Source organism: Stutzerimonas chloritidismutans, from assembly GCF_020783375.1.
GTDB lineage: Bacteria > Pseudomonadota > Gammaproteobacteria > Pseudomonadales > Pseudomonadaceae > Stutzerimonas > Stutzerimonas kunmingensis.
This window is the reverse complement of the sequence record NZ_CP086067.1, coordinates 735,180-791,225: the sequence shown is the minus strand read 5'-3', so window position 1 is coordinate 791,225 and position 56,046 is coordinate 735,180. Positions and strand designations below refer to the sequence as shown.

General features: G+C 64.3%; 54 protein-coding genes (2 of these 54 running past the window's edge). 23 read left to right on the top strand and 31 right to left on the bottom strand.

Going from position 1 to position 56,046, the window contains the following annotated elements; all coding sequences use genetic code 11:
- The 15 genes from LLJ08_RS03625 to LLJ08_RS03555 all read right to left on the bottom strand — a co-directional run.
- A protein-coding gene (locus tag LLJ08_RS03625) for an HPP family protein (protein ID WP_179485726.1) crosses the window boundary here: on the bottom strand, positions 1-538 show its start. Its footprint begins 602 nt before the window's first position; only the first 538 of its 1,140 coding nucleotides appear in the window; its start codon is at positions 536-538; its stop codon lies off the left edge, out of view.
- A 95-nt stretch (positions 539-633) separates the two neighbouring features.
- Positions 634-2,076, bottom strand: a complete 1,443-nt coding sequence (gene ccoN, locus LLJ08_RS03620; protein ID WP_228208235.1) for a cytochrome-c oxidase, cbb3-type subunit I — start codon at positions 2,074-2,076, stop codon at positions 634-636.
- A gap of 269 nt (positions 2,077-2,345) precedes the next feature.
- The gene (locus LLJ08_RS03615; protein ID WP_228208234.1) at positions 2,346-3,455 is read right to left on the bottom strand and encodes a methyl-accepting chemotaxis protein; all 1,110 of its coding nucleotides are present in this window, start codon (positions 3,453-3,455) and stop codon (positions 2,346-2,348) included.
- Between the two features lie 10 nt (positions 3,456-3,465).
- Positions 3,466-4,209: an SDR family NAD(P)-dependent oxidoreductase gene (locus LLJ08_RS03610; RefSeq protein WP_228208233.1), complete on the bottom strand. Its 744-nt coding sequence runs from the start codon at positions 4,207-4,209 to the stop codon at positions 3,466-3,468.
- 117 nt (positions 4,210-4,326) lie between these two features.
- The gene (locus LLJ08_RS03605) at positions 4,327-5,517 is read right to left on the bottom strand and encodes an NnrS family protein (protein ID WP_042927105.1); all 1,191 of its coding nucleotides are present in this window, start codon (positions 5,515-5,517) and stop codon (positions 4,327-4,329) included.
- A 329-nt stretch (positions 5,518-5,846) separates the two neighbouring features.
- The gene (gene tatA / locus LLJ08_RS03600) at positions 5,847-6,029 is read right to left on the bottom strand and encodes a twin-arginine translocase TatA/TatE family subunit (RefSeq protein ID WP_014819159.1); all 183 of its coding nucleotides are present in this window, start codon (positions 6,027-6,029) and stop codon (positions 5,847-5,849) included.
- Between the two features lie 51 nt (positions 6,030-6,080).
- A complete protein-coding gene (locus tag LLJ08_RS03595; protein WP_228208232.1) occupies positions 6,081-6,653 on the bottom strand; it encodes a nitrous oxide reductase accessory protein NosL in 573 nt (190 codons plus the stop codon).
- Between the two features lie 29 nt (positions 6,654-6,682).
- Positions 6,683-7,513: an ABC transporter permease gene (locus LLJ08_RS03590; protein WP_228208231.1), complete on the bottom strand. Its 831-nt coding sequence runs from the start codon at positions 7,511-7,513 to the stop codon at positions 6,683-6,685.
- The gene (locus LLJ08_RS03585) at positions 7,510-8,436 is read right to left on the bottom strand and encodes an ABC transporter ATP-binding protein (RefSeq protein WP_179485722.1); all 927 of its coding nucleotides are present in this window, start codon (positions 8,434-8,436) and stop codon (positions 7,510-7,512) included. The genes LLJ08_RS03590 and LLJ08_RS03585 overlap by 4 nt, the downstream gene beginning before the upstream one ends.
- Entirely contained in the window at positions 8,433-9,743 is a 1,311-nt protein-coding gene (locus tag LLJ08_RS03580) for a nitrous oxide reductase family maturation protein NosD (RefSeq protein ID WP_104099086.1), read from the bottom strand. The genes LLJ08_RS03585 and LLJ08_RS03580 overlap by 4 nt, the downstream gene beginning before the upstream one ends.
- 127 nt (positions 9,744-9,870) lie before the next feature.
- A complete protein-coding gene (gene nosZ / locus LLJ08_RS03575) occupies positions 9,871-11,784 on the bottom strand; it encodes a TAT-dependent nitrous-oxide reductase (protein WP_042927108.1) in 1,914 nt (637 codons plus the stop codon).
- A 67-nt stretch (positions 11,785-11,851) separates the two neighbouring features.
- Positions 11,852-14,029, bottom strand: coding sequence for a transcriptional regulator NosR (nosR, locus tag LLJ08_RS03570; protein WP_228208230.1), 2,178 nt, complete (start codon positions 14,027-14,029; stop codon positions 11,852-11,854).
- A 260-nt stretch (positions 14,030-14,289) separates the two neighbouring features.
- Positions 14,290-15,540 carry an acyl-CoA dehydrogenase family protein gene (locus LLJ08_RS03565; protein ID WP_014819152.1) on the bottom strand — a complete coding sequence of 417 codons (1,251 nt, stop codon included), beginning with the start codon at positions 15,538-15,540 and terminating at the stop codon, positions 14,290-14,292.
- A 167-nt stretch (positions 15,541-15,707) separates the two neighbouring features.
- On the bottom strand, positions 15,708-16,148 hold the full coding sequence (locus tag LLJ08_RS03560; RefSeq protein ID WP_090522363.1) for a CopD family copper resistance protein: 441 nt from the start codon (positions 16,146-16,148) through the stop codon (positions 15,708-15,710).
- Between the two features lie 69 nt (positions 16,149-16,217).
- The gene (locus LLJ08_RS03555) at positions 16,218-16,571 is read right to left on the bottom strand and encodes a hypothetical protein (RefSeq protein WP_042927114.1); all 354 of its coding nucleotides are present in this window, start codon (positions 16,569-16,571) and stop codon (positions 16,218-16,220) included.
- Positions 16,572-16,779: 208 nt separating this feature from the next.
- Between LLJ08_RS03555 and LLJ08_RS03550 the strand changes: the two genes are divergently transcribed.
- Complete coding sequence (locus LLJ08_RS03550; RefSeq protein WP_228208229.1) at positions 16,780-17,199, top strand: DUF488 domain-containing protein; 420 nt, start codon at positions 16,780-16,782, stop codon at positions 17,197-17,199.
- Here the strand turns inward: LLJ08_RS03550 and LLJ08_RS03545 are convergent.
- Together LLJ08_RS03545 and LLJ08_RS03540 are read right to left on the bottom strand one after the other, a co-directional pair.
- The gene (locus LLJ08_RS03545; RefSeq protein ID WP_272877193.1) at positions 17,183-18,178 is read right to left on the bottom strand and encodes a TRAP transporter substrate-binding protein; all 996 of its coding nucleotides are present in this window, start codon (positions 18,176-18,178) and stop codon (positions 17,183-17,185) included. The two genes, LLJ08_RS03550 and LLJ08_RS03545, sit on opposite strands and share 17 nt — an antisense overlap.
- A gap of 346 nt (positions 18,179-18,524) precedes the next feature.
- Positions 18,525-19,520, bottom strand: coding sequence for a TRAP transporter substrate-binding protein (locus LLJ08_RS03540; protein ID WP_090522369.1), 996 nt, complete (start codon positions 19,518-19,520; stop codon positions 18,525-18,527).
- 357 nt (positions 19,521-19,877) lie between these two features.
- Between LLJ08_RS03540 and LLJ08_RS03535 the strand changes: the two genes are divergently transcribed.
- Entirely contained in the window at positions 19,878-20,825 is a 948-nt protein-coding gene (locus LLJ08_RS03535) for an NAD(P)/FAD-dependent oxidoreductase (RefSeq protein WP_228208228.1), read from the top strand.
- A 272-nt stretch (positions 20,826-21,097) separates the two neighbouring features.
- Positions 21,098-22,474, top strand: a complete 1,377-nt coding sequence (locus LLJ08_RS03530; RefSeq protein ID WP_228208227.1) for an L-serine ammonia-lyase — start codon at positions 21,098-21,100, stop codon at positions 22,472-22,474.
- A gap of 124 nt (positions 22,475-22,598) precedes the next feature.
- Here LLJ08_RS03530 and LLJ08_RS03525 read toward each other — a convergent pair whose 3' ends face one another.
- Positions 22,599-24,158, bottom strand: a complete 1,560-nt coding sequence (locus LLJ08_RS03525) for a sigma-54-dependent phenylalanine hydroxylase transcriptional regulator PhhR (RefSeq protein WP_044314357.1) — start codon at positions 24,156-24,158, stop codon at positions 22,599-22,601.
- Between the two features lie 250 nt (positions 24,159-24,408).
- On the opposite strand from LLJ08_RS03525, the gene phhA reads away from it, so the two are divergent.
- From phhA to codA, 7 genes are all read left to right on the top strand, one after another.
- Complete coding sequence (gene phhA / locus LLJ08_RS03520; RefSeq protein ID WP_104099076.1) at positions 24,409-25,194, top strand: phenylalanine 4-monooxygenase; 786 nt, start codon at positions 24,409-24,411, stop codon at positions 25,192-25,194.
- 225 nt (positions 25,195-25,419) lie between these two features.
- Positions 25,420-25,776 (top strand): 4a-hydroxytetrahydrobiopterin dehydratase, encoded by a 357-nt coding sequence (locus LLJ08_RS03515; RefSeq protein WP_011914586.1) that lies wholly within the window; start codon positions 25,420-25,422, stop codon positions 25,774-25,776.
- Positions 25,776-26,972: an amino acid aminotransferase gene (locus LLJ08_RS03510; protein ID WP_228208226.1), complete on the top strand. Its 1,197-nt coding sequence runs from the start codon at positions 25,776-25,778 to the stop codon at positions 26,970-26,972. Before LLJ08_RS03515 ends, LLJ08_RS03510 begins: the two co-directional genes overlap by 1 nt.
- A 195-nt stretch (positions 26,973-27,167) precedes the next feature.
- On the top strand, positions 27,168-27,929 hold the full coding sequence (locus LLJ08_RS03505; RefSeq protein WP_228208225.1) for a phytanoyl-CoA dioxygenase family protein: 762 nt from the start codon (positions 27,168-27,170) through the stop codon (positions 27,927-27,929).
- 84 nt (positions 27,930-28,013) lie between these two features.
- Positions 28,014-28,463 carry a cyanase gene (cynS, locus tag LLJ08_RS03500; protein ID WP_013984013.1) on the top strand — a complete coding sequence of 150 codons (450 nt, stop codon included), beginning with the start codon at positions 28,014-28,016 and terminating at the stop codon, positions 28,461-28,463.
- A gap of 350 nt (positions 28,464-28,813) precedes the next feature.
- Positions 28,814-30,091: a cytosine permease gene (gene codB, locus LLJ08_RS03495; RefSeq protein WP_228208224.1), complete on the top strand. Its 1,278-nt coding sequence runs from the start codon at positions 28,814-28,816 to the stop codon at positions 30,089-30,091.
- A 13-nt stretch (positions 30,092-30,104) separates the two neighbouring features.
- On the top strand, positions 30,105-31,340 hold the full coding sequence (gene codA / locus LLJ08_RS03490; protein WP_228208223.1) for a cytosine deaminase: 1,236 nt from the start codon (positions 30,105-30,107) through the stop codon (positions 31,338-31,340).
- Here codA and LLJ08_RS03485 read toward each other — a convergent pair.
- Positions 31,334-32,020 carry a c-type cytochrome gene (locus LLJ08_RS03485; protein ID WP_023445041.1) on the bottom strand — a complete coding sequence of 229 codons (687 nt, stop codon included), beginning with the start codon at positions 32,018-32,020 and terminating at the stop codon, positions 31,334-31,336. The two genes, codA and LLJ08_RS03485, sit on opposite strands and share 7 nt — an antisense overlap.
- Before the next feature lie 335 nt (positions 32,021-32,355).
- On the opposite strand from LLJ08_RS03485, the gene LLJ08_RS03480 reads away from it, so the two are divergent.
- Both LLJ08_RS03480 and LLJ08_RS03475 read left to right on the top strand, forming a co-directional pair.
- Positions 32,356-32,859: an acyl-CoA thioesterase gene (locus tag LLJ08_RS03480; protein ID WP_042927133.1), complete on the top strand. Its 504-nt coding sequence runs from the start codon at positions 32,356-32,358 to the stop codon at positions 32,857-32,859.
- A gap of 119 nt (positions 32,860-32,978) precedes the next feature.
- Positions 32,979-33,323 carry a zinc ribbon domain-containing protein YjdM gene (locus tag LLJ08_RS03475; RefSeq protein ID WP_023445042.1) on the top strand — a complete coding sequence of 115 codons (345 nt, stop codon included), beginning with the start codon at positions 32,979-32,981 and terminating at the stop codon, positions 33,321-33,323.
- Positions 33,324-33,370: 47 nt separating this feature from the next.
- Here the strand turns inward: LLJ08_RS03475 and LLJ08_RS03470 are convergent, their stop codons facing one another.
- Positions 33,371-34,099, bottom strand: coding sequence for a DUF1294 domain-containing protein (locus tag LLJ08_RS03470; protein ID WP_023445043.1), 729 nt, complete (start codon positions 34,097-34,099; stop codon positions 33,371-33,373).
- Between the two features lie 128 nt (positions 34,100-34,227).
- Between LLJ08_RS03470 and LLJ08_RS03465 the strand changes: the two genes are divergently transcribed.
- Complete coding sequence (locus LLJ08_RS03465; protein ID WP_023445044.1) at positions 34,228-35,058, top strand: NYN domain-containing protein; 831 nt, start codon at positions 34,228-34,230, stop codon at positions 35,056-35,058.
- A gap of 10 nt (positions 35,059-35,068) precedes the next feature.
- Here LLJ08_RS03465 and LLJ08_RS03460 read toward each other — a convergent pair whose 3' ends face one another.
- A complete protein-coding gene (locus tag LLJ08_RS03460) occupies positions 35,069-36,469 on the bottom strand; it encodes a diguanylate cyclase (RefSeq protein WP_031297565.1) in 1,401 nt (466 codons plus the stop codon).
- Between the two features lie 216 nt (positions 36,470-36,685).
- On the opposite strand from LLJ08_RS03460, the gene LLJ08_RS03455 reads away from it, so the two are divergent.
- Entirely contained in the window at positions 36,686-37,066 is a 381-nt protein-coding gene (locus LLJ08_RS03455; RefSeq protein ID WP_023445046.1) for a hypothetical protein, read from the top strand.
- 12 nt (positions 37,067-37,078) lie between these two features.
- On the opposite strand, the gene LLJ08_RS03450 is transcribed toward LLJ08_RS03455, so the two are convergent.
- Genes LLJ08_RS03450 through LLJ08_RS03425 form a run of 6 tightly spaced genes read right to left on the bottom strand, consistent with a single transcriptional unit; the run spans position 37,079 to position 43,233 of the window.
- Positions 37,079-38,005, bottom strand: a complete 927-nt coding sequence (locus LLJ08_RS03450; protein ID WP_228208222.1) for an ABC transporter permease — start codon at positions 38,003-38,005, stop codon at positions 37,079-37,081.
- Positions 38,005-39,141, bottom strand: coding sequence for an ABC transporter permease (locus tag LLJ08_RS03445; RefSeq protein WP_228208221.1), 1,137 nt, complete (start codon positions 39,139-39,141; stop codon positions 38,005-38,007). Before LLJ08_RS03445 ends, LLJ08_RS03450 begins: the two co-directional genes overlap by 1 nt.
- Entirely contained in the window at positions 39,134-40,711 is a 1,578-nt protein-coding gene (locus LLJ08_RS03440; RefSeq protein WP_228208220.1) for an ABC transporter ATP-binding protein, read from the bottom strand. The genes LLJ08_RS03445 and LLJ08_RS03440 overlap by 8 nt, the downstream gene beginning before the upstream one ends.
- Positions 40,708-41,814, bottom strand: a complete 1,107-nt coding sequence (locus LLJ08_RS03435) for a BMP family ABC transporter substrate-binding protein (RefSeq protein ID WP_228208219.1) — start codon at positions 41,812-41,814, stop codon at positions 40,708-40,710. Before LLJ08_RS03435 ends, LLJ08_RS03440 begins: the two co-directional genes overlap by 4 nt.
- 25 nt (positions 41,815-41,839) lie before the next feature.
- Positions 41,840-42,226: a VOC family protein gene (locus tag LLJ08_RS03430; protein ID WP_228208218.1), complete on the bottom strand. Its 387-nt coding sequence runs from the start codon at positions 42,224-42,226 to the stop codon at positions 41,840-41,842.
- On the bottom strand, positions 42,223-43,233 hold the full coding sequence (locus LLJ08_RS03425; RefSeq protein ID WP_228208217.1) for an isopenicillin N synthase family dioxygenase: 1,011 nt from the start codon (positions 43,231-43,233) through the stop codon (positions 42,223-42,225). The genes LLJ08_RS03430 and LLJ08_RS03425 overlap by 4 nt, the downstream gene beginning before the upstream one ends.
- A gap of 380 nt (positions 43,234-43,613) precedes the next feature.
- On the opposite strand from LLJ08_RS03425, the gene LLJ08_RS03420 reads away from it, so the two are divergent.
- The 5 genes from LLJ08_RS03420 to LLJ08_RS03400 all read left to right on the top strand — a co-directional run bounded on the left by LLJ08_RS03420 (position 43,614) and on the right by LLJ08_RS03400 (position 49,255).
- The gene (locus LLJ08_RS03420) at positions 43,614-44,063 is read left to right on the top strand and encodes a DUF2231 domain-containing protein (RefSeq protein ID WP_228208216.1); all 450 of its coding nucleotides are present in this window, start codon (positions 43,614-43,616) and stop codon (positions 44,061-44,063) included.
- Positions 44,060-45,352 (top strand): PQQ-dependent sugar dehydrogenase, encoded by a 1,293-nt coding sequence (locus LLJ08_RS03415; RefSeq protein ID WP_228208215.1) that lies wholly within the window; start codon positions 44,060-44,062, stop codon positions 45,350-45,352. The genes LLJ08_RS03420 and LLJ08_RS03415 overlap by 4 nt, the downstream gene beginning before the upstream one ends.
- 286 nt (positions 45,353-45,638) lie before the next feature.
- A complete protein-coding gene (locus LLJ08_RS03410) occupies positions 45,639-46,385 on the top strand; it encodes a DMT family transporter (protein ID WP_256445904.1) in 747 nt (248 codons plus the stop codon).
- A 69-nt stretch (positions 46,386-46,454) separates the two neighbouring features.
- A complete protein-coding gene (gene gloA2 / locus LLJ08_RS03405; RefSeq protein ID WP_014819120.1) occupies positions 46,455-46,853 on the top strand; it encodes an SMU1112c/YaeR family gloxylase I-like metalloprotein in 399 nt (132 codons plus the stop codon).
- A 173-nt stretch (positions 46,854-47,026) separates the two neighbouring features.
- Entirely contained in the window at positions 47,027-49,255 is a 2,229-nt protein-coding gene (locus tag LLJ08_RS03400; RefSeq protein ID WP_228208214.1) for an esterase-like activity of phytase family protein, read from the top strand.
- A gap of 47 nt (positions 49,256-49,302) precedes the next feature.
- Here LLJ08_RS03400 and LLJ08_RS03395 read toward each other — a convergent pair whose 3' ends face one another.
- Positions 49,303-50,328 carry a CNNM domain-containing protein gene (locus LLJ08_RS03395; RefSeq protein ID WP_014819118.1) on the bottom strand — a complete coding sequence of 342 codons (1,026 nt, stop codon included), beginning with the start codon at positions 50,326-50,328 and terminating at the stop codon, positions 49,303-49,305.
- A 275-nt stretch (positions 50,329-50,603) separates the two neighbouring features.
- Between LLJ08_RS03395 and LLJ08_RS03390 the strand changes: the two genes are divergently transcribed.
- Positions 50,604-51,062: a hypothetical protein gene (locus LLJ08_RS03390; RefSeq protein WP_014819117.1), complete on the top strand. Its 459-nt coding sequence runs from the start codon at positions 50,604-50,606 to the stop codon at positions 51,060-51,062.
- 39 nt (positions 51,063-51,101) lie between these two features.
- Here LLJ08_RS03390 and LLJ08_RS03385 read toward each other — a convergent pair whose 3' ends face one another.
- Positions 51,102-51,560: a carboxymuconolactone decarboxylase family protein gene (locus LLJ08_RS03385; RefSeq protein ID WP_228208213.1), complete on the bottom strand. Its 459-nt coding sequence runs from the start codon at positions 51,558-51,560 to the stop codon at positions 51,102-51,104.
- A 94-nt stretch (positions 51,561-51,654) separates the two neighbouring features.
- On the opposite strand from LLJ08_RS03385, the gene LLJ08_RS03380 reads away from it, so the two are divergent.
- The gene (locus LLJ08_RS03380; RefSeq protein ID WP_228208212.1) at positions 51,655-52,452 is read left to right on the top strand and encodes a helix-turn-helix transcriptional regulator; all 798 of its coding nucleotides are present in this window, start codon (positions 51,655-51,657) and stop codon (positions 52,450-52,452) included.
- A 92-nt stretch (positions 52,453-52,544) separates the two neighbouring features.
- Here the strand turns inward: LLJ08_RS03380 and LLJ08_RS03375 are convergent, their stop codons facing one another.
- Positions 52,545-52,850 carry an ArsR/SmtB family transcription factor gene (locus LLJ08_RS03375; RefSeq protein ID WP_014819114.1) on the bottom strand — a complete coding sequence of 102 codons (306 nt, stop codon included), beginning with the start codon at positions 52,848-52,850 and terminating at the stop codon, positions 52,545-52,547.
- Positions 52,851-52,938: 88 nt separating this feature from the next.
- A complete protein-coding gene (locus tag LLJ08_RS03370; protein ID WP_014819113.1) occupies positions 52,939-54,063 on the bottom strand; it encodes an alkene reductase in 1,125 nt (374 codons plus the stop codon).
- Positions 54,064-54,330: 267 nt separating this feature from the next.
- Between LLJ08_RS03370 and LLJ08_RS03365 the strand changes: the two genes are divergently transcribed.
- Both LLJ08_RS03365 and LLJ08_RS03360 read left to right on the top strand, forming a co-directional pair.
- Positions 54,331-55,320, top strand: coding sequence for a GlxA family transcriptional regulator (locus tag LLJ08_RS03365; protein WP_228208211.1), 990 nt, complete (start codon positions 54,331-54,333; stop codon positions 55,318-55,320).
- A gap of 92 nt (positions 55,321-55,412) precedes the next feature.
- A protein-coding gene (locus LLJ08_RS03360; protein WP_228208210.1) for an MFS transporter crosses the window boundary here: on the top strand, positions 55,413-56,046 show its 5' portion. Its footprint extends 548 nt past the window's final position; only the first 634 of its 1,182 coding nucleotides appear in the window; the start codon lies at positions 55,413-55,415; its stop codon lies beyond the right edge, outside the window.

The window sequence follows — 56,046 nt, the reverse complement described above, 5'->3', positions numbered from 1 at the left end:
CGCGGCTCAGCCGCGGCTTCGGATAGGGATGCCCGGTCAGGTTGTTGTAGACCAGCGCGACCGCCACCAGGAGCGCCGAATAGAACAGCACCGGCCCGACCAGCGCGTAACCCAGCTGATGCAGCTCCGGGCTGCCCACCGCCGCCACCAGCGCCAGCGCGATGCTCGGCGGATGCAGGCAGCGCAGATAGAACAGACAGAGCAGCGACAGGCAAGCCGCCAGCGCCAGCGAGGCGATACTGGGCAAGCCGCTCATGCCCAGACTGATGCCGATCAGCGCCGCCAGCAGATTGCCAACCAGAACCGCCCATGGCTGGGCGAACGGGCTGGACGAGGCGACGAACACCAGCACCGCCGAGGCGCCGGCTGGCCCCATGATCTGCAGGGTCAGCGAACTGCCGACCAGCATATAGCCGCTGCAGAACACCAGCGGCATGACGATGGCAACGCCGAGGGCGGCGCGCAACCACTCCTTCGGCGAAGCATTCAGCGGGGCGGGAAGGAACGAGCGAATCCAGAGGGCGAAAGAGTCGTGCATTGGTCCTGCTTGTGTCGAAATCGGAGAGGCCGCCCGACGGGCGGTGGAGCGGTCCGTCCCTGGACCTGTTTTGAGCGAGATAGCTGCCCGGGCGTTCAGCTGGCCAGCAGCGGCGCTGCCTGCGGCACGCGCTCGTCGCGGCGGGTGCGCACGGTCAGCCAGGTGTTCAGCGCCATCAGCACCATGCCGCTGGCGAAGATGGCGCCGCCGGCCATGCGCACGATGTAGCCGGGATGGCTGGCTTCCAGCGCCTCGACGAAGGAATAGGTCAGCGTGCCGTCTTCGTTGATCGCCCGCCACATCAGGCCCTGGGTGATGCCGTTGACCCACATCGAGGCGATGTAGAGCACCGTGCCGATGGTCGCCAGCCAGAAGTGAGCATTGATCAGACCGATGCTGTGCATCTGCTCGCGCCCCCACAGCCGCGGAATCAGGTGGTACAGCGAGCCGATGGAGATCATCGCCACCCAGCCCAGCGCCCCGGCGTGTACGTGGCCGATGGTCCAGTCGGTGTAGTGCGACAGCGCGTTGACCGTCTTGATCGCCATCATCGGGCCTTCGAAGGTCGACATGCCGTAGAACGCCAGCGAGACCACCAGGAAGCGCAGGATCGGGTCGGTGCGCAACTTATGCCAGGCACCGGAAAGGGTCATCATGCCGTTGATCATGCCGCCCCAGCTCGGCGCCAGCAGGATGATCGACATCACCATGCCCAGGCTCTGCGCCCAGTCCGGCAGCGCGGTGTAGTGCAGATGGTGCGGGCCGGCCCAGATGTAGATCGAGATGATCGCCCAGAAATGCACGATGGACAGACGGTACGAGTAGATCGGCCGCCCCGCCTGTTTGGGCACGAAGTAGTACATCATCCCGAGAAAGCCGACCGAGAGGATGAAGCCCACCACGCTGTGCCCGTACCACCACTGCACCATCGCATCGGTGGCGCCCGAATACAGCGAGTAGGACTTGAGCGGCCCTACCGGCACCAGCGCGTGGTTGATGATGTGCACCATGCCGGTGACGATGATGAAGGCGCCGAAGAACCAGTTGCCGACATAGATGTGCCGGATGCGCCGGCGGGCGATGGTGCCGAAGAACAGATAGGCGTAGAGCACCCAGATCAGCGTCACCCAGAGTGCGATCGGCCACTCCATCTCGGCGTATTCCTTGGACGTGGTGTAGCCCAGCGCGTAGCTGATCGGCATTGCCACGCAGGCTGCCTGCCAGCCCCAGAAAACCAGCGCCGCCAGCCGATCGGAGATCAGCCGGGCATGGCTGGTGCGCTGAACGATGTAGAAGGACGAGGCGAACAGCGCGCCGCCACCGAAGGCGAAGATCACCAGATTGGTGTGAATCGGTCGCAGCCGGCCGAAGCTGGTCCAGGGCAGGTCGAAGTTCAGCTGCGGCCACACCAGCTGAGCGGCGATGAATACGCCGAGGCCCATGCCGAGCACACCCCAGACCAGCGTCATCAGGGTGAACTGGCGCACCACGTGGTAGTTGTAGGCAATCGGTTCGGGACTGTTGTGCAGTTCGCTCATGCTCGCCAGGCGGCCGACGCGGGCGCCAGGGAACGAACATCGAGATCTGCCAGCGCAGCGCTGGCAATGGTCGACGGACCGGCACGCCGCATCCGCTCGCCGCTCCTCCTGGGATCGGTTCATATCGAGCGCGGCGGATTGCCGCGCAGACGGAATGCGTGCGCATTGTCTGCGGCGCTTTAAATGTTATCTAACGAATAGTATTGCTCGATAAGCGCAATATTTTTGCTCCAACGACATCAACGGCAAAAACGCGGGCGTCTGTACCATCAGGCCGCGCGACTCGCCCCTTTCTCGTACTGATCGACCACGGCGGTGACGATACGCATCACCTCCAGGTTGGCGTCCTCCATCTGGCCAAGGTGGCGCAGCGCGGTTTCCAGCGCGTCCTGAGCGAATGCATCCAGCGCCGCCTGCCCTTGGGCATGCACCGCCGTGTGGGGCCGCTCGATCTGCCGGAAGCAGTCCAGCGCCTGGATGTCGCGGTTGCCTTCGCCGTAATACCAGCGGCCGAAACGACAGTCGCGCTCGCTCGGCAGCTGCGGAATCGGCTGTGCCTGGTCGCTCAGCAGGTGGTTGTACACCACGAACTTCAGTGACAGCTCGTCGAGATTGGCCAGCTCGATGCCGGCACGGAAGGAAGACGCGGCGCTGCTGCCACACATCGCCCCGGCCAGCTGGTAGAGCGTACGCATTGCCTCGACCGCCACCTCGGTGGTTCGGCTGAAGCCCTTGGCGTGGCTGCCCTGCAGCTGGATGTAGTCATGCACATTGCGGATTTCGGCCTGCACTTCGCCAATCTTGCGCACGATGTCATCGGTCGCCAGCGCGGTCTTTTCCGCCAGGCTGCGAATCTCCCCGGCGACAACCGCGAAACCACGCCCGGCCTCGCCGGCACGCGCCGCCTCGATCGCGGCATTCAGCGCCAGCAGATTGGTCTGGCTGGCGATGCCGCTGATGAGATCGACGATGCCGTTGATCTCCTGCGAGCGCTCGGCAAGGGTATCGACCTTGCGCGAGGCCAGGCCGAGGCCGTCCTCCATCTCGGCGGCCTTGCCCTGCAGCTCGCCGAAATGCTTCTGGTTGCTCAGCGCCGCGGCGGCGACCTCGCCGGCACGGGCCTTGTTGTCGCCCAACTGCCCGGTGAGAAACTCGAACGACTCGCCGAGGTGGGACACGGAGGTGCTGAAGCGAATCAGCCTTTCCGACACGCCCCGGTAATAGTCGAGCTGTCGCTGGCGTTGCTGGCTGGCAGCCTCTGCCGCCTGCAGCTGTTGCTCCAGCGCGACGACGCGCGCCACCTGTTCGGCGTGACTGGCCTGCAGCGCATTCAGCTCCTGCTCCAGGCGCGTCGCGCTGTTCTTCCACTTGAACCACATGCGCTACACCTCAGCTGACGGTGTAACCGTTGTCCACCACCCAGTCCTGGCCGAACACGCCGCGCGCGCCCTGGGACAGCTGGAACAGGATGACGTTGGCCACCGCCGCCGACTCGAGGAAATGCCCCGGCAACAGACGCTTGGTGACGCCCTCGGCGACCGCTTCGAGCTGATCGTCGTTGAGCCCCAGCGAGCCCCAGATGGCGGTGGCGGTCGGGCCGGGCGAAACCATGTTGATGCGTACATCCAGCGGCGCGAACTCCACCGCCAGCGTGCGCGCCTGCGCCGCCAACGCCGCCTTGCTGGCGATGTAGGCCGCCAGCCCGGGGAAGGTCGAGCGGATCAGGAAGGTGCCGACGAAGACCACCGAGGCCGGCTTGGCCAGCTCGGTGCGCAACGCAGCGAAGGTGTTCAGCGCACCGGCGCCATTGACCGCCCACTGCCGATCGAAGGCGGCCATGTCCAGGCCATCGGCCAGCTCGGCGATACCGGCGTTGGGCACCAGGTAGTGCACCGGTCCCATCTGCGCGGCACGGCGCGCCAGCTGGGCCAGATCGTCAGCCGAGGTGACATCGCCGCTCAGCCACTGCAGCTGGTCGGCGTGGGTTTCCAGCAGCGGTTCGAGACCGCCGATGCTGCGCGACATCGCCAGCACCCGAGCACCGCGCTGCAGCAAAGCCGCGCACAACGCCAGACCGATTCCGGAACTGGCGCCGGTGACGACAGCCAGACGATCCTGAAACTCGCTTTTCATCATCATCTCCGAGCTCGGCGCACGCCGAGTCACAAGCCGCCTCGCGGCAGCGGTTCTAAGGCTTGGTATTGACGGGCAGGCGCAACGGGCACCTGCCCCGGTGAAACGATTCGGTGCTCAGCCCGGATGGCCGTCGACCCGCGGTGCGACCAGCATCGGCGCGTAGCGCCAGACATACAGGGCGAAGGCTGCCGCCCAGCAGGCCGCCGCCAGCCACAGACCGCCGACCGGCCAGATGACGGAGAGGAATACCCGCGCGGCCGTACCCAGATTGAACAGCACGAAGGCGCCGATGATGCCCGCCGGCAACTGCAGTGGCCGGCCGGTGTGGCCGAGGGTGACGCGGGCGATCATCGCCAGGATCAATCCGCCCATGGAGCCGACGCTCAGCGCATGCAGCGAAGGGCTGGACTGCGCCAGCAGACCAAAATGCCAGAGCGCCAGGCCGAATGCCGCGACCACCAGCCAGAGCATCGCCAGGTGCAGCGACCAGAGCAGGCCGACCTTCCATATACCGTGGTCGTACCAGCGTGCCAGGCGCAGCAGATGGCCGACGCCGATGGCGACGAACAGCAGGCCCAGCAGCGGATGCGGCTGCAGGGCGACGCCGAAGGCGTGCAGCAGCGCGACGATCCCGGTGCCCACCAGCAGGGCGACATCCAGCCAGACCCAGGGCTTGACCGCCTCGACCTTGCCCAAGCCGCGCTGAGTGAAGAACGGAATCACCCGGCCGCCGATCAGCGCCATCAGCGCCGCGACCAGCCACAGCCCGGCGAGCACGCCCTGGCGCTGCAGCGCATCGTTGTCCTGCAGCAGGCCGACCAGGATCAGCACATCCGCGCCGAACATCAGCGTCAGCACCACCACGATCGGGTAGTTGCGCTTCTGCCGTACGGCCCAGAGCATCCGCCCCATCATCCAGACCAGCGCCAGCAGGAACAGCAGATCGAGTGGCGCCAGCCATACCGCCGGCAGGCCGAACAGCCAGCCCAGACGCGCCGCCAGCCAGATCACTGCCAACCCCATCAGGCGATTGCCGGACGGGGCCGTCTGGCCGGTCCAGGTCTGCACCGCGGTGAGCAGAAAGCCGGCGACGATTGCCATGGCAAAACCGAACAGCATTTCGTGACGATGCCAGGCCAGCCAGCCACCGGTGGGCTGAAAGCCCGGCCACAACCCGGTCCACGCGGCGACCCAGAGCGGAATCGCCAACAGCGCGAACAGGCTGCCGGCGAGAAAGAAGGGGCGAAAGGCGAGCCGCCAGATAGGCGGAACACTCAGGGCTTTTCGCCGATCGATAACTTGCACGGAAGGGCCTCCAGACTTTCTATGTCCGGCAGCACAACGAACGCGCGCCGGACGAATGATCGCTCCCGTTTACAGGAGCCAGGATTACTTTCTACAGGGTAGGCGCCATCAACAGACTTGATTGCGATCAGATTTTCGCGGAGGCGGCGGGAAAGTGACGGTCGGCGCCCGAAGACCGCCTGCAGACGCACCGTTGCGGTGCGAAACGGCCACGATTATCGAGCATTGAAGCCGCTTGGGCGGCTCTCAACGGTGACGGGCATGCGCCTCCCCGGCAGCGCGCAAGCGCCGTGTTAGGGGAGGCTGGCCGAGCGAAGTGGTCGCTGTGCTTACTTGATTTCCTGCTTGACCGTCTCGGCCTGGGTGACGCTGTCGCCATCACTGACCGACTTGCGGAAGCCGCTGATCGCGCTGCCCAGGTCGGAGCCCAGGCCGCGCAGGCGCTTGGTGCCGAACAGCATGACGACGATCAGAAGAATGATCAGAAGTTGCCAGACGCTGATACCCATCATTGTGCTTACCTCGAATGTGTCGGAAGACTGGTTACGGCCACTGAGTAGGACTCAGTGCCCCTGGTGTGCGTTGTGTGCATCGCTGGGCATGTGCTCGTGCATGCCGCCGTGCTGCATGCTCGCTGCTTCCTGCAGCAGCGCCTGATCGATCTGTTCGAAACGCAATACCCGGCCACCGTGTTCCTCGGCGAGGCGCATGGCGGCCTGCTCTTCGGCGAAGGTCGCCAGCGACGCCCCCATGGCGCCCTTGAGCGACGTACCGATCACATAGTAGGCGCTGGTTGCGTCGATCAGGTGACTGTCATCCGGCTTGTCCCAAACGCTACGGCCCATATCGTGTACATACAGCCTGGCATCGAGCAGACGGTTCTCCGGCTGCAGCCACCAGCCGAGCATCTCGGCCGTGGAACAGAACTTCTTCACGCCGCCCTTCTCCACCGCCTGGCCCTTGGGCCCGGGGAAGTCGCTGATGATCATGCCGCACACGTGACACTCGTCGGAGTCATGGAAGGCCACTGGCTCGAGCGATTGCTGGACCTCCTCCTTCTCGCCGCAGCCGGCCAGGCCGAAGGCGAGCAACATGGCCAGGAGCGTTCCGGCGCCGATGCGATGCAGTGCGTTCATAGAGGGATTTCCTTTTCGATTCATGGAAGTCAGGTCAGGCGCCGGCGAAAGATGCCGTACGCCAGCAGCAGCGACACGCCGATCCAGGCCAGCAGACATAGCCAGAGCACCGAGGCCGGCACCGGCAGATCGGCGCCCAGCGACAGCACACCCATGGCACTGCCGCTGCCTTCGAAGCCGGACAGGTTGATCAGGCGGTAGATGTCGGTGGGGTTTAGCAGCAGCAGCCAGGGCAGCAGTTCCGGGTTGAACTTGCCTTCGCTGAGCACCAGCAGCGCAAGCAGGACCAGATCGAACACCAGCACGAAGAGAAACCACACCCCGAGCGCCAGCCCGGCGGCGCTGGACTTCTCATTGACCTTGCCGCTGAGCACGTAGGCGAAGGCAAGAAACACCCAGCCGAGCAGCGTCGAGGAGATCATGAAGCGGCCGAACGCCCAGAACAGTATGCCGAGCTCGACGCCTTCGACCAGCACGGCGATGGCCAGCGCCGCGCAGCCGAAGCCGATCAGCACCGCCAGGGCGAGGATCAGCCCGTGGCCGACGAACTTGCCGAGCAGGATCTGCCCGCGCCCCAGCGGATAGGTCAGCAGCAGCATCAGCGTGCCGCCCTCGTCCTCGCCGACGATGGCGTCATAGGCCAGCAACAGCGCGATCAGCGGCATGAGAAAGGTGGCCAGACTGGCCAGGCTGGCGATGGTCGCCGGAATCGAGGTGAAGCCAAGCTGGCCGGAGGCCGCGGCGCCCAGCCAGGCGATACCCACCGCCAGCACCGCGAAGAGCAGGCTGATGGCGAGCAGCCAGCGGTTGCGCAGGCCGTCACTGAGTTCCTTGCGGGCGATGTTCCAGACCTGGTTCATACGCGACCCTCCTGGGCGCGCACATCACCGGCGCGCTCCATGTAATAGCGATAGAGGTCTTCCAGCGACGGCTGGTGGATCTCGATGTCCTCCGGCTCGCTCTCGCCCAGCAGCTGGCGCAGCAGCACCAGCTTGTGGCCGTTGACCGCAATCACTTCCAGACTCGATTCGCTGAGACCGCGGGCGCTGTGCCCGGCATCGGTCCAACGCTGCAACCAGCTGTCGCGCTCGCTGACGCCACTGGCACGGATGCGCACCGGCAGCCCGGCCTCGGCACGCAGTTGCGACAGGCTACCGACGGCCTGCAGGCGGCCCTTGGCGAGGATCGCCGCGCGGTTGATGTGCGCCTCGACGCCCGGCAGCACGTGGGAGCAGAGAATGATGCTGGTGCCGCGCTGACGCAGGCGGTCGATCAGCAGATAGAGGTCCTGGGTGGCGATCGGGTCAAGGCCAACCGTGGGTTCGTCGAGCAACAGCAGACGCGGCTCGCCAAGCAGCGCCTGGGCCAGGCCGAGACGCTGGCGCATGCCCTTGGAATAGGTTTTCACCCGGCGATCGGCGGCATGGGCCAGGCCGACCTGCTCGAGCAGCTCATCCACCTGGCTCAGCGCGGCGCCCTTCAGGCGGGCGAAATGGCGCAGGGTTTCGCGGCCGCTCAACTGCGGATAGAAGGTCACGTTCTCCGGCAGGTAGCCAAGCTGGCGACGCACCTGCGGATCGTTCGGCGCACGGCCCAGGACTTTCACCTGGCCCTCGCTCGGCGCGAGCAGGCCGAGAATCAGCTTCATGCTGGTGGTCTTGCCCGCACCGTTATGGCCGAACAGCCCCAGCACCTCACCTTCACCGAGGTTCAGATTCAGATCGTGCAGCACGGTCATGCTGCCGTAACGCTGGCTTACGCCCTGGATCTCGACGGCGTTCATGACGTTGGTTCCTGCTTGTCAGTAAGGAGTTTTTCAGTGGGCAGCTTCATCAGCGGATGGCTGTCCTGTACGCCCGGCGACTTGACCACCGGGAAGGCCCGCTGCACCCAGCGCAGCACTTCGATGCTCGGGCTGTTCATCAGCAGACGCACCTGTGGATACAGCCAGAGCAGGCGGTCGACGTTGTCGTTGGGTTCGTAGGCGACATCGCCCAGCCCGTCGTCATTGCGGTCCCAGCCCAGGTAATCGCTCCAGTAGTTGCCGCGACCATCCACCGACCACTCCTGGGTGCGGGTGGCGACGTACTTGACCTGCTGCTGGTTGCCGACGAAGGCGTTGCCGGCGATACGGTTGTCTTCCGAGCCGGCGGTCAGGTGGATACCCAGCGAGCTTTTCTCGAAATGGTTGTTCTCGATGGTATTGAACAGCGAGTTGTAGATGAACAACGCCTTGCCCTCACCACCGCTGATCATGCTGTCGCCACCGGTATCGCCACGCTGCACGTCGCTGACGAAGTTGCCGGTGATGGTCGAATAGGTGATGTAGTTCATCAGGATGCCGTAGTTCTGATCCTGCTCGGAGCGGTTCCCCGTAACGATCAGCTTGCGGCTCTGCATCAGCGCGTAACCGGTGCGGGTACGGCGGGTGATGTTGTCGATCACGCTGTTGTCGTTGGCGAACATGTAGTGCACGCCGTAGCGGACGTCCTCGATGACGTTGCCTTCCAGATGATTCCCGTTGGAGGTGTCGATATAGATGCCATCGCGCACGTCGCGCACCTGATTGCCGACCACCCGAGCACCTTTCACGGCAAACAGATGGATGCCGTTGCCACGGTCCTGCGAGCGAACGCCGGCGTCGCCGTCGATCTGGTTGCCGATCACCTGCACATCGCTGGTGCCATCGACGAACACGCCGAACCCGGGGCCACGCATGCGGTTGTTGCTGATCTGCGCACGCTTCGCAGCAGGCAGGATGAATATTGCCGAATCCATCGCGGTGAGGTCGGCGCCCCACTCGCGCAGCGTGCAACCTTCGACGAGCACGTCGGGCGCGCTGATGAGCAGGCTGCTGCCCTGGCCTTGCGACTGGATGACTGCACCCGGCTCGCAACGCAGCTGCATGGGCTGCTCGATGGTGAACTGCCCCTGATATTCCCCGGCAGGCAAGCGCCAGCGGTTCTCACCATCGGGCTGCAGCGGCAGGGTTGTGATCGCTTGCGGTGCCGCCTGGGCCACACCACTGAATAAAAGCAGCAGCGAAACTGCCGCTGAATACCGCGAGAAAGTAGCCTGAGCTTTGAACACTGCGTTTTGACCTTCTTCAGCTTGCAGGCGAACGGCGGTTACCGGAAGGGCCGCGGCTGCATGCCGAAGCCCTTCGCGAAATCACGACACCATCGCCCGACCGCAAACGGGCGATGGTTGGAGCAGCTTACGCGGGCTCGACCAGCATGCGGCCGACCATTTCCATGTGCAGTGCATGGCAGAACCAGCTGCAGTAGTACCAGTGCAGTCCCGGCTTGTCAGCCACGAAGGTAATGGAAGAGGTCTGCTGCGGGCTGATCTCCATGCTCGCACCGTGATTGACCATGACGAAACCGTGGGACACGTCTTCGATCTGGTCGATGTTGGTGATGGTCACGGTGACTTCATCGCCCTGCTTGACGGTGAATTCCTGCACACCGAACGCCGGCGCCATGGAGGTCATGTACACACGCACCTTGTTGCCGTCACGGATGACCTTGTTGTCGGCGTCCAGGTTGATGCCATCCTTCTTCGCCCGCTCCAACGTCGGCGCGAAGAACGGATCGTTGCGGTCCCAGATCTTCTTGGTCTTGATCTGGTCGCGGCGGGCCATGATGCAGTCGTGCGGCTCGGCATAAGTCGGGCCGTCATGCACCAGTTTCATCTCGTCGCCGGAAATGTCGATCAGCTGATCGTTCTCCGGATGCAGCGGGCCGGTCGGCAGGAAGCGGTCCTTGCCGAACTTGCACAGCGCCACCAGCCACTTGCCGTCGGCTTCGCTGGTTTCGCAAAGCGAGGCATGGATGTGGCCAGGCTGGTAGTGCACATCCAGCTTCTGCTTGATGTAGTTGACCTTCTCGCCCTTGTAGGCGCGGACCGCGTCGGCCATGTTCCACTTGACCACCTGGCTGTCGATGAACAGCGTGGTGTAAGCGTTGCCGCGACCGTCGAAGGTGGTGTGCAGCGGGCCCAGGCCCAGTTCCACTTCGGCGGCGATGGTGTCACGCGGATCGGCCAGTTTGCCGGCGAACAGATCGGGCAGCTTGGCGATCTCGATCATCGACACGGTCGGCGAGAGCTTGCCGTTGGCGATGAAGTACTTGCCGTCGGAGGAAGTGTTGCAGCCGTGCGGGTTCTTCGGCACCGGAATGTAGCGGGTGAACTGGCTGTCCTTCTCGGCCTTCTTGCGGCCGTCGAGCACCGGCACCTTGGAGTCGCCGAGAGTGATGAACTTGCCGGCCTTGACTGCCTTTTCAGCAGCCTCGATGTCGAACACCACGACCCAGTCACGCTCGTTGCGCATCATGCCGCCGAGGTCGTAGGCCTTTTCCGAGTTGTAGCAGGTGGCAGCGGCGAAGCGGCCGGTGTAGTCGGCGTCGGTGTTGTCGAGGTTGCCGTCGACGATGATCTGGAAGGCCATCTCCATCTTTTCGGCGTCGATGACGTTGTACATGGTGTAGCTGTTTTCATCCTGCAGATCGAAGACCTTGCCGTCGTTCGGATGCGGGATGACGAATTCGGCGTTGGCGAACACGTACTTGGTGTACGGCACCTTCTGCAGACGCAAACCGTGGATGGCCTGGCAGTTCGGCACGGTGATCATCTTGTCGCACTTCATGATATCCAGGCGGATACGGGCGACGCGGGTGTTGGCCTTGTCGTTGATGAACAGGTACTTGCCGTCGTACTTGCCGTCGGTCATGGAGATGTGCGGGTGGTGGCAGTCGCCATTCAGGAACTTGGCGCTGTCGCCCATGATCGCGCGGCTTTCGTTGGTCAGGCCCCAGCCGGTGGCGGAGTCGACGTTGAACACCGGGATGCGCATCAGCTCGCGCATCGACGGGATGCCCATCACACGGACTTCGCCCTGGTGGCCGCCGCTCCAGAAGCCGTAGTAGTCGTCCAGGTCGCCCGGCGCGACGTGGATGTTCTGCCGCGCGTCCTTGACCGCTGCGGCCCAGGACTCACGGCTCATCACCGCGCCACCGAAGGCAGTGGCCGCAACGGCCGCGCCGGTAACCGCGCTGGCGCCGAGGAAGCCACGACGGCTCATGCCGCCCTTCTCCAGCACCTCGGGATTGTTCTTGCTCTTGTCACTCATGGGGTTTCGCTCCTTTGGGACATCTGCTTCAAACACATCGATCGAGCACTTCGCCTACGGCGATGACTCAGGGTTCCACTACTTGCACTACGGGAATCAGCGACGGGTCGGCCGGTGCCTTCTTGCCGCGCTTGGCGCGCTTGTTCTTCAGGATCAGCGGCGGGCACTTGTTTTCGTTGTGATAAGTCATCTGGCAGTCCAGGCAGTAATGGCACTCGTTGTGGTTGATGTGCCCATCCGGATGGATGGCCTGGATCTCGCACTCCTTGGCGCATAGCTGGCAGGGGCTGCCGCATTCCGGACGGCGCTTGAGCCAGTCGAACAGGCGGACCTTGCTGCTGATCGACAGCGCCGCACCCAGCGGGCAGACGTAGCGGCAGTACACCTTGCGGGTGAAGATGTTGATCACCAGCAGGAACACCGCGTAGGCGACGAACCACCACTGGCGGTCGAACTTGAGGGTGATGGCGGTCTTGAACGGCTCAACCTCGGCGGCCTTCTCGGCCATCATCATCGACTCGAGCGAGAGCCCGAACAGCACCAGCAGGACGATGTACTTGATCGCCCAGAGCCGCTCGTGCACCGCGAAGGGCAGCTCGTACTGCGGAACCTTCAGCTTGCGTGCCGCCTCGTTGATCAGCTCCTGCAGCGCACCGAACGGGCACAGCCAGCCGCAGAACACGCCACGGCCCCAGAGCAGAATGCTGGCGGCGGTGAAGGTCCAGATGATGAAGATCACCGGATCGGAGAGGAACAGCTCCCAGCGGAAGTCCTGGAACAGCGCATGGGTGAAGGTCAGCACGTTGACCACCGACAGCTGACCGAGGGCGTACCAGCCGATGAACACCACGGTGAACACCAGGTAGCCACGGCGCAGCCAGTGCAGGAACTCCGGCCGCTGGGTGAACTTGTCCTGCAGGAACAGGATGACGGTCAGCAGGCCCAGCGCCGCGAGGATCACGCCGATCTGGAACGACTTCTGGTACCAGATGTTGACCCACACCGGGCGGTTGGCTTCCTCGATAGCGGCCAGTTCCTCGGCGGTCGGCAGTGGCCGCTCGATGTACTGCTCGGGCATCTGATACAGCAGCTCGAAGCTGGTGAACATGCCGCTGATCGGGCCGATCTGGCGGCGCACCAGCAGCTCCAGCGTCCAGGGCGAACCTGGATCGAACGCGGCGTGCTCACGGACGATGAACACCGCCATCTCGCTGAAATCCGGAATGCCGTCGGCATACACGTCGTCCAGGCGCTGGAAGTCCATGTCGCGGAAGCTGATGACGTTGCCGAACTGGCGCAGCTGCACCCGATCGAAGATGCCGCCGCGCACATAGCCCGAGCCTTTGAACGAGTATTCACCGCTGCCCATCACCGCGACGGCGTGCTCGCCTGGCTTGAGCTCGTCCATCAGGGTGCGGTAGTGCGCGTCGCCGAGCAGCGCGCGGCCGATGGTCGGCGGATTCAGATGGGTGGCGTAGAGGTCGATGAAGGTGTCCTGCACTTCATCCGCCGCAGCCTCGTCGATGCCTTCGCCCTCGGTGCCCTTGAACGCCTCGTCGATGTCGCCCTTGGTCAGGTGCAGACGGCGGATCGCGCCGTTGCCGGTCAGCTCGCTCCAGGTGGCCTCTTCGTAGTAATCCTGGCGGACGGTTGCCGGCTTCTGCGCGATGCCGGCGTTGTCTTCCACCAGCCCCAGCGACACCGCGACGTCGTGGGCGGCGCGCATGACGATCTCATTGACCACCATCACCGTGACGGTGGCACCGGTGACGGCATCGATGGTGACCGCATTCTCGTCCCGGGAGCGACCGACCACGACGCGCTGATCGACTCGGATGCCCTGGTACTTGGCGTTGAAGGCGTGGAGCTCTTCTTCGGGAATGCCGATCAGCAGGATCGGTTCATGGTGCTCAAGCACATAGGCATCGACGATCACACCCTGCGGATCGAGCAGCACCTGCATGTTGATGGGTTTGCCGGAATAGGCGGGAATGTCCACCACATTGATGGACTGAAAGGCGTAGCCGAGTACCTCGTCACCCTTGGTGATCGTGCGGACCTGATAGTCGCCCTCGGCTGCCGAGAGACTGGCACCGGGGAAGAACTTGTCGAGGCGCTGCTGCTCGGCTTCATATTCCCTGGCCTGCAGCGACGATGCGCAGACGCTCAGGATCAGCAGAATGACAAAGCCCTTGACCCAGGTACTGAATGTACCGGCCAGCGACCAGATTTCACGGGAAGCCATCGAGTTACCTGCTTGTACGGTTGGCGTAAGCGGATGGTAGGTGAGCGCCTACATGCCTCCCCTTGATTGCAATCAAGGACTCCCCCGGCGGCTGGTTTCGTTGTCCCATGTCAAAGAACACCATGACCGTGAACAAAGACGTTGTTATGACCAGCCTAGGTCAGTGCACCAAAATAGCGAGCGAGGCGGCACGGATAGCGCCAAGGAGACAGCGGGGAGGACTGCGCCCACGCAGGCGCAGCCGGAGGGAGGTGACGCGTTCAGTGGCGACCCGGCGGGGTGAGATAGGCCGCCGTCGCACCGCGGCTGGCTTCGCTGGCCTTGATTTCCATCTTCGCAATGCTGCGCAGATGTACCTGATCCGGGCCGTCGGCAAAGCGCAGCGCGCGGCCGCCGGTCCACATGTCGGCCAGCGGCGTGTCCGGCGTCAGGCCCATCGCGCCGTAGACCTGGATCGCGCGGTCGACCACGCTGGTGTGCATGCGCGGCACCAGCGCCTTGATCATCGAGATTTCCTTGCGCGCCGCCTTGGCACCGACCTCGTCGATCATCCAGGCGGTCTTGAGCACCAGCAGTCGCGCCTGCTCGATCTCGATGCGCGATTCGGCGATCCAGTCGGCGACATTGGAGTACTGCTGCAGGTACTTGCCGAACGCCTTGCGCTCCTGGCAGCGCTCGACCATCAGTTCCAGCGCCAGCTCGGCCATGCCGATCGAGCGCATGCAGTGGTGAATGCGCCCTGGCCCCAGGCGCGCCTGCGCCATCATGAAGCCGTCGCCCTCCCTGCCCAACAGGTTGCTCGCCGGCACCCGCACATTGCGCAGCAGGAGTTCGCTGTGACCTTCCGGGGCGATGTGGTTCATCACCGGGATGTTACGCACCAGCTCGACACCGGGCGTGTCGAACGGCACCAGGATCATGCTCTGCTGTTGATGGGTCTCGGCGTTCGGGTCGGTCTTGCCCATGACGATCAAGAGCTTGCAGTTCGGATGCGAGGCGTTGGTGATGAACCACTTGCGACCGTTGATCACGTAGTCGTCGCCGTCGCGACGGATCAGCGTCTGGATGTTTGTAGCGTCGGAAGACGGCACGTCCGGTTCGGTCATGGCGAAGGCCGAGCGGATCTCGCCTTCGAGCAACGGCGTGAGCCAGCGCTGACGCTGTTCGGGGGTGGCGAACATGTGCAGCAGCTCCATGTTGCCGGTGTCCGGTGCGTTGCAGTTGAACACTTCCGAAGCCCAGTGCACGCGCCCCATGATTTCCGCCAGCGGCGCGTACTCGAGATTGCTCAGGCCCATGCCCGGCTCGTCTTCGCCGAGCGACGGCAGGAACAGGTTCCACAGCCCTTCCGAACGGGCCAGCGCCTTGAGGTCGTCCATGAACGACACCGGGTACTGCCCCGCCGCCACCTCCGCGTGCCAGGCACCGATGCGCGGCACGATGTGCTGGTCCATGAAGGCGCGCAGCTGCTGGCGCAGCGCCTCGACGCGTGGGCTGTAGGCGAAATCCATGGCTAACCTCTGCTTATCGGGAAACGATGCAGCCACCTTAGCCCCCGCTGCCGCTAAAGCAACGAGGCTACGGCGACTGAATCAGGCCCGATAAGCACGGAGCGAAGCGCCAGCCGAATTGACCCTGATCATGACTGCGACTGGCAAAACTGGTATGCAGCACAGCCTCACCAATGCAGGTAGAACATGCCCTTGGCGAGCAGCACGATACCGATCATCTGCAGCAGGATCGCCCAGTGGATGGCACGGTAGCGGGTGGGCGTCATGCGTCCCTTGCGCAGCAGGACGGCGACCAGGCCGAAGGTGATGAACACGCCGATCGCCAGCAGAATCTTCAGCGCCAGCAAGGTGGCGAAGCTGCTGGCAAACGGATCGGCCAGCGCCTCGCGGTGATACCAGCCCAGGCCGATGCCGGCACCGTAGACGAACAGCACCACCCAGTGCAGTACCACCCGCGAACGCGCCCCGACCGCACGCTCCACCAGCGGCATGACTTGCTCGCCGACCTGCTGGCGGATGCGGCCGAGGATCATCACCTCGAAGAACAGCGTGCCGATGAAGAAGATCGCGGCCAGCAGATGCACCACGTGCAGAACGGAATAACTCATCAGCGCCTCCTCGGTGTCAGTCAGCCGCGATCATCCCCCAACACCCGCCGCGGGACTACCTGCCCGCCGTCATTTCGCCGCCGCGGTGATCCGAGCGCCGTCACGTTCTATGTGCTGCCCCTGCAGGAAGCGGTCATCAGATGTACGAATGCGAGCAACGCTGCCATCTTCGCGCTTGACCACATACAGCGTCTGTTCGAGCCCGGCAGCATGCTGCGCGCCCTGCCCCATCAGGTAGCCGATGCCGCCACCGACCAGCGCCCCGACCGGGCCACCCGCCGCAGCTCCGAGCATGAAGCCACTGAGCCCACCGAAACCGCCGCCGACCGCCCGGTCTTCGTGGACTTCCAGAACCTCGTCTGCGCTGGCCAGACCGCTTGCCAGAATCGCTGCTGCTGCCATCAGAACCATTGCCTTTTTCATGTCACGCTCCTATCGAGTAATGAGTTGCACCCACTCTCTTCTTCACGAAGCGTGCCCAATATTTAACCCAATAAAATCAGATAGATAATAAATTAAGGGTAGATATGACCAGCCAGCTATAAGTCATAAAAACCATTCATAGAGTATTTTTTACCCTGGCGCTTCAGTATCTTTTACCTAGACTCAGAGGCAGGCTCCGGAGGTACTGATGATCCAGTGCAAACGCGCATACGAACCGCCGTCGCTGGAAGACGGCCAGCGCATACTGGTCGACCGGTTGTGGCCAAGAGGTTGCCGCAAGGACACCCTGGCGCTGCACGCATGGCTGCCGGACCTGGCGCCTTCCACGGCACTGCGCAAGGCGTTCAAGGGCGGGGAGATCGGGTTTGCGACGTTTCGCCAGCGCTATCGGGACGAACTGGCCGGCCACCCCGAACACTGGTGGGCGCTACTGGAGATGGCCGGGCGCGACACGCTGACTTTGATCTACGCCGCCCAGGACGAGCAGCAGAACAATGCCCAGGTGCTGGCCGAATGGCTGGAGGAACAAACGGAGCGACTGGAGAGCCCCAGCTCGCCGGCCTGCCTGGCCGGCGAGCTGAGCAGAAGGATCAACGGCGACGGTTGACCGTCATGGCCGCGCGAATCAGGTCGGCGCCGATTTCCGCCTCGTAGGTTTTCCAGACAGGCAGCATCTGCTCGCGCCAGGCCTGGCGCTCTTCCGGCGTCAGGGTGATCAGCTGGCTGCTGCCGCTGGCGAGGATGCGTTCACGATCGCGGCGATTGACCGCCGCCGCCTCGCGATTCACCGCCTGGGTGACTTCGAGGATGATGCCTTCCAGTTCGGAACGCACGGCAAAAGGCATGCTTAGCCAGAACTCGTTGTTGGTGATCAGCATGTAGTCGAGCACACCGTGATTGGTTTCGGTGATGTACGGCTGAACGCTGTGCATATTCTGGCTGAGGATGTTCGACCAGGGGTTCTCTGCGCCCTGGACCACGCCGCCCTTGAGCGATTCATAGACCTTGGCGAATGGCAGTACGATGGATTTGGCACCGACTGCAGCGAACTGCGCTTCGAGTACAGGCGACGGCTGGATGCGGAACGCCAGCCCGCTGGCATCGCTCGGCTTGCGCAGCGGAGCGGTCGCGGAAAGCTGCTTCAGCCCGTTGTTCCAGTAAGCAAGACCGTAAACGCCATGAGTCGCCATCGAGCGCAGCAACTCACGCGCCGCCTCGCGCTTCTGGAAGCGCTGCAGCGCCTCGGCGTCATCGAACAGGAAGGGCAGGTCGAACAGCTGCAGTTTCTTGGTATAAGGCGCGAACTTCGACATCGACGGCGCCAGCAGCTGCACCTTATTGTCGAACAGCGCCTGCATCTCCTCGGCATCGCCGACCAGGGTCGAGTTCGGATAGACCTCGACCTTGATCTTGCCCGCCATGCGCTCCTCGACCAGCTTCTTGAGCAGCAGCGCGCCCTTGCCCTTGGGCGTGTCGTCCGCCACCACGTGGCCGAACTTGATGACGATCGGCGCATCGGCGGCCATCGCCGGAGCACTCAACCAATACAGGGCTGCGATCAGCGCAGCGACACAAGACTTGTACATCTGACCCCCAACGGGAAAAGCCCGAAGGCGCCTCGTGAGCACCGTTCGAGTAGTTGATCGATTTTGATAAGGCCTGGGCTGGCGCAGGCGCGCAGCCGGTCTTTTATCTGAGGCGGCCAGATCAGCGCGTGTGGCAGTCGCCGGCTGGCCTTTATTGGAATGTGGCTGGCGAGGAAATCGGCGCGAGAGCCGTCGCCAGCCAGACGAAAGTCTTAGTGATCAACGCGTGCGGCACAAGGCCGAAAAAGCCCGACCAGCTCTCAAAACGAGACTTTGGTCGTAATTCGGCAGGCTTTGCCACAGGGCCTGCGGGAACGCTCCGGCAGCAGAGGCCGGAGCTGTCGGGTCAGCGACGATTGACGGTCAGCGCCGCGCGCAGGATGTCACTGCCGATCTGCGCCTCGAACGACTTCCACACCGGCTGCATCTTCGCCCGCCAGGCCTGGCGCTGCTCCGGCGTCAGGGTGACCAGCGTGGCGCCGCCACTGGCGAGCAGCTGTTCGCGTTCACGCGCGTTGATCGAGGCGGCCTCGGCGTTCACCGTCTGGGTGACCTCGAGCAGGATGCCGTCCAGCTCCGAGCGCACCGCAAAGGGAATGCTGGTCCAGAACCTGGAGTTGGTCACCAGCATGTAGTTGAGCACGCCATGGTTGGTTTCGGTGACATAGCTCTGCTGGCTGCTGCCGCTCTGTCCGCGGATGTTCGACCAGGGCCCCTCGGTGCCCTGCACGGTGCCACTCTGCATCGCCTTGGACACCTCGGAGAACGGCAGGCGCACGGCTTTGGCATCCACCGCGGCGAACTGCGCCTCGAGCACCGGCGACGGCTGGATACGGAACGCCAGACCCGCCGCATCGGCCGGATTGCGCAGCGGCTGATTGGCCGACAGCTGCTTGAGGCCGTTATTCCAGTAGGCCAGCCCGTAGATGCCCCGATCGGCCATCGAGCGCAGCAGCTCGCGGCTGGTTTCGCGCTTCTGGAAACGCGCGACGGCCGCCTCGTCGTCGAACAGGAACGGCAGGTCGAACACTTCCAGCTTCGGCGAATACTCGATGAACTTGGACAGCGAGGGCGCCAGCATCTGCACCTTGTTGTCCAGCAGTGCCTGCATCTCGTCGGCGTCGCCGACCAGCGTCGAATTCGGGTACACCTCGACCTCGACCTGGCCGGCCAGGCGCTCGCGCACCAGCTTCTGGAACAGCAGCGCGCCCTTGCCCTTCGGCGTGTCGTCGCCGACCACGTGGGCGAACTTGATGACGATGGGTTCCGCGGCTTGCGTGATGACTGGCGACAACAGCAGGAACAGCGCCGCACAGGGCGCAACAACCAGAGACTTGAACAACTTTTTACCCCCACGGGAAATAAGCTCGGCACGGCGCCTCGTGAGCTCCGTTCGAGTGGTTTTGCGATTGGATGTGGTTCAGCCCACGCCTGGTAGGGCGCTGCCGAGATGTGTAGCGCGGGATCAGCGCACGGCGAACGAATTCGCAGGCTGATCTTTATTGGAATGGCGGTGACTGTTCAGTATCGGTTGGATATGCCCGGTCATCGAGTCGCGAAGTGTTGGCCATCAGCGGCTCTGGCACAAGGCTCGAAGCTCCGACCAGCTCTCAAAACCGAACATTGCATCGTTCAACCTCGGCGAACTTTATCGCCGCCGCCGGCTTCTACTGGCAACGCCCCGCCACCGGCCAATGCAATGACGCCCGCACAAACCGACCCGCAACCCATCGTGATCGACTGCCTGATCGTCGGCGGCGGCCCCGCGGGCCTCACCGCGGCACTGTACCTGGCGCGCTTCCGACGCAGCTGCATGGTGGTGGACGCCGGCTCGAGCCGGGCTTCGTGGATTCCGCGCTCGCGCAACTACCCGGGCTTTCCTCCGGGCATCAACGGCAACGACCTGCTGGCAAGGCTGCGCGAACAGGCCAGCGGCTATGGCGCCCGCCTCGAACAGGGCCACGTCGAGCACATCGAGCCCCACGCCGAAGGCTTCAGCGTGCGCTACGGCGATCGCCTGTGCATAACGCGGCGGATCATTCTCGCCACCGGAATCGAGGACACGCTGCCGGACATGCCTGGAGTCGAAAAGGCCATCGACGAAGGCAAGGTGCGGCTGTGCGCGATCTGCGATGGCTACGAGGTCGATGGCGACAACGTCGCGGTCTACGGCGAGGCGGAAAGCGCCATCACCCACGCGGTGTTCCTGCGCACCTTCACCGACCGGGTCACCGTGATCGTGCATGGCGAGCAGGATGCCTGCGATCAGGCCATCGCCCTGGCCGAGCACTACGCCATTCGCCTGATCGGCGACCGCGTCGAGTCCCTGCACCCCTGCGAGACCGGCATCGAACTGCTGACCTGTCGCGGCGAGCAGCACCACTTCGACATCATCTACCCCAGTCTCGGCGCGCGCTTTCGCTCCGAACTCGCCGTGCAGCTCGGCCTCGACTGCGACGAGTGCGGCGGCGTCAATGTGGACGAACATCGGCAGACTTCGCTACGTGGCCTCTATGCGATCGGTGACGTGACCATGGGCCTGAAGCAGATCAGCGTCGCCATCGGCCAGGCCGCGCAGGCCGCGACCGCCGTGCACAACAGCCTGGAAGCCAACCCCTGGGGTGGCTCGGCGGCTACCCGCGCCTAGAGCAGTTCGCGCAGAAGCCTCCTCCCGGCGAATCGCGCCGCGGCCGAAACCCGGCAACATCCATGCGCCACCGAAGGTCCAGTGGCCTGCGCGGTGAGTTGGTTGAGGCAAGTTCGGATGAACATGGCTCCAAGACAAGGCGCTGCGACTAGTCATAGCGGGCTATGGTAAGGAGCAGCAACGCAGTATCGGGGCCATGGGCGCCGAAATTGACCAACTGAACTTACCAAACAGGCCACTAGACTTAGACAAGCCTCGCAGCGGAGCCCCTCATGTCACTCAGCGTCTTCGACCTTTTCAAGATCGGCATCGGCCCGTCCAGCTCGCACACCGTCGGACCGATGCGCGCGGCGCTGCGCTTTGCCGAGGGTCTGCGCAACGAGGAACTACTCGCCGCCACCCACCACCTCAGGGTCGAGCTGTACGGCTCGCTCGGTGCCACCGGCAAGGGCCACGGCAGCGACAAGGCTGTGCTACTGGGGCTCGAGGGCGAGCTACCGGAGCGCGTGGACACCGCAAGCATTCCCCAGCGCATGGCAGCGATGCGTGAATCCCGCGAACTGCGCCTGCTCGGCGAGAAGGTCATCCACTTCGATATCAGCAACGACCTGCAATTCATCCGCAAGCCGCTGGCCTTCCACCCCAACGGCATGATCTTCCGCGCCTTCGACAGCGCCGGCCTGCAGGTGCGCAGCCGCGAATACTATTCGGTGGGCGGTGGTTTCGTGATCGACGAGCAGGCCGCCGGCGACGACCGCATCGTCGAGGACGCCACCACGCTGCCCTACCCCTTCCACAGTGCCGCCGAGCTGCTGCAGCACTGCACCATGCACGGGCTGTCCATCAGTCAGCTGATGCTGGCCAACGAGGCGGCCTGGCGCCCGGAGGCGGAAACCCGCGCCGGTCTGCTGCGCATCTGGCAGGTGATGCAGGACTGTGTCAAAGCGGGTTGCCGCACCGAAGGCGTCATGCCCGGCGGCCTCAAGGTCCAGCGCCGTGCCGCCGGGCTGTACCGTCAGCTCAGCGAACACCCGGAAGCCAATCTGCGCGATGCGCTGAGCGTACTCGACTGGGTCGACCTCTACGCCCTCGCGGTCAACGAGGAGAACGCCAGCGGCGGCCGCGTAGTCACCGCGCCGACCAATGGCGCCGCCGGGATCGTACCGGCGCTGCTGCACTACTACATGCGCTTCATTCGTGGTGCCAATGAGGATGGGGTAGTGCGGTTTCTGCTGACGGCTGCGGCCATCGGCATCCTCTACAAGGAAAATGCGTCGATCTCAGGGGCCGAGGTCGGTTGCCAGGGCGAGGTCGGCGTGGCCTGCTCCATGGCTGCCGGAGCGCTGTGCGAAGTGCTCGGCGGCACGCCGCAACAGGTCGAAAACGCCGCCGAGATCGGCATGGAGCACAACCTGGGACTGACCTGCGACCCGGTCGGCGGGCTGGTTCAGGTGCCCTGCATCGAGCGCAACGCCATGGGCGCGGTGAAGGCGATCAACGCCGCGCGCATGGCCCTGCGTGGCGACGGCAGCCACTTCATCTCGCTGGACAAGGTGATCCGCACCATGCGCCAGACGGGCGCCGACATGAAGAGCAAGTACAAGGAAACCGCCCGTGGCGGGCTAGCGGTGAACATCATCGAGTGCTGAGCTTGATGCTGGGCATGTGCAAGTGCGCCCCCAAGACCTGATGCCCCCCCGGCATAGCGCGCGGGCTGCCCACGAATCAACTCGGCGCGGCCAAACGGGCCCAGCCGAGACGGCGCGGCGTACCTCACCCCTCCGCCTTGCCCACCCCATGCTCGCGCAGTTTGTTGGCGATGGTGGTGTGCGACACGCCGAGTCGCTTGCCCAGCTGGCGGCTGCTCGGGAACTGCTTGTACAGCCCTTCCAGCACGGCCTTCTCGAAGCGCCCGACGATGCTCGCCAGATCGCCCTCCAAGGAGAAATCGCCCAGCGGCTGCGCCGCGCCGTAGCCCGGCAGGCGGATGTGCTCGGGCTTGATGGTGCCGCCCTCACACAGCGAAACCGCCTGGAACAGGGTGTTCTCCAGCTGCCGCACGTTGCCCGGCCAGTGGTAGCCGGCCAGCCGCTCCAGCGCCTGCGGCGAGAGCGTCGGCAGCGGACAGCCGATCTGCCGGCTGGCCTGGTCGATGAAGTGCAGCGCCAGCGGCTGCAGGCCGTCGAGGCAATCGCGCAGCGGCGGGATATGCAGCGACAGCACGTTGAGCCGGTGATACAGATCCTGCCGAAACTGACCGTTGGCGCAGAGTTCGGACAGGTCGAGCTGGGTCGCGCAGATCACCCGCACATCCAGATAGACCTCCTCGTCGCTGCCGACCCGACGAAAGCCGCCGTCCTGCAGAAAGCGCAGCAGCTTGGCCTGCAGCCGCGGGCTCATCTCGCCGACGCCATCGAGAAACAGCGTGCCGCCAGCCGTGAGTTCCAGCAGACCGAGCTTACCTTCCGGGCGCGCGCCTTCGAAGGCGCCGGGGCCGTAGCCGAACAGCTCGGTCTCGGCCATCGACTCCGGCAGGCCTGCGCAGTTGAGCGCCATGAACGGTGATTGCCCACGCGGACTCGACAGGTGACAGGCGCGCGCCAGCAGCTCCTTGCCGGTGCCGGTCTCGCCTTCGATCAGCAGCGGCGCATCCAGCGGTGCCATGCGCCGCGCTTCACGTACCACCGCGGCCATCACTTTCGAGCTCTGGAAGATGCTGTCGAAGCCGCGCAGCTCCTGTTTGCGCACCTGGTAGATCCGCTCGCCGACCCGGTCGGCGCGATGCAGGGTCAGTACCGCGCCGGCCAATGCCTCGCTGTCGTCGTGTTCGGATTGCAGCGGCGCGATGTCGGCGAGGAAGACATCGCCCTTGATCTTCACCCGCAGGCCGTTGATCCGCGCCTTGTTGGCGCGCACCAGCTCGGGCAGGTCAAAGTCCTCGGCGTAGCGCGACAGGCTCATGCCCGGCACTTCGTCGACGCGCACGCCGAGCAGCTGCGCGGCGGCGCGGTTGGCGGCAACGATGGCGCCGCTCATGTCGATGGAGAGGACGGGAAACTCCAGCGCGCCGAGCAGCGCGTTGAGTTCCAGGGAATGCCGCTCGCTGGGCATCAGGCTGACCTTGCGTAGCTCGAAAACGCCGGGCAGCGCCTCGATCTTCGGCCGCAGGGCCTGCAGCTGCAGGTTCATCAGGTTGGGACAGTGCAGGTAGATGGCGTTGCCCTGCTCGCCGCCGACCTCGCCGCGGGCGACGTTGATGCCGTAGTCGACCAGCAGGTTGAGCATGTCGCGCAGGATGCCGACGCGGTTCTGGCAGAGAATCTTGATACGCATGGCGGAGCCCTGTTGTTTTGTTGTGGGGCTGGCGACGCTTCACTGGAACGCCGCAAATTTCCGTCAAGATTATTTGCCAGATAAGCCGCTTGGCAATGCCGCCGATCCGGCCACTGACGAAAACGTCAGACTTTCCTTACAGACAACACTAAGCAAGGTGCGACATCGCGCCACAGCGGGACTCGCCGAGGGTACGTCTTCGCGTTCGAATGAGGGCAACAACAAAATGCCCAAGCGGCCAGGAGTAACAATGAAGACCACCCACTACGTAGCCCGCGAACCGGACGCGCAGGGGCACATTCATTACCCCGACGCCGAACACGCGGTGTGGCAGACGCTGGTCGAGCGGCAGCTGAAGTTGCTCGAAGGACGCGCCTGCCAGGAATACCTCGACGGCCTCGACCAGCTCGCCCTGCCCCGCGAGCGCATCCCGCAGCTCGGCGAGATCAACCGCGTGCTGGCCGCCACCACCGGATGGCAGGTGGAGCGCGTACCGGCACTGATCCCCTTCCAGCGCTTTTTCGAACTGCTGGCGAGCAAGCGCTTCCCGGTCGCCACTTTTATTCGCACCCCGGAAGAGCTGGACTATCTGCAGGAGCCGGACATCTTTCACGAGATTTTCGGCCACTGCCCGCTGCTGACCAACCCCTGGTTCGCCGAATTCACCCACACTTATGGCCAACTCGGCTTGAAGGCCAGCAAGGAAGAACGGGTGTTTCTCGCACGGCTGTACTGGATGACCGTCGAGTTCGGTCTGGTGGAAACCCCGGCCGGGCTGCGCATCTATGGCGGCGGCATCCTCTCATCGCCGAAGGAGACGCTCTACAGCCTGTCCGCCGAGCCGGAGCGGCAGCCGTTCGATGCCAGGGAAGCCATGCGCACGCCCTATCGCATCGATATTCTGCAGCCGCTGTACTTTGTCCTGCCGGACCTCAAGCAGCTGTTCGATCTGGCCCAGCAGGACATCATGGCGATGGTGCGTGAGGCCATGCGCCTGGGGCTGCACCAGCCGAAGTTTCCGCCAAAGGCGGCGTAGGGTGGATAACGCCGCAGGCTTGGCCATGCGTTGTGCGGCACCAACGTTCGGCCGACAGGCCAGGGCGTGCGGATCGAAGCCGACGCTGACCACGGTCCTGTGGAGCAGCCTGGCCCGCGAGTCTCGTAGGGTGGATAACGCCGAAGGCTTATCCACGCGGCCACCGTCACGCCTAGCATCGATTTCACCTACCCTTTTCCATCATCAAACAAAAGGACCACCACCATGACCGCCCTCGCCCAAGCCCAGTGCGAAGCCTGCCGCGCCGATGCACCCAAGGTATCCGATGAAGAACTGGCCGAGCTGATCCGCGAAATCCCCGACTGGAACATCGAAGTGCGCGGCGACCACATGGAGCTGGAGCGTGTCTTCCTCTTCCGCAACTTCCGCCACGCCCTGGCCTTTACCAATGCCGTCGGCGCCATCGCCGAGGAGGTCGGCCACCATCCCGCCCTGCTCACCGAATGGGGCAAGGTCACCGTTACCTGGTGGAGCCACGAGATGCGCGGCCTGCACCGCAACGACTTCATCATGGCCGCGCGTACTGACCAGCTCGCCGCCAGCGCGGAGGGCCGCAAGTAATGCACTTCGGCCAGATTCCCCGCGTGCCCGGCGATCCGATCCTCGGCCTGATGGACCTCTATCGCGCCGATACCAACCCGGCCAAGCTCGACCTGGGTGTCGGCGTCTACAAGGACGCCCAGGGCCTGACGCCGATCCCGCGCGCGGTGAAGCTGGCCGAGCAGCGCCTGGTGGATAGCGAGCAGACCAAGAGCTACATCGGCGGCCACGGCGACGCCCAGTTCGGCGCCCTGCTGCTGCGTCAGGTGCTCGGCAGCCGCGCCATTGCCCTTGGCGAGCAGCGCGCCGGCTGCACCCAGGCGCCGGGCGGCACCGGTGCACTGCGTCTGGCCGGCGAGTTCATCGCCAAGTGCCTGCCTGGGCGCAGCATCTGGCTGAGCGATCCGACCTGGCCGATTCACGAAACCCTGTTCGCCGCCGCTGGCCTGCGCGTGCAGCACTACCCCTACGTCGGTGCCGACAACCGGCTCGATGCCGACGGTATGCTCGCCGCACTGCAGCAGGTGCCGGCCGGCGACGTGGTTCTGCTGCACGCCTGCTGCCACAACCCCACCGGCTTCGATCTGGATCACGACGACTGGCTGCGGGTGCTGGAGGTGGTGCGTGCGCGCGAGCTGCTGCCACTGTTCGACTTCGCCTACCAGGGCTTCGGCGACGGACTGGAAGAGGACGCCTGGGCAGTTCGACTGTTCGCCGAAACGCTGCCGGAAATGCTCATCACCAGCTCCTGCTCGAAGAACTTCGGCCTCTACCGTGAACGCACCGGTGCGCTGATCGCGGTCACCAGCGATGCCGAGCGCCTGCTCGACGTACGCAGCCAGCTCGCTTCACTGGCACGCAACCTCTGGTCGACACCACCCTCTCACGGTGCCGCGGTGGTGGCGACGATCCTCGCCGACGAGCCGCTGCGGCAGATCTGGCAGGACGAGGTCGAGCGCATGCGCCGGCGCATCGCCAGCCTGCGCGGCGGTCTGGTCGAGGCGCTGATGCCCTACGGCTTGGCCGAGCGCTTTGCGCATATCGCCCAGCAGCGCGGGATGTTCTCCTACACCGGCCTGACCGCCGAGCAGGTACGCCGGCTGCGTGCCGAGGATTCGGTGTATCTGGTGGAAAGCGGTCGGGCCAACGTCGCCGGACTGGATGCCGAGCGCCTGGATGCGCTGGCCAAGGCCATCGCACGGGTGGTTTCGAACTAGGTAAGGTGCGCGCCGGTGACGCCGCTTCTGGCGACGCCGCCGGGTACGCCGGAGCGAGGAGACAGTCGCGCGGCTCGTGACCACGCAGCTGGCTGCCGAAGCAGCGCCGGCACAGTAGCGCGGCAAGCTTTCAGCCGGCTTTCAACGCGCGCTCACGCTGCCTATGCTGAGCGAAAGTCATCCGCCAGCGCCGCCATGCCTGAATCCAGCGACCTCCAGCAACAGCTCGCCGCCCTGCATCAACAGGGCTTCGTCCTGCTGCCCGCCGTGATCGATCCGCCAACGATCACGGAGCTGCGCGAAGCCATCGATGGCCTCGAACCCATCCACTGGGATTACCAGGGCCTGGTCGACGATCACTTCAAGTGCGTCTTCAATCGCTCGCCGTTCTGGCTGCGCTTTCTCGATCTGCCCGGCGTGATCGAACTGGCCGAGGCGGCGCTCGGCACGGACTGCCACATCATCGGCCAGACCGCCTGGCGCAGCCGCCCGGGCTTTATCGGCGGCGAGCTGCACGCGGACTACCTGGCCATGGAGCTGCCGGAAAGCCTGCTCGCCGACCCCACCTTCGAGCTGCCGATGCAGGTCTGCACCGCGCACCTGTACCTGGACGACATCGACGCCGACCTCTGCCCGACCCTGGTGATCCCCGGCAGCCACCGCGCCGGACGCAAGCCGCGCCCGGGCGAAACGCAGTGGCACGGCCGCGCGGCCGAGCCGGTGCTGTGCAAGGCCGGCGACGTGCTGCTGTTTCGCAGCGACCTCTGGCACGCCGGCAGCCGCAACCGCAGCGCCGAGCGCAACCGCTACCTGCTGCAGATCCACTACGGCCGGCGCATGGTGGCGCAGAAGTTCTCGCCCTACCTGCACTTCAGCTTCAATCCCGAAGTGCTGGCCCCCGCCACGCCGCGCCAGCGTCGTCTGCTCGGCGAGCACGAGGCGGCCGAATACGACTGAAACCCCTGGCACCGAACCTGCATCGACCGAGGCCCGCCGCGCCCGCGCGGCCATTGACTCGCATTCGCCAGATGAGGATTCGCCATGATCAGCAGTCGTGAACAGGTCACCCAGATGATCGTCTCCGCCAAGGTGCGCAAGGGCCTGAAGTGGGCGCATGTCGCCGAAAGCATCGGCATGTCCAAGGAGTGGACCACCGCCGGCTGCCTCGGTCAGATGGCCTTCGACAAGGCCCAGGCGGAAACCCTGGGGCAGCTCTTCGAACTCTCCGACGAGGCCGTCGCCTGGCTGCAGATCGCCCCCTACAAGGGCTCGCTGCCCACCGCGGTGCCGACCGACCCGCTGATCTACCGCTGGTACGAACTGGTCAACGTCTACGGCACCACCATCAAGGAGCTGATCCACGAGGAATTCGGTGACGGCATCATGAGCGCCATCGACTTCTCCATGGATATCCAGCGCCAGAGCGACCCCAAGGGCGATCGCGTCAACGTCGTGCTGTCCGGCAAGTTCCTGCCCTACAAGAGTTACTAAGGGGCCGGGACAAGCCAGTCAGCGGGTGCGGATCTCCCCGCGGGCCAGGCTTTCCACGCTGTTGCCCAGCGGGTCGGTGGCACTCAGGTCCGCATCACGTCCGCGCAGCGCCTGGAGCAATGCCTTGCGCTGGTCGGGATCGCACTCGCTGGCCAGCAGGGGAGAGAATGTCGCTCCGCTTGCGGTAGCTTCGCGCTAGGGCGCCATTCCGGTGCGCGCAGCCAGCTCGTTGCACCAGCGACGGCCAGCCTTGATGACAGCGTCATCGCGCCGCGCGCCGAGCTGGCCGATCGGTCAGCAATGGCATGGCATCTGCAATCTGGCTGCATCCACCTTGCGGAGCATCCACGATGAAACAGCCCGTCGATACCGACTACCCCCTGAGCGAAGTGCCAGCCGGCGCGCGCAAGGGGCTGTGGTCCACCTCCATCCTGCTGTTCGGCTTCACCTTCTTCACCGCCACCATGTTCGCCGGCGGCAAGATCGGCCTGGCCTTCGACTTCAAGACCATGCTCTGGGCAGCGGTGATCGGCAATCTGCTGCTCGGCGCCTATGCCGCGGTGCTCGGGCTGATCGCCTGCCGCAGCGGGCTGAACTCGGTCCTGATGGGGCGCTTCTGCTTCGGCGAAGTCGGCAGCCGGCTGTCCGACTTCCTGCTCGGCTTCACCCAGATCGGCTGGTACGCCTGGGGAACGGCGACCATCGCCATCGTCCTGGTGCGGCTGTTGGAGTTGCCGGAAAGCTGGACGCTGCCGTTGATGGTGCTGTTCGGTTTCGGTTTCTGCCTGACCGCCTTCGTCGGCTACAAGGGCCTCGACCTGCTCTCGCGCATCGCGGTGCCAGCGATGCTGATCCTGCTGATTGCCTCGCTGTGGACTGCCACCCGTGATGTCGGCGGGCTGGACGGGCTGCTCGCCGTGCAACCGGGCGACAGCCTGACCCTCGGCATGGCCATCACCATGATCTTCGGCACCTTCGTCAGCGGCGCGACCCAGGCCACCAACTGGACGCGCTTCGCCCGCAGCAGCAAGGTCGCGATATGGGCCAGTTTGATCGGCTTCTTCATCGGCAACGGTCTGATGATCGTCGCCGGCGCCTACGGAGCAATCGTCTACCAGCAGCCGGACATCGTCGAAGTGCTGGTGCTGCAGGGGTTGTCGATGGCCGCGGTGGTCATGCTCTTTCTCAACCTCTGGACCACGCAGGACAACACCATCTACAACTTCGCCGCTGCCGGCTGCAACCTGCTGCGCACCGAGCGCCGCCGCCTGGTGACCCTTGGCGGCGCCTTCGTCGGCACGCTGCTGGCGCTGGGCGGCATGTACGAACTGCTGATCCCCTTCCTGATCCTGCTCGGCTCGATCATCCCGCCCATCGGCGGCGTGATCATGGCGGACTACTTCTACCGTCATCGCGGGCAATACCCGAAACTGGCCGAGGCGCGCCTGCCGAAATACAACAGCCTGGGCCTGGCGGCCTATGTGCTGGGCGCCGCCTGCGCCTATTTCTCGCCCTGGGTGGCGCCCATCGTCGGCATACTGGTGGCCGCCGCAGCCTATATTGTGCTGTACGAGGGTCAGCGCCTGGCCCTGTCGCGCACGGTGCTGACGCAAACCGACGCACGCTGATCAAGGAGTCACCATGAACATCCTCAACGCCCGCCTGCGCGGCCGCAGCGGCCTGTACCGCATCGAACTAAACGGCGCACGCATCGCTTCCATCAGCGCGCAGCAGGCACCAGCCGAAGCCAACGAGGGCGATATCGACGCCGCCAGCAATCTGGTGGTACCGCCCTTCATCGAGCCGCACATTCACCTCGACGCCACCCTCACCGCCGGCCAGCCGGCCTGGAACATGAGCGGCACGCTGTTCGAAGGCATCGAGCGCTGGGGCGAGCGAAAGGCGCTGGTCACCCACGAGGACACCAAGGCGCGGGCGAAGAAGACCATCGACATGCTGGTCGACCACGGCATCCAGCATGTGCGAACCCACGTCGACGTCACCGACCCGACGCTGTCGGCGCTGAAATCGATGCTCGAGGTGCGCGAGGAAACCCGCCACCTGATCGACCTGCAGATCGTCGCCTTCCCACAGGAGGGCATCGAGTCATTCAAGGGCGGTCGCGAGCTGATGACCGAGGCGATCGCCATGGGCGCCGATGTGGTCGGCGGCATTCCGCACTTCGAGAACACCCGCGACCAGGGCGTCAGCTCGATCAAGTTCCTCATGGACCTGGCCGAGCGCAGCGGCTGTTTGGTGGACGTGCACTGCGACGAAACCGACGACCCACAGTCACGCTTTCTCGAAGTGCTCGCCGAGGAAGCGCGGGTGCGCGAGATGGGCGATCGCGTCACCGCCAGCCACACCACGGCGATGGGCTCTTACGACAACGCCTACTGCTCCAAGCTGTTCCGCCTGCTCAAGCTATCGAAGATCAACTTCGTCTCCTGCCCGACCGAGAGCATCCACCTGCAGGGCCGCTTCGATACCTATCCCAAGCGCCGCGGGCTGACCCGTGTGGCCGAGATCGACCGCGCCGGAATGAACGTCTGCTTCGGCCAGGATTCCATCGTCGACCCTTGGTATCCGCTGGGCAACGGCAACATCCTGCGCATCCTCGAAGCCGGGCTGCACATCTGTCACATGCTCGGCTACGAGGACCTGCAGCGCGGCCTGGACCTGATCACCGACAACAGCGCACGGACGCTGAACCTGGGCGAGCGCTACGGACTGGAAGTGGGGCGCCCGGCCAACCTGCTGGTGCTGTCGGCGCCGGACGACTACGAGATGCTGCGCACCCAGGGCCATGCCCTGCTTTCGGTGCGCAATGGCGAAGTACTGATGCGCCGCACGCCGGCGCAGATCCAGCGTTACTGAGCGGCGGCTGTAACGTTGCGCAAACGGTTGATGTTGGCCATCTCCTCGGCCGGCGTCAGCTTCAGCTGCGAGAGATAGGCCGCCAGCGCCTCCACGTCTGTCGCGGAAAGCTGCGCGGCGACGCCAATCATCACCGAACCTGCGCGGCTGGGATCGTTCTCGCGGAAACGCGTCAATGCCTTGCGGATGTACTCGTCGGGCTGGCCAGCCAGCCGCGGCATGGTCTCCATGCCCTCCGCATGCGCGCCATGGCAGCCAGTGCAGGTGGTCTGGAAGATCTTCTCGCCGGTATTGCGCAAGGCTGCATCCGTCGCACCTTCCGGCGGATTGACCTTCTGCTGGCTGAAGAACACTGCGATGTTCACCCGCTCCTCCATGCTGAGATTCTGCGCCAGCTTGGACATGACAAAGTCGGTGCGCTCGCCGCTGGCGAACTTCTCGAAGGCGTGGAACAGGTATCGCGGATTCTGCCCGGCAAGATTGGGAATGTGCTTGCGCTTGCTGTTGCCGGTTTCGCCGTGGCAATAGGAACAGAACACGGCGCGTTCCTGACCGGCCAGGCTGGCCTGCTCGCGCCGTTGCTCATCGGCCATGACGTAGTTGAAGCGCTCGACGACCGCCTCGCTGGCATGAGTCAGCGGAACGAAGCAGGCGAGCAGGGCAAGAGCGAGCGTACGCATGAGGAGGCATCCGTTACTGAAATAGTCAGGGATTTTGTGGGCATCCGACTATAAGAAGCGCCAGGCCAGCGGACCCCGGCACAGGTCAACAAAAGTGCTGTTGTGCGAGGCGCCGGCGCCATCCGTGCGCCACGTCACAGACCGCTGCCGGCCCTGCCCAGGGAGCAGGACACTCATGCCGTAGCTGGCGCTTTTTCCGCCAAATGACAGAAGTGCGCGCCTTTGCCGCATTGACGATAGAAAAAATCGATGAAGCGTTTTGATGGAAACACCAGACAGGAAGGAGGCATTCGACTAAAGTAGCAACCCTTCACCACCGAGGAGCCGTAACCCCCATGCTAGATGGACATGCAGAGCTGACCATGACCGTGCTGATGACGCCGGACAAAGCCAATTTTTCCGGCAACGTACATGGCGGCACGCTGCTCAAGTATCTCGACGAGGTCGCCTACGCCTGCGCCAGCCGCTACGCCGGGCAGTACGTCGTCACCCTCTCGGTGGATCAGGTGGTATTCCGCCAGCCCGTGCATGTTGGCGAACTGGTCACCTTCCTCGCCTCGGTCAACTACACCGGTACCACTTCGATGGAGATCGGCATCAAGGTCGTCACCGAAGACATTCGCGAGAAGACCGTGCGCCATACCAACAGCTGCTTCTTCACCATGGTCGCCCTCGGCGAAGACGGCAAACCGGTAGCGGTACCGCCGCTCAACCCGAAGACGCCTGAACAGCAGCGTCGTTTCGCCCAGGCCTACCAGCGCCGCGAAATCCGCCGCGAACTGGAACATCGCTACAGCGAGCTACGCGCTGGCAACGAGCGCCTCACCGCCGTGAAGTAAGCGCTACCCCGTGAAACCACGTGGAGTCCGGTCAGCCTGGATTCCACGGCGGCCCCAAATTTGTAACAAAACCTTATACAATGCACGGCTTTCCGCATCCCGCCCCCTGAGGATCTGCCGTGAGCTCGCTGCCACCCTGCCCCAAATGCAACTCCGAATACACCTACGAAGACGGCCAGATGCTGGTCTGCCCCGAGTGCGCCCATGAGTGGTCCGCCACCGACGGCGCGGCTGCCGCGAGCGAAAGCGACAAGGTGATCAAGGACTCGGTAGGCAACACGCTGCAGGATGGCGACACCATCACGGTAATCAAGGACCTCAAGGTCAAGGGCTCGTCGCTGGTGGTCAAGGTCGGCACCAAGGTGAAGAACATCCGCCTGGTCGACGGCGACCACGATATCGACTGCAAGATCGACGGCATCGGCGCGATGAAACTGAAGTCCGAGTTCGTCAGAAAAGTCTGAGCCGCGATGCTCGTCCGAAAGCCCGGCATTCGCCGGGCTTTCGCGTTTCACAGCAGCCGCAACAGCCAGTCCAGCCGCTCGCGGGTAAAGCCGCTACCAACGAACAGCAGATCGATCCAGAACGCCTGGTGCAGCACCACGATCAGCCAGAACGCCAGCTGATAGCTCAGCTTGCGGGTCTTGTGGCGAAAGACCTGCTGCGCCACGAGCGCACCCGGCCAGCCGCCGGCCAGCTCGAAGAAATGCAGTGTGGTTTCCGGTGTGCGCCAGCGATCCTTCAGCGCGCTGTGCTTGTCGCGCCAGTAGAGGACGAAGGTCAGCAGGCTGGCGACGGCATAGATCGCCAACGGCAACACCGCACCGAGGCGCAGGAGGCTGCCCGCCAACGGCAGCAGACAGAGCAGCCCGAACAGCACCAGTTTGAGGGGAAGCTGCTGGATGTTGCCGGCGACCAACTGGCGAGCAGGCTTGCCAGCGGCCCGCGCCGTCGCGCGCGGACGGGCCTGTTGCTCGTCCGGCTTGCGCTGACTGCCCGGGCGCTGGCGAATCGCTGGCTGGTCCAGCGTCAGCGGCGCATCCAGCCGCAGATGCTCGGCACGTAGCCGGCCTTGGGGATCGCGCCCCGATACGTAGAGCACACGATCACCAACCAGCGGCCGACGCTCGCCATGCACGGCCGAGATGTGCGCGAAGACATCCTCGCCGCCCTGCTCCGGGCGAATGAAGCCGAAGCCCTTCTGGTCGTTCCAGCTTTTCAGCGTGCCTCGCTGTTCCATGCACCGCAATCCATGTGATCAAAGCCGCGCATGCTAACCGAGCTCGGCATGCGTTGGCAGCACGCCGCTATGGCCATGGCACGGTGGTCGGCGTTATGGTCGGGCGATCTCCAGTCCAGGGAAGAAGCATGGCCAGCAAGCCCAACAGTTCGAACAAGCAGAAGCACCTCGCCGTGCTGATCGACGCCGACAACGCGCCCGCCGCCATCGTCGAAGGGCTGTTCGAGGAAATCGCCAAATACGGGGTCGCCAGCGTCAAGCGCATCTACGGCGACTGGACCAAACCCAACCTCGGCAGCTGGAAGAAGGTGCTGCTCGACTACTCGATCCAGCCGATCCAGCAGTTCGCCTACACCTCGGGCAAGAACGCCACCGACAGCTCGCTGATCATCGACGCCATGGACCTGCTCTACACGCGGCGTTTCGACGGCTTCTGCCTGGTTTCCAGCGACAGCGACTTCACGCGTCTGGCCGCGCGCATCCGCGAAGAGGGCCTGACGGTGTACGGCTTTGGTGAGCAGAAGACGCCCTCGCCCTTCGTCTCTGCCTGCGACAAGTTCATCTACACCGAAATCCTGCGCGCCGATGCCGCCAAAACGACATCCGAGCCACCGTCATCGGAAAAGCTCGCCGCGGCCGCGGCGCAGGTGGAAGAAAGCAGCAAACCGCCGAAGGCCGGCGACAAGGGCGACACCATCAAATGTCAGCAGGTGCCGGTGGACTTCATCGCCAAGGTGCTCGACGACCTTTCGGAGGAAGACGACTGGATTCAGCTGGGCACTCTCGGACAGAACATCAGCAAGCTGCGTCCGGCCTTCGATCCGCGGCTGTATGGCTGCAAGAAGCTCAGCGACCTGATCGCCAACCAGCCCAAGCGCTTCGACCTGGAATCACGGGGCAGCAGCGCCACCGGCGGCAAGGACCTCTACGTGCGCCTACGCAAACCCGGCAAGCACTGAGCACCGCCACTCAGCTCGCCTGCTCGTCCGGCGCATGGCAGCAGACGCGGTCCCGGCCCTCATGCTTGGCGCGGTACAGCGCGGCGTCGGCACGGCGCAGCAGGCTGTCCACTGTGTCCGTCGCGTTTAGCTCGGCGACACCGGCGCTGAGGGTCTGCGTCTGGCCAGTACTGAAAGACAGCGCCCGCGACTGCTCGCACAGGCGCTCGGCAAACGCCGCAGCCTGCTGGCTGCTAGTTTCCGGGCACAGCAGAAGGAACTCCTCCCCACCCCAGCGGCCCACGGCGTCACTGCCGCGCAGACCGGATACCAGCAGGTCAGCGAACTCCTTGAGGACGCGGTCCCCCATCTGATGGCCGAACTCGTCGTTGATGGATTTGAAATGGTCGATATCCAGCATGACGATCGACAGCGGCCGGCTGTAACGCCGCGCCTGCTCCAGCGCCCTGGCGAAACGCCGATCCAGGGCGGCGCGGTTGGCCAGGCCGGTGAGCGGATCGGTCTGCGATTTGACCTGCAGCTGCTCGTTCAACCGGCGCAGCCGGCCGATCCAGAACAGGCTGGTCAGCAGCATCACCGAAAAGACCACGACGATCTGCACGACCAGACGGTAGTCGGTGCCCGACTCGACGCGAATCGGCGCATGCCTGTTGGCGATCTGGTTCAGCTCACCCGGGGTGATCGTCGCAATCGCCTTGTCCAGGATGTCGCGCAGCACCGGCTCGCTCTTCAGCACGCCGATGCGAAACTGATTGTCGAGACTCGTCAGCTGCCCGGCGATCTTCAGATTGAACCAGCCTTCGCGGCGAATGGTGTAGGCAGCCACGGTCAGCGAGCGCACGGTGAGGTCGGCCTTGCGCTCGTTCACCAGCGCCAGCGCCTGGGCATCCGTGTCGGTGCTGATGACGCGCAACCGGGGAAAGTCCCGCCGCACGCTTTCCTCGACGGAGGTGCCGACCGGCAGCGCGACGGTCACGTCATCGAGAGCAGACAGATCGGCCACGTACGGATGATCTTCCCGCGCGATGACCACGTTGGCGTCGGTGAACAGCGGCTGGGTGAAGATCAGCCAGGTATCGCGCACGGGCGTCTGGTTGAGGAAGCTGAGCAGCTGGCAGCGGCCGGCCTGGGAGAATGCCACCGACTGGCCCCAGTCGCTGGTCGCCACGATATCCAGTTGCAGCCCCGCCCGTTGTGCTACCAGCCGCAGCAGGTCGGCAGCGATCCCTTCATGCTCCCCGCGGGCATTGAGCATCTCGAACGGCAGCCAGTCCGGGTCGACACAGATGCTGACCGAGCGGTTGCCGGCCAGCCAGTCACGTTCGGCTGCGTCGAGCTCGAGCGTTACATCGGCCGTTGCCGCTGCACCACCTGCAAATGCCAGCAACGCCAGAAGCAGATACCTAGTCACTTCAGCCACCCTCGGGAGGAGCGCACGTAACATTGGCGACGGCTGCAGTTCAACACGGCGCAAATGGCACGGCAAGATCAATCATGGCTTTGAGCCATCACAAATCATGCCAACCATTTTTTGACGCTTCTAATCATTTGCAATCATTGATTGGCGCAGCGATCGAACCGACCCCCGGTCAGCTCTTCTAAAGGGGACCGAATATTGGAGGTTTCAATGAGCAAGCAGCTATTTCTCGCCTGCGGTCTAGCGCTCTGCGCCCCGCTGGCGTTCGCACAAACGCCGCCGCCGGAAGTGGTCACCCACCTCAACGGCCTCGATGTTGAGATCAGCCCAATGGGCGTGCCGGCCAAATCCGAAGGGGTCGAAGGCGAGCTGCTTGGCGTGCGGGCGGTGAAGGTGATGAACCGCACGGGCGGCCAGATTACCTGCGAGTTCCATGTACCGAATGACGCGCGCTCGGATACCTCGGCGTCGCCGGTTTTCACCGTCGCGCCAAATACCCAGCGCACCGAGCGGGTGCCTGGGGACTATTCGCCGGACGAGCCCTACGCGGAGATCACCTGCCGCTCCAGCGACCAGAGCCCGGCGCAATAAGCGCCGTGACCCTCAGCGGCGCTCCTCGCGGATAAAGGGAATACCCAGAGCGCCCGGCTGATTGCCGGAAACGTTCTTGCCGCTGGCGACCCAGATCATCACCGCCAGGGTCACGGCGTAGGGCGTCATCAGCACGAAGTACTGCGGCAGACGCACGCCGGAGGCGGCCAGTTGCGGGATCAGCGCCTCGATGCAGCCGAACAGCAGCGCACCGGCCAGCGCCTTCCACGGCGACCAGCGGGCAAAAATCACCAGCGCCACGGCAATCCAGCCGCGCCCGCCAGTCATGTCGGCGATCCACAGCTTGGTGCTGAGCACCGAGATATAACCGCCGGCCAGGCCGATCAGCGCGGAGCCGGCGAGAATCGCTGCCAGCCGGTAACCGAGCACCGAAATCCCGGCCGCATCCGCCGCCTGCGGGTTCTCTCCGACGGCACGCATCCGCAGGCCGGTGGTCGTGCGAGCAAGAAACCAGACCACGGCAAGAAAGATCAGCGGCGTCATGAACACCAGCGGGTTCTGCACGAAGAGCTTGCCCAGCAGCGGCAGCTCCGACAGCGGCCACAGCTCGACCGCGCCCAGCCCCTTGACCGGCTTGTTGGTCCAGTCCAACAAGGTGCCGAGCAGGCCGGTCAGCCCCTGGCAGAAGAACACCAGCGCCAATCCTGCGATCACTTGATTGATGCGCAGCACCAGCACCATCAGTGCGAACAACAGCGACACCACGGCAGCTGCGCCCATCGCCAGCAACAGCGAAGTGCCATGGCTGCCGAACGCCAGCTGCGCGCCAATCCCGGCCAGCGCGCCGACCAGCATCAGCCCTTCGGCGCCCAGCGCCAGGACGCCCGCGCGCTCGGTGAGGATCAGCCCCAGCGCAGCGAGGGCGAAGGGCACGGCGAAGTCCGGTGTGTTGCCTAGCCAGTTGGCGATCATGTCCATCAGCTTTCGCCTCCCTGAACGCGGCGGATACGGTGGCGGATAAAGAAATCCGACGAGGCGACGCAGATCACCAGGATCGCCTGGATCAACTGCACCATGGAAAAGGGGATCTGGTAGAACACCTGCAAGCTGCGCCCGGCGACGAACAGCATCGCCATCAACAGCGCCACCACCAGCGCCGCCACCGGGTTATTGCGCGCAAGGAAGGCGATGAGGATGCCGGAGAAGCCATAGCCCTGATAGAACGACTGGGTCAGCCGCCCCTCCTGCCCGGCGGTGACGAGAAACCCGGCGATCCCGGCCATGGCACCGGAAACCAGCACCGTGCCGATGATCATTTTCTGCACCGGCACGCCCACCGCGCCGGCCACTCGCGGGTTGGCATCGACAAAGCGCAGGTACAGCCCGGCGCGGGAGATGCCGAGAAACCACAGCGCCAGCAGCGCAACGACTACCGCCAGTGGCACTGCCGCACTGATGCCGTCGAACAGCTCGGGCAGGCGCTCGAACGGCTGGAACTGTGGTGAATAGGGAAACGAGCTTTTCGGGTCCTTCCAGCTTCCGTACAAAAGGTGCAGTAGGAAGTTGATCGCCAGGTAGTTGAGCATCAGCGTCGAGATGATCTCGTTGACCTTCAGCCGCAGCTTGAGCAACACCGGCGCCAGCGCCCAGAGCAGCCCGCAAAAGATCGCCGCTGCGAGCATCAGCGGCAGGCGCAGCGTTTGCGGGCCGACCTCGAACAGGGAGATCGCCGTGGCACCGATGGCGCCCCATATCATCTGACCCTCAAGCCCGAGGTTCCAGAACTTGGCGCGAAACGCCATGCAGCCAGCCAGGCCGACAAGAATCATCGGCGAAGCCTGAAACAAGACCGCTTTCAGGCTCTGCGCATCGAACACCGTGAGGATGACGAACTCATTGAGCAGCTCGCCGGCCGGTACGCCCGCAGCGATCAGAATCGCGGCGGAGATGCCCAGCCCCAGCAACAGGGCGAGACCGATGATCGCAGCCTGCCGATGCCAGGCCAGTTGCTGGCGGATCTCCAGTGCGTAACGCCGCGACAGCAGCGGCTGTTTCGGGCGCTCGGCCGCTTGCGCAGCCTGCTCCAGCATCACGGGGCGTACCTGTTCATTCATGGTTTACCCCTTCTAGATTCAACTCGCCATGGCTCAGCTCCCCATGGCTGACCATCGCCCTACCAATGGCCTGGCGATCCGCGGGCCGGTCGAATTCGGCGACGATGCGCCCGGCGTTCATCACGCCGATGCGATCCGCCAAGGCCAGCACTTCGTCGAGGTCTTCGCTGATCACCAGCACGGCCGCGCCGGCATCGCGGGCGGCGCGCAGCCGGCCATGCACGGCAGCGGTGGCACGCACGTCGAGCCCGCGGCTGGGGCTGTGTACCAACACCAGTTGCGGGTCGCGGGAGAATTCGCGGGCGATCACCAGCTTCTGCGCGTTGCCACCGGAGAGCAGCGCGGCCTTCTGCTTCAGGGAGCGCACGCCCTGCACATCGAACCCGGCCACCGCCTCGGCAGCGTCTTCCTCCAGACGCTTGCGCCGGAGATTGAAGAACGAGCCATAGCGCCCGCTGTGGATCTGCCCGACACCGAAGTTCTCCGCCACCGAGAGCTCGCCAGCCAGCGCGGTGCCGTAGCGGTCGGCCGGGATCGAGGCGATGCGCAACTCCCGGCGCTGTTCAGAGCTGGCCCGGCGCAAGTCGCCAAAACCGGTCAATTCCAACGCGCCTTCGCAGGACTCGGGCAAGCCCATCAGCACATTGGCCAACTCGCTCTGGCCGTTACCGCCGACGCCAGCGATGCCGTAGATTTCGCCGGCACGCAGGTCGAGCGTCACACCATTGAGTGCGCCGTGCTCGCCTCCGCCGGTCGATCTGAGATCACGCACTTGCAGCCGCACCTCGCCCGGTGTCGCCGGCTGGTACTCGCTGGCCGGTGCTGACTCACCCACGGTCAGACGCACCAGCTCCGGCACCGAGACCGATTGGGGGTCGAGGGTTTGAATCGTCCGCCCTCCGCGCATCACGGTGACGCGGTCGGCGAAGCGCTTCACATCGCTCATCTTGTGAGTGACCAGAATCACCGCCGCGCCCTGGCGAGCAAAGGCGCGCACGGTTTCCAGCAGGCGCTCGGCTTCCTGATCGGTGAGTACCGCCGTCGGCTCATCCAGGATCAGGATCCGCGCGCCAGCCAGCAGCACCTTAAGAATTTCCACCCGCTGCTGCTCGGCCACCGAAAGCGACTCAGTGGGCTTGCGCGGGTCGATAACAAAGCCCAGCTCAGCCGCCTTTTCCGTTATCTGTGCCTCCAGCGCGCTGAGGCGTTGGCGGTGGCTGCCGTTGAAGCTTTTGTTGCCGGGCTGCTCGGGCAAGCCGAGCTGAATGTTCTCGGCCACGGTAAAGGGCTTCACCAGCTTGAAATGCTGGTGAACCATGCCGATGTGGTAGCGACCAGCATCCCGCGGGCCGCTCAAGCGCACCGGGTTGTCGTCGATCAGCAGCGATCCGCTTTCCGGTGCGTAGAGGCCGGCGGCGATGTTCATCAGCGAGGATTTGCCCGCGCCGTTCTCGCCGAGCAGCGCATGCACTTCGCCCCATTTGGCAGTGAAATCCGCCTGGGACAGGGCCATGAAGCCGTCGAACGACTTGCTCACCCCGGTCAGCTGGATCGCGTTCAGGTTGCTCATTGCTGGGTGATCACTCCTTTGACGAACCAGTCCATCTGCCACAACGCCGGGTCTGCCATGACCTCGCCAGCGGCGATGCGCTCGGTGCCGTCGCGGTCGAGCATCGGCCCGGCGTAGATCTGCTTCTCGCCTTTGAGCAGCTCTTCGCGGGCGGCCATGATCTTGGCCTTATCCGCTTCGGAAACCGCCGGACCGCAGCAGGCCGCATCGGTGCCGCCTTCGGCCATGGACAGCAGCGCGCCGTTCTCAGGCGGCGTCCAGTTGCCGGCGCTTATCTTCTTCAGCTCCGGCGCGAGGAACTTGTCCCACACCCAGACCGATGAGCAGACGGTGGCGTCAGGGGCGAACTCACTCATGTCGCGATGGTGCCCGGTGCCGTGCACGCCGCGCTCCTGGGCGACGATCTGCGGTGTCGGGCTGTCGACGTGCTGGCCGAGCACGTCGGCGCCAGAGTCGATCAGCGCCATGGCGGCGGCGCGTTCCTTGACGGGGTCGTTCCAGGCGCCGGTGTAGACCACGGTGACGGTGGCATCCGGGTTGATCTGCTGCGCGCCAAGGGCGAAGGCGTTGACCGTCCAGTTAACCTGGCCGAAAGGATTGGCGGCGACAAAGCCCAGCTTGCCGGTCTTCGACGCCGCGCCCGCAGCCATCCCGCACAGATACTGGCTTTCGTAGGTGCGCCCGTAGAAGGATTCGAGGTTGCCGCTGTTGGTGGTGCCCGAGCCGTTGAGGAAGGCCACATCCGGATACTTGTCAGCCAATTCCTTGAAGGTGTCGGAATAGCCGAAGGCAGTACCGATGATCACGTTGGCGCCGCGCTGGATCAGCCGGTCCACCGCCGGGCGGATCGAGGAGGCGTTCTCCGGCACGCTCTCGACGTACTGAATCTTTGTATCCAGCTCGGTTTCGAGCTTCTGCCGCGCTTCATCGAAGGCCTGGGTCCAGCCACCGTCGTTGCGCGGGCTGATGTAGAGCATGGCGATCTTCGCCGGCTTATCGAGGGTCAGCCCCTGCCCTTCCTGCGCCGAGGCGGCGCCAACAGTCGCCGCCAGGCCGAGAGCCACCGCCGCACACAAGGTCCGTTTCATGAACTTATTCAGCATTTTTGATTTCCTGATGGTGGGATCGTCAAAGCATGTGGTTGATGCGGAACACGTTTTTCTCGGGGTCCAGCAGCACGGCCTGGTACCAGTGGTAGTAGGTTTCATAAGGCGCCTTGATCAGCGTCGCGCCCATGGCGGCGGCAATGGGCACCAGGCGGTCGACCTCTTCTTTCGAATCGACGTCGATATTCAGCAGGAACTTGCAGCCGCGGGTGTCGGCGAACTCGTCCAGCTGCAGCAGTTCATAGGCTTCCGGCGCGTTGAAGCCGATGCAGCTCTTGCCGGTATCCAGCCCGCGAAAGATCGGCGAGGCGATCTCGGGAATGTTCCGGAAGCCGAACAGCTCGCGGTAGAAGCCGCTCAGCGCTTCGATGTCGCGGGCGAAAACGTTGACATAGGAAAGCGTGCTCATGCGACCTCCAGGCCTTTGCCGAAGGTGGTCTGCTTGACGAACTTGGAGAGCAGGTTGTCGCCGGAGGTGACCGGCGCGTGGCGTGGCGCTTCGCCCGCGGCCAGGCATCCCGGCAAGCACTCGATCAGCGCGTCATAGTTGGGCTGGTGGAAGAACACCAGTGACTGTCGCCCGTTGTCGGCAGGGCTGTCCTCAGGCGGGTTGACCACCCGATGCAGCGTGGAAATCCACTGATCGTTGGTCCACTGCATCATCAGGTCGCCGATGTTCACGGCGAAGCCGTTCTCCACGTAGGGCACGTCCACCCATTCGCCCTGACGGTTGCGCGCCTGCAAACCGCCCAGCGCATTGTCCGGCTTAACGATGGTCAGGCTGCCGTAATCGGTGTGGGCGCTGGCACGCAACTGCCCGGGTTCGACCGCGCCCTTCACGTCCGGGTAGCTGAGGCTGCGGAACATGCTGATGTGCTTGTCGATCTTGTCGTCGAAGAAGGTTTCCGGCAGCTCCAGCGCCAGGGCGAAGATGCGCATCAGCGACTGCGAAAGCTCGCTCATTGCAGCGAAGTACTCGCGATAGGTCTGCTCGAAGCCTCCGATGCCGGTGGGCCAGACGTTCGGCGCGAAATGCGGGCCGGCTGCGGCGCAACGGTAGTAGTCCTCATCCGGTACATCGCTAGGCCCGATGGAAAAGGATTCCTTGAGATCACCGGGCGCGGCCTCCTCCATCGAATACGACAGGCTCTCTTCGGCGATGGCGCTGTAGCCGCGCACCATTTCCGGGCTGGGCCGGTCGACCTTGCGCTTTTCCGGCAATGGCAAGGCGAAGAACTGCCGCGTCAGCCGCGACACGCGCTCGATCAGTTCGGTGGGGATCTGGTGATTAGTGATTACCAGAAAGCCGATGTCGCGACAGGCCTGGTCCACGGCTTTGGCCACCTGGGCCTTGCCCTCCGGCGCACCGGAGAAATACGGCGCCAGGTCGATGATCGGAACGTATTGCAGAGTCATGGGTGACGCACTCCTCTGACGCAAGGCTGAACCTGAGCGCGTCGCCGATGGCGCGGGCGCTTCTCTGTATGCGTGACGCTGCCGCCCTTTTGCACACGGGCGACTTTCTAGGAGAGAGCAGAAAGCGTGCCACCGGATCGATTCGCTTACAGATCAGTGGCTTAGCGATTTGACCAGGGCAAAACGGATCAAATGGTCCGGTTCAGAGCACTTGGTTTGTGCGCGAGGCACGAAAAATGGGCGCGAGCAGCGATGGCCGAGAGCTGCGCGCCGCTCGGCGATATGAGTGAACTAACGGTCGCACAGCACGATCCCCTCTTAAGCACCTTCAGAGCGATCCGCGCCGCGCAGGGCTGGTCGAAAGCAATGAGGAGTTCCTTGTGACCGTCATTACCCACCGCACCACAGAAACCACTCACAGCGTTTCCCGCCATGTGCCGCATCCGCTGCACTCGATCCTACTGGCCGGGAGCGTGCCGTTGTTTCTCGGCGCACTGCTGAGCGACGTCGCCTACTTTCGCAGCTACCAGATTCAATGGAGCAACTTCTCTTCCTGGCTGATCGCCGGCGGGCTGGTGTTCTGCGGGCTGGCAATCCTGTTCGCGGTCGTAAACCTGATCAAGGCCAGGCACAGGGCAGGGCGGCCGCTGATCTATCTGCTGTTGCTCGTGGCGACCTGGGTGATCGGTTTCATCAATGCACTGCAGCATGCCAAGGATGCCTGGGCGGTGATGCCGACCGGCCTGGTGCTCTCGGTGATCGTCACGCTGCTGGCCTGCGCCGCCGCGTGGGTCGGCCTTTCCAACCTGCGTGACGGAGGTGAGGCATGAAGCACACCCATACACTCTCCGCACTGACCATCGCGTTGTTCCTTAGCGCCTGTGGTGGCGATGAGCAGGACGCCGCCAGCCTGTACGGCGCCAACCCCAAACTGCCGGAACCCGATCGCGGCCTGCTGCCGAGCATGAAGATCGCCGAGCCGACGCCCTGGGGCGATGCGACCCCCACGGTGCCAGAGAACTACAGCGTGACGGCGATCGCCACCGACCTGAAGATCCCGCGCCAGACCCTGGTGCTGCCCAACGGCGACATCCTTGTGGCCGAAGGTCGTGGCGGCAATGCAGCCAAGCTGAAACCGAAAGACGTGATCGCCGGTTACATCAAGGCGCAGGGCAACACGTCGGTCAAAAGCGGTAACCGGCTGACCTTGCTGAGAGATGCCGATGGCGACGGCCGCTACGAAATGCAGAACGTCTTCGCCGATGAACTTAATGCCCCCTATGGACTGGCCTTCCACGATGGCAACCTCTACGTCGCCAACCAGGACGAACTGGTGCGTTTCGAATACGAGGAAGGTCAGACCGAAGCCAGCGGTCCGCCGACCAAGGTCGTTGACCTGCCCTCGGAGATCAACCACCACTGGACCAAGGCGATGACCATCAGCCCCGATGGCCAGTACCTCTACGTCGGCATCGGCTCGAACAGCAACATCACCGAGCGTGGCATGGAAGCCGAGGTCGACCGCGCCATGGTCTGGCAGATCAACACCGAAACCGGCGCTTACAAACCCTACGCAACCGGCCTGCGTAACCCCACGGCCCTCGCAATACTGCCCGGCACCGACCAGCTGTGGTCGGTGGTCAACGAGCGCGACGAGCTGGGCGAAGACCTGGTGCCGGACTACCTGACTTCGGTACAGGAGGGCGGTTTCTATGGCTGGCCCTACAGCTACTGGGGGCAGAACGTCGACGACCGCGTGCGCCCGCAGGACCCGGACAAGGTCAAGCAGGCGATCACGCCAGACTACGCACTGGGCGCCCACGTCGCCGCGCTGGGCCTGGACTTTTCCTCGGAGGTCATGGGCGCGCAGTTCGCCGAAGGTGCATTCGTCGGCGAGCACGGCAGCTGGAACCGGGAAGATCCGTCCGGCTACAAGGTGGTCTTCGTGCCGTTCCGCGATGGCCGCCCGGCAGGCGAACCCATCGACTTCCTGACCGGCTTCCGCGAGGACGGCAAAACCCGCGGCCGACCGGTGGGCGTGACCGTCGACCCGAGCGGTGCGCTGATCGTCGCGGACGACCTGGCCAATGTGGTCTGGCGGGTGACGCGCAACCAGTGACGAATAGCAGGCCGGTGACTGCGCGGTTACGGCCTGCTCGTCATGCGCCCCGGCGGGCGCTGCAGGTTGGTCCCTTGCGGCTTTCTTCAAGGCATAGGATGACCTTATGGCGCAGCGCTCGCCGCGAACAAATGGAAGAACTCAGGGGAAACCGGCAAGCCTGGGCGCGCTATTGGTGGTGCTTGCGGCACTTTGCTAGGGACTATCGGGTGGAATAGGCGGCATCCTCATCAGCGAGGGCTGGAGTCCCACCGTAGTCTCGCTCTACCGGGGCCTGATCGGCCTCGTGTGCGTGCTCATCTGGCTGGCATTACGCCCGGCCGGCAGTGGAATGACGAGCCACAGGCTGTGGTTCTGGTCGGTAATCGCCGGCATCGGCGTAGCGGGCAACTTCTCTTTTTACTTCTTGAGCATCGCCGAGGGCAGCGTTGCGGTGGCAGCAACCCTGATGTACTCAGCGCCAGTGTTCGTCTACCTGGCATCCTTCGCGTTCGGACTCGAAAGGCCAACGCTGTTCAAATGGGCAGCAATCGCAACGGTGATGCTCCGCGTCATCTTGCTGACCGGTATCCATGACGTCGGCGCGAGCGACATTACGCTCGTGGCAGCCGGAGCCGGCCTGCTATCCGGTTTGTCCTATGCGACTTTTATTTTTGCGTTCAAGTACGCGGCGCCCCACGGCAGTCCTCAGGCGATTCTCGTCATAGCGTTCGTGGTGCTCGTTGGCATACTCGCCTCGATGAGCGACGCGCAACAGGCAGCGGCGGTGCCAGGCGCCCAGAGTTGGCCACTGTTCATCGTTCTGGGTGTGGTCGGCGCAGGGCTGTCCTTCATTCTCTACATCGTCGGGCTCAGACATACCGCACCGGCTGTGGCATCCATCGTGGCGATGGTCGAGCCGGTAACCGCTTCGCTCTTCGGCGTCGTGGTACTGGATGAGAGCCTGGCAGCGCTGCAGATCCTGGGCATGGGGCTGATTCTATTGACGGTGACTGCGCTGGGCCTCCAGGGCAGAGAACCGAACGAGATGTAACGATACGAATCATCGAACACTCGCCTTTCCTGACAGTCTCTACCCGACCATTCCCACTGGATCTTGCGCATGCTCCGCTCCATCCACCACGTCGCGATCATCTGCTCGGACTATGCCGTGTCGAAGCGCTTCTACACCGAGACGCTGGGGCTGACGGTGATCGCCGAGCATTACCGCGAGGCGCGTCGCTCCTACAAGCTCGACCTCGCGCTGCCGGATGGCTCTCAGCTCGAGCTGTTCTCCTTTCCCGACGCGCCGCCGCGCCCTTCACGCCCGGAGGCGCAGGGATTGCGGCACCTGGCGTTTGCTGTGGACGACGTCGCACAGTGCAAGGCATGGCTGGAGCGTCAGGGCGTTGCGGTGGAAGCGATTCGGCTGGATGAGTACACCGGTCGCCGATTCACCTTCTTCGCGGACCCGGACGGCCTGCCGCTGGAGCTGTACGAAGCGGCGCCGGCCGTGGATTGAGCCTGCACGGGTACTCGCCTGACAGCGGGGGCGATGACCAACGCGCCGGCAACGCAGAACCGATGTCACCCGCATCTCCTCCCGTAATGCTTGACCTCTTCGCCGTCACCGCCACGTAACAATCCGGCCCTAGCGTGTCCTGGCTGTCCCCCACACTGACCGCCGAGGCCCGCATGAGAACTCCGACCCGCCTGACCCGCACCGTATTGTCCACTGCCCTGTCCTTGGCCTTGTTGCCGCTGGCCTCGCAGGCGGCACCTCTCCGCGCCGCAGACTACTTCGAGCGGGTCGCGACCTTCCCGGTCTTTCGCAACCTGGGTGCCGATGAGGATGCCACCCGGCAGACCGTGGCCGAGATCACCGCGGTGAGTCGCGACGGCCGCACGCTGATCTACACCGACAGTCCTGGCGAGCGCATCGGCCTGGTGGACATCCGCGATCCGAGGTCGCCGCAGCCGGCGGGCTTTATCCAGCTGGAAGGCGAACCGACCTCGGTGGCTGTACATCGCCACTACGCGCTGGTCGCGGTGAACACCTCGCTCGGCTTCACCCAGCCCGATGGTGTACTGGCGGTGTTCGACATTCGCAATCCGGCGCAACCCAAACGCGTCGCCACGCTGCCCATGGGTGGCCAGCCGGATTCCATCGCCATCAGCCCGAGGGGCCGCTATGCCGCGGTGGCGATCGAGAACGAGCGCGACGAGGATCTCAACGACGGGCTGATCCCACAGCTGCCGGCCGGCTTTCTGCGCATCGTCGACCTCAAGGGTCATCCGTCGCGCTGGCGCACGCGGGACGTCGACCTGACCGGCCTGGCCGAGGTCGCGCCGGGTGATCCGGAGCCTGAGTACGTCAGCATCAACGACCAGGACGTGGCCGCCGTAACCCTGCAGGAAAACAACCACATCGTGCTGGTCGACCTGCGCCGTGGCCGGGTGATGCGCCACTTCAGCGCCGGCCAGGTGGATCTGCAAGGTGTGGACGTCGAGGAGAACGACCGCATCGAACCGGTCGGCGTGCTCGCTGGCAAGCGTCGCGAGCCGGACTCGATCGCCTGGGTCGGGCCGCTGCTGGCGACCGCCAACGAGGGCGACTACGAGGATGCCGAAGGCGCGGAAGGTGGCAGCCGCAGCTTCACTCTGTACGACTACAACGGCCACGTCTGGCACGAGGCCGGCGCCTCGCTGGAACACGCCTTCATCCGCGCCGGGCACTACCCGGAAAGCCGCTCGGAGAACAAGGGCATCGAGCCGGAAGGCATCGCCGCGGCGCGTTTCCGCAAGCACAGCCTGCTGTTCGTCGGCAGCGAGCGCGGCAATGCGGTCGCCGTCTACGACGTGGCCCGACCCTGGGCGCCGGTGATGCATCAGTTGCTGCCGACGGGCTTGGGGCCTGAGGGCATCCTGCCGATACCGTCGCGCAACCTGCTGGTGGTCAGCAGTGAAGAAGACTCGGCCGAGGACGGTTACCGGTCGACACTCTCGATCTACCAGTACGGTGCCAAGACCGCACCTTACCCGGAGATCCGCTCCACTGATCGCGACCTGATCTCCTGGGGCGCGCTGAGCGGTCTGGTCGCGGACCGCAGCCAGTCCGACCGCCTCTATGCCGTGCCGGACAGCTACTACAAGGCGTCGCGGATCTTCAGCGTCGACACCAGCCAGACACCGGCACTGATCGACCGCCAGATCGAGCTGCGCAAGGCTGGCACGAGCGTCGACTACGATCTGGAAGGCATCGCCCAGGCCAGCAATGGCGATTTCTGGCTGGCTTCGGAAGGTAACAGCAAGGCCAGGCCGAACCTGCTGATCCACGCCAACGCCAGGGGCGAAGTACTGGACGAGTTCGCCCTGCCCGCGGAAGTCGCCGCCCAGCAGACCAGCAACGGTTTCGAGGGCGTCGCGGTGGTCGGCGAAGGCGCCAGCACCCGCGTCTACGTGGCCTTTCAACGCGAGTGGAAGAACGACCCCGCCGGGCGGGTGCGCATCGGCGTGTTCAACCCGGGCACTGGTGAATGGGGCTTCATCCACTACCCGCTCGACGCCGCAGCCGAGGGCGGCTGGGTCGGATTGTCCGAGCTCACGTCAATCGGCAACGGCCAGTTTCTGGTGATCGAGCGCGACAACCAGCAGGGCCCGGCGGCACAGATCAAGCGCCTGTACCGCATCGACCTGAATGGCCTGCAGCCCGCCGCTGAAGGTCAGCGCTTCCCGCTCGCAAGCAAGCGTCTGGAGCGCGATCTGCTACCTGATCTGAAGAGCACCGGTGGCTGGGTGCTGGACAAGGTCGAAGGTGCGGCGGTCGACAAGCAGGGGCGTCTGTTCGTCGTCACCGATAACGACGGGGTCGAGGATGCCAGCGGCGAGACGCGTTTCATGCGGTTCGGGACGGTCAAGCGCTGAGATCCGGCAGCTTCATGCGGAGCGGCAGACCCGCTCCGCATGCTCGGTCAGCTGTCGCGGGCGCGCTTGATGCGGTGATCCCAGCGGCGCTTGGCGAAGCGGCGCATGTTCGGGATGTCGTCCGTTTCGTCCATGATCGGCTGGCCTATGATGGTTTCCATGATGTCTTCCAGCGTCACCAGGCCGCGCCAGCTGCCGAACTCGTCGTAGACCAGGCACATGTGCTGGCGCTCGTGCAGCAGCTGAGTCATCAGGTTCTCGACGCTGGTCATTTCCGGCGCGACTTTCATCGGCTTCATGATCGTCGAGACCGGCGCCTCGTCATCGGTCGCTGACAGGGCGTCATAGCGGAACACCACACCCAGCGGGCTCTCGTTGTCGCCGATCACCGGGTAGCGCGAGAACTGGCTGTCGGCAACCTGCTCCTTGAATGCGCCGATGCTGGTCTCCGGCGACGTGTAGTCGCAAACCGTACGCGGTGTCATGACGTCGCGGACCTTGATCTCGTGCAGGTCGAGGATGTTCCTGATGACGCGCTGCTCGTCCTCGTCGAGGCTCTTGTTCTCGCGACCAAGCACCGTCAACGCCTTGATCTCCTGGCGGATGTCGTGCTCCGGCTCCTTGCCACCGACCAGCCGCATGATCATGTCGGACAGGTAGATGAAGGGCTTCAGAATCCAGATCATGCCGTTCAGCAGAGGCGGCAGGTACGGCGCCAACGTGCGCCAGTAACGCGCTCCGATGGTCTTGGGCAGGATTTCCGAAAGCACCAGGATCAGTACCGTCATCACCGCCGAGGCGATACCGACATAGCCGTTGCCGAATACCACGGTGACCTGCGCACCGACACCGGTCGCGCCAACGGTGTGGGCGACGGTATTCAAGGTCAGGATGGCCGCGAGCGGCTGGTCGACCTTGTCTTTCAGTTCCTTGAGGCGCTCGTACAGCTTCGGACGGGTCGTCTTCTGGTGCGCGATAAAGCTCGGTGTCAGCGAGAGCAGTGCGGCTTCGAGGATCGAACAGATGAATGAAACGAGGATGGATAAGACAGCGAACGCTATCAGGAGGGTCATGTAAAGGAGATTTCATTGCCAATGGCAGGCCAATTTACAGCAAAGCCGCCGAGCGTTAGCCGGATGCCGCGATGGGCTTGCAACATTTCATTTCCTCGTATGAGCGAACGCGCTGGACACACTGATTTCGACAGCAGCCGACAATGGAGTTCATCCCCTCGATCGGCCCCCTTTTCCGGGCACTCGCACGCTTGTTTCCCGACGCGCTCCTCGGCTAGGGTGCGGTCCTCGACGAAACGGCCCTTCAGGAGCATTGCAGATTGATCAGAACAGGGATGTTGACGCTGGGTTTGCTGATGGCGCTGGCGGCACAGGCGGCCGAACAGCGGGTCTATCTGGTCGCCACGGTGCAGCTGGACGGCACCAGCCTGGCGCAGAGCGCGTTTCTACATGAAGCGGATATCACCGAACTGGAGGGTTGCCGCGAAGCGGTGCGCGAGGGCCAGCGCGCGCGTGACTGGCAGAAATACCATCACATCTTCCGGAACGATCTTTTCAAGGGCTTCGCCGGCCACATGCACTATCGCTGCGCCTTCAGCGATCTGCAGTTCAGCAGCTGGCACGATGGCCCGCGCTACAACCAGCCCTACCTGATCGCTGTCGACGAGAACGCGATGCTCAGCGTGGAACGGACGCCAAGCCAGGCCCAATGCATGAGCCGCCTGCGCGCGCTGCCGGCTGCCCGGCAGGCACAGAGCTTCTGTGCCATGGGCAACCAGCAGATCAAGCCCTGACCGCCCGACCTTCCAGCCGAGTGGCGGCAGGCATCCGCCCTACCCCGGCTGGTAGCTGCCCGGCACCGGCGCGAAGGACACGCCGAAGCGGTTCCAGGCGTTGATGGTGGCGATGGCCAGGGTCAGGTTGGCGAGCTGGGCTTCGGAAAAATACTCACGCACCTCCTCGAACAGCTGTTGCGAAACGCCCTGGGGCAACAGGGTGTTGGCCTCGGCCCAGGCCAGCGCGGCGCGTTCGCGGTCGGTAAAGAACGGGGTTTCGCGCCAGGCACTCAGGGCATAGATGCGCTGCTCGGTTTCGCCGAGGGCGCGGGCGTCCTTGGTGTGCATGTCAAGGCAGTAGGCGCACCCGTTGATCTGCGAGACGCGGATCTTGACCAGCTCCATCAGCGGCTTGTCGACGCCGTCCTCGCGGCGGCTCTGCCGCGCCAGGTAGGTTTCCAGCCCGATCATTGCCGTCATCACGTCGGGGGCGGCAGCTTCGTAGTTCATGCGCATGGTGGTCACTCCTCGGTTTGAATGTGCAACCAAGGCTACGCAGCCGTCATGCTGCGCTATTGTAGATTTTCGACATCTTTGAACGCCGCCTTCCATGTCCGTCCTGCACGAACGACTGCCACACATCAGTGGCTTCCTGACTCGCCCGCCTGCGCCAGCACTAGCTGCCTATGTGCAGCGCTTCTGGTGGCTGGAGGGTGACGCCGCCACGGTGTACGACGAGCAGATGCTGCATCCGGACGGCGCCTGTGGGGTCATCTTCAATTTCGCCGACCCGCTGGCCTTCGATGGTCATCTGCACAAGCCGCGTGCATTGATCGCCGGGCCGCAGCTTGCCAGTTCGCGATTGCAACTGGCTGGGCAGGTGAGACTGATGGGCGTGCGCTTTCGCCCTGGGATGGGCGCGGCGTTCTTTGGCATCAGCCTGGATGAGCTGGCGGGCTTTCATAGCTCAGACTGGCAGAGACTGGGGTTTGCCGGGATGGTCGACCAACTGGCCGAGCTGAGCCGCGAGGCGCAGCAACTGCTGGTAGAGCAGGAATTGATCAGACGTCTGCAGGCGACTCAAGAGCGACGCGCCCCAGTGCAACAGCTACTGTCGGAGATCACCGCGACCGAGGGCCGTGCACGCCTGGCCGACCTCCTCCAGACCGTACCGCTCGGCCAGCGCCAGCTGGAGCGCCTGTTCCGCCATCATGTAGGAATGACACCCAAGCAGTTCAGCCGCATCCAGCGCGTGGCGCTGGTGCGCAACCAGCTGCGCGCCGGCCAGCCGTTACTGGACACCGCCCTGGCCTGCGGATACAGCGATCAGGCGCACTTCATTCATGACTTCAAGACGGTGGTCGGCATGACGCCGGGGCGATATCGGGCGAGCAAGGTCAGTCGATAACTGCGCCCCATTGCGAGCGACCCGTCACGTCCGGCGGAAAAACGATCGGCTCACATGCTGCTGACGCCAGCGACACGCAGTTCACAGCCTGCTCAGATGGCTTTGCTGAGTGCCTCGAGCAGCTGAGCGATCTTCTCTTCGTTTCGCTTGTAGTAGGTCCAGGGACCGATACGCTGCGACGTCACCAACTGCGCGCGCTGGAGCGCCGCCAGGTAATTCGAAACGGTGGACTGCGACAACCCCACACGCTCCTGGATGATGCTGACGCAGACACCCAGCTGTTCGGGATCGGCTTCCTGCTCGGGGAAGTTGGTCTTCGGGTCCTTCAGCAGGGTAAGAATGGCCAGGCGTGTGGGGTTATCCAGGGCCTTCAGCGCTTCACTGATGTCTATGCTCATATCCGCGGCAGGTAATGGGTTTTCGCGATCTTACGATACTTTGTCGGTGCTGGCTGCGTGCACGCCACGGCCGTGCACGCACGCCGACTCAGTGCGCGTACACCGGGTAGTCGATGTAACCCTTTTCGGTGCCGCCGTACATGCTGCTGGCATCCAGCGGGTTCATAGGCCAGCCACGGGCAATGCGCGCCGGCAGGTCCGGGTTGGCAATGAACGGACGGCCGAAGGCGATCAGGTCCGCCCAACCGGCTTCGATCGCCGCGGTGGCGCGCTCCGGGGTGTACTTGCCTGCGTAGATGATCGCGCCGTTGAACGCCGCACGAACCGCCTCTCTGAAACTGCCGGGCAGTTCGGGCGCGGTGTCCCAATCGGCCTCGGCCAGTGATACGTACGCGACGCCGATGGTTTGCAGAATCTTCACCGCTTCGATGTAGGTCTCATGCGGGTCTTGCTCCACCAGGCCAAGGTAGACGCGCTCCTCATCCGTACTGGCGAACAGCGGCGCAAAACGAACCCCCACGCGCTCGGCACCGATGGCGTCGGCTATCGCCTGGACCGCTTCATGCAGAAAACGCAGTCGGTTCTGCAGCGAACCGCCGTATTCGTCAGTCCTGCGATTGGTGTGGGCGGAAATGAACTGGTTGACCAGGTAGCCGTTGGCGCAGTGAATCTCGACGCCATCGAAGCCTGCTTCCATCGCGTTGCGTGCGGCCTCGGCATAGAGCTGTACCAGCTCTTTGACTTCGGCATTGGACAGCGCCCGCGGCATCGAGGGCTCGACCAGCGCGCCCTCGCCCGGTCCCGTTTCGATAAAGACTTTGACGTTGGTCGCCGCAATGGCGGACGGCGCAACAGGTTGCGCACCACCGGGCTGCAGCGAGGTGTGCGAGACACGGCCGACATGCCAGAGCTGGGCGAAAATCACGCCGCCCTCAGCGTGCACCGCCTGGGTAACGGCCTTCCAGCCTTCGACCTGCTCAGGGCTGTGGATTCCGGGCGTCCAGGCATATCCCTGGCCTCGCGGCTCGATCTGAATGCCTTCCGTCACCATGAAGCCTGCACTGGCTCGTTGCTGGTAGTAGGTCGCCATTACGGCGTTCGGAATATTGCCCGGCTGCGAACTGCGCGAGCGTGTCAGTGGTGGCAGCACGATACGGTTACGTAGCGTGAAGGAGCCAAGGGAGCCGGGAGTAAAAAGTGCTTTATGATTCATAACGTAAGATTTAGATATCGTGAATTCTAGATATTAAATGATGGAGGCTGCCTCACCGAATGTGAGTACCGCCCCGTGAGGGCTGTGCAGTCGGGTATACCGCAACTGCGACAAGAAACCGATCGTCGATCCCATATCGATAAATGTCAATATCTAGATTTCAATTGAGCCAGGAATATGTGCATTGGCAAGATCCGTGGGAACCTTGTCATTGCGACAGCGGCGCCTCGGCAGCAGACTGCAGGCATCCACCCTGAGAGCTGCACCATGGACGCCACCCGCACCATCGCCTGCCTGATCTACCCGGATGTGATGAGCCTCGATGTCACCGGCCCGATGCAGGTGTTCGCCTCGGCCAATGTCGAGCGGCAGCGTCAGGGCCTGCCGAGACATTACGAGCTGATGCTGCTCGCTGCCAGCGTCGGCCCGGTCGCCACCTCGGCGGGGCTGAAGCTGGTGGCGGATGCGAGCTGGGCCGTGTGCGATCCGGCCACGCTGGATACCTTGCTGGTTCCGGGCGGTGTCGGCGTGGATGCGCAGAAGCACGACCAACCGCTGCTCGACTGGCTGCGGGCCGCCGAACCCAGGGTGCGGCGCCTGGGCTCGGTCTGTTCCGGCGCGCTGATCCTGGCCGAGGCCGGGCTGTTCGATGGACGCAAGGCGACCACGCACTGGGCGGACCTCGCTACGCTGGGCACGTACCCAGCCATCGAGGTGCAGGGTGACCGGTTGCACACCTATGACCCGACCGATCCGCAGGCGGCGCATCTATTCAGCTCGGCGGGCGTCACGGCGGGCATCGACCTGGCGCTGGCGTTGGTCGAGGCCGATCTCGGCCGCGCGTTGGCGCTTTCGGTTGCTCAGCGGCTGGTGATGTTTCTGCGCCGGCCGGGTGGGCAGACCCAGTTCAGCCCGATGCTGGCGGCGCCGAGTGGCGGCGTGGCGCGTCTTGCCGCGCTGCTGGAATGGATTCCCGGGCACCTGGGCGACGACCTGTCCATCGAGGCGCTGGCCGCCCAGGCGCATATGACGCCGCGCACCCTGTGCCGTCTGTTCAGCCAGGAAACCGGCATGGGGCCGGGCCAGTACATCGAACGGGTGCGCCTGGAAGCCGCGCGCAATCTGCTGCTCGACGCCCAGGCCTCGATCGCGACGGTGGCGCGGCTGACCGGCTTCGGCCATCCGGAAAACCTCAGGAGAAGCTTCCAGAAACACCTGTCGGTCAGCCCGCGGGACTTCTATCAGCGCTTCGGCTGACGCTTCGTCCGAACCTCACTCACCGTTCACAGCTTGCCCGGCTTATCGCCAGGCAGCGCTGTGCCCGCTCATCACCCTCAAGGGGCCTCGCCATGCACCTATTGTTCAGCAACCCTCAGGTCCTGCGCCTGTTCATCGCCCAGGCGCTGTTCTGGTCCTGCTCGATGACCGGGATCATCTTCACCTCCATCGTCGGGCTGCGCCTGGCGCCGGCGGCCGGTCTCGCCACCCTGCCGCTGGCCCTGCTGATGCTTGGCGGCCTGCTCGCCCTGCAACCACTGGCTGGGCTGATGCAGCGCCGCGGCCGTCGCGCCGGCTTTCTCATCGGTGCGTTGGCCGGCGTGTTGGGCGGACTGATCAGCGCGCTGTCGCTCTGGCTCGACAGCTTCACCCTGCTCTGTCTCGGCGCTCTGCCCATCGGCGCCTACCAGGCCTCGGCGATGTACTACCGCTTCGCCGCACTGGAAGCGGTGAGCGAAGCTTTCAAAGGGCGTGCAACCGCCTGCGTGATCGGCGGTGGCGTGCTGGCCGCGCTGATCGCGCCCACGCTCGGCCACATGGCGCGTGATCTCGCCAGCGTTCCATTCGCCGGCACCTATCTGTTGATCGCCAGCCTCGCGGCGCTGGGCGTGCTGGTGCTTGCTGGATTGCCGGCAAGCAGCGGAACGCCCGGCGTTCAGCCCGCCCTGCCAGCAGTCAGTTGGCAGGCACTGCTGGCGCGGCCGA

Bases quoted from the DNA above. Each gene is read 5' to 3' on its own strand.
- ccoN (WP_228208235.1), bottom strand. From the start codon at position 2,076: ATGAGCGAACTGCACAACAGTCCCGAACCGATTGCCTACAACTACCAC.
- LLJ08_RS03615 (WP_228208234.1), bottom strand. From the start codon at position 3,455: ATGTGGTTCAAGTGGAAGAACAGCGCGACGCGCCTGGAGCAGGAGCTG.
- LLJ08_RS03610 (WP_228208233.1), bottom strand. From the start codon at position 4,209: ATGAAAAGCGAGTTTCAGGATCGTCTGGCTGTCGTCACCGGCGCCAGT.
- tatA (WP_014819159.1), bottom strand. From the start codon at position 6,029: ATGATGGGTATCAGCGTCTGGCAACTTCTGATCATTCTTCTGATCGTC.
- LLJ08_RS03595 (WP_228208232.1), bottom strand. From the start codon at position 6,653: ATGAACGCACTGCATCGCATCGGCGCCGGAACGCTCCTGGCCATGTTG.
- LLJ08_RS03590 (WP_228208231.1), bottom strand. From the start codon at position 7,513: ATGAACCAGGTCTGGAACATCGCCCGCAAGGAACTCAGTGACGGCCTG.
- LLJ08_RS03585 (WP_179485722.1), bottom strand. From the start codon at position 8,436: ATGAACGCCGTCGAGATCCAGGGCGTAAGCCAGCGTTACGGCAGCATG.
- nosZ (WP_042927108.1), bottom strand. From the start codon at position 11,784: ATGAGTGACAAGAGCAAGAACAATCCCGAGGTGCTGGAGAAGGGCGGC.
- nosR (WP_228208230.1), bottom strand. From the start codon at position 14,029: ATGGCTTCCCGTGAAATCTGGTCGCTGGCCGGTACATTCAGTACCTGG.
- LLJ08_RS03565 (WP_014819152.1), bottom strand. From the start codon at position 15,540: ATGGATTTCGCCTACAGCCCACGCGTCGAGGCGCTGCGCCAGCAGCTG.
- LLJ08_RS03560 (WP_090522363.1), bottom strand. From the start codon at position 16,148: ATGAGTTATTCCGTTCTGCACGTGGTGCATCTGCTGGCCGCGATCTTC.
- LLJ08_RS03555 (WP_042927114.1), bottom strand. From the start codon at position 16,571: ATGAAAAAGGCAATGGTTCTGATGGCAGCAGCAGCGATTCTGGCAAGC.
- LLJ08_RS03550 (WP_228208229.1), top strand. From the start codon at position 16,780: ATGATCCAGTGCAAACGCGCATACGAACCGCCGTCGCTGGAAGACGGC.
- LLJ08_RS03545 (WP_272877193.1), bottom strand. From the start codon at position 18,178: ATGTACAAGTCTTGTGTCGCTGCGCTGATCGCAGCCCTGTATTGGTTG.
- LLJ08_RS03535 (WP_228208228.1), top strand. From the start codon at position 19,878: ATGACGCCCGCACAAACCGACCCGCAACCCATCGTGATCGACTGCCTG.
- LLJ08_RS03530 (WP_228208227.1), top strand. From the start codon at position 21,098: ATGTCACTCAGCGTCTTCGACCTTTTCAAGATCGGCATCGGCCCGTCC.
- LLJ08_RS03525 (WP_044314357.1), bottom strand. From the start codon at position 24,158: ATGCGTATCAAGATTCTCTGCCAGAACCGCGTCGGCATCCTGCGCGAC.
- phhA (WP_104099076.1), top strand. From the start codon at position 24,409: ATGAAGACCACCCACTACGTAGCCCGCGAACCGGACGCGCAGGGGCAC.
- LLJ08_RS03515 (WP_011914586.1), top strand. From the start codon at position 25,420: ATGACCGCCCTCGCCCAAGCCCAGTGCGAAGCCTGCCGCGCCGATGCA.
- LLJ08_RS03510 (WP_228208226.1), top strand. From the start codon at position 25,776: ATGCACTTCGGCCAGATTCCCCGCGTGCCCGGCGATCCGATCCTCGGC.
- LLJ08_RS03505 (WP_228208225.1), top strand. From the start codon at position 27,168: ATGCCTGAATCCAGCGACCTCCAGCAACAGCTCGCCGCCCTGCATCAA.
- cynS (WP_013984013.1), top strand. From the start codon at position 28,014: ATGATCAGCAGTCGTGAACAGGTCACCCAGATGATCGTCTCCGCCAAG.
- codB (WP_228208224.1), top strand. From the start codon at position 28,814: ATGAAACAGCCCGTCGATACCGACTACCCCCTGAGCGAAGTGCCAGCC.
- codA (WP_228208223.1), top strand. From the start codon at position 30,105: ATGAACATCCTCAACGCCCGCCTGCGCGGCCGCAGCGGCCTGTACCGC.
- LLJ08_RS03485 (WP_023445041.1), bottom strand. From the start codon at position 32,020: ATGCGTACGCTCGCTCTTGCCCTGCTCGCCTGCTTCGTTCCGCTGACT.
- LLJ08_RS03480 (WP_042927133.1), top strand. From the start codon at position 32,356: ATGCTAGATGGACATGCAGAGCTGACCATGACCGTGCTGATGACGCCG.
- LLJ08_RS03470 (WP_023445043.1), bottom strand. From the start codon at position 34,099: ATGGAACAGCGAGGCACGCTGAAAAGCTGGAACGACCAGAAGGGCTTC.
- LLJ08_RS03465 (WP_023445044.1), top strand. From the start codon at position 34,228: ATGGCCAGCAAGCCCAACAGTTCGAACAAGCAGAAGCACCTCGCCGTG.
- LLJ08_RS03455 (WP_023445046.1), top strand. From the start codon at position 36,686: ATGAGCAAGCAGCTATTTCTCGCCTGCGGTCTAGCGCTCTGCGCCCCG.
- LLJ08_RS03450 (WP_228208222.1), bottom strand. From the start codon at position 38,005: ATGGACATGATCGCCAACTGGCTAGGCAACACACCGGACTTCGCCGTG.
- LLJ08_RS03445 (WP_228208221.1), bottom strand. From the start codon at position 39,141: ATGAATGAACAGGTACGCCCCGTGATGCTGGAGCAGGCTGCGCAAGCG.
- LLJ08_RS03440 (WP_228208220.1), bottom strand. From the start codon at position 40,711: ATGAGCAACCTGAACGCGATCCAGCTGACCGGGGTGAGCAAGTCGTTC.
- LLJ08_RS03435 (WP_228208219.1), bottom strand. From the start codon at position 41,814: ATGCTGAATAAGTTCATGAAACGGACCTTGTGTGCGGCGGTGGCTCTC.
- LLJ08_RS03430 (WP_228208218.1), bottom strand. From the start codon at position 42,226: ATGAGCACGCTTTCCTATGTCAACGTTTTCGCCCGCGACATCGAAGCG.
- LLJ08_RS03425 (WP_228208217.1), bottom strand. From the start codon at position 43,233: ATGACTCTGCAATACGTTCCGATCATCGACCTGGCGCCGTATTTCTCC.
- LLJ08_RS03415 (WP_228208215.1), top strand. From the start codon at position 44,060: ATGAAGCACACCCATACACTCTCCGCACTGACCATCGCGTTGTTCCTT.
- gloA2 (WP_014819120.1), top strand. From the start codon at position 46,455: ATGCTCCGCTCCATCCACCACGTCGCGATCATCTGCTCGGACTATGCC.
- LLJ08_RS03400 (WP_228208214.1), top strand. From the start codon at position 47,027: ATGAGAACTCCGACCCGCCTGACCCGCACCGTATTGTCCACTGCCCTG.
- LLJ08_RS03395 (WP_014819118.1), bottom strand. From the start codon at position 50,328: ATGACCCTCCTGATAGCGTTCGCTGTCTTATCCATCCTCGTTTCATTC.
- LLJ08_RS03390 (WP_014819117.1), top strand. From the start codon at position 50,604: ATGTTGACGCTGGGTTTGCTGATGGCGCTGGCGGCACAGGCGGCCGAA.
- LLJ08_RS03385 (WP_228208213.1), bottom strand. From the start codon at position 51,560: ATGCGCATGAACTACGAAGCTGCCGCCCCCGACGTGATGACGGCAATG.
- LLJ08_RS03380 (WP_228208212.1), top strand. From the start codon at position 51,655: ATGTCCGTCCTGCACGAACGACTGCCACACATCAGTGGCTTCCTGACT.
- LLJ08_RS03375 (WP_014819114.1), bottom strand. From the start codon at position 52,850: ATGAGCATAGACATCAGTGAAGCGCTGAAGGCCCTGGATAACCCCACA.
- LLJ08_RS03370 (WP_014819113.1), bottom strand. From the start codon at position 54,063: ATGAATCATAAAGCACTTTTTACTCCCGGCTCCCTTGGCTCCTTCACG.
- LLJ08_RS03365 (WP_228208211.1), top strand. From the start codon at position 54,331: ATGGACGCCACCCGCACCATCGCCTGCCTGATCTACCCGGATGTGATG.